The organism is Pseudomonas citronellolis (genome assembly GCF_900112375.1).
Classification (GTDB): domain Bacteria; phylum Pseudomonadota; class Gammaproteobacteria; order Pseudomonadales; family Pseudomonadaceae; genus Pseudomonas; species Pseudomonas citronellolis.
On the sequence record NZ_FOLS01000034.1, the window covers coordinates 1 to 56,320 of the forward strand.

The following is a 56,320-nucleotide window of genomic DNA, read 5'->3' on the forward strand; positions in this document are numbered from 1 at the left end:
GGATCAATCAGCCGCTTCGAGAGTGCCCGGGCGGTCGTGGCTTTTGCAGGACTCAATCCGAGGCTCAGGGAATCCGGCCAACACAAGGGCCAGGTGAGGATCTCAAAGATCGGCTCACGCCTCTTACGTGCAGGCCTGTTCATGCCAGCCATCTGTGCCATGAGCCATAACCAGGCGGTACGGGCATTGCGTTTACGGCTCGAAGAGAAAGGCAAAGCGGGTAAACAGATCATCTGTGCGGCCATGCGCAAACTGCTGCAGATTGCCTACGGCGTCCTCAAGTCGGGCCAGCCCTACAACGTGGAACTGGCCCTTGCTCGAGGCTAGGTGACACGGTATCTACAATTGGCGGATAACCGCGAGCGGTTATTCGCCCTACGCTCCCGGGAGGCTCTTCGTAGGAGCGAGCTTGCTCGCGAATGAGCCCCGCAGCGGAGTCTGTTCGCGAGCAAGCTCGCTCCTACGAGAAGCCATGCCCACCCGGTAACCGGACATACCGGCGCGATCCGGGGCCCCATGTAAAACCCTCATACCTCCACAGGAGTAGCCGTCAGCACGAATTGACGCAGGTCATGTCGCCGCGCCTGGCCGCCGCCGGACACTGCGCACTCACTGCGCGGAGGTCGCCATGCACCCGAAGTCCCAGTTGCCCCTCGTGTATTCCTGTTCCGGCTGTTCCAACCTGGCCCAGTTGGCCAACGACCTGGCCCTGCGCCTGGACCGCGACGGCCTGGCGGAGATGTCCTGCATCGCCGGCGTCGGCGGCGACGTGCCGCCGCTGGTGAAGAAGGCCTGCTCCGGACGGCCGATCCTCGCCCTGGACGGCTGCCACCTGCACTGCGTGCGCGGCTGCCTGGCGCGCCATGGGGTGATCCCGGCGCACGCGCTCACCCTCACCGAGTACGGGCTGCGCAAACGCTACGGCGAAAGCAGTTCGCTCGACGATTTCGAGATGCTCTACGAGGAACTGCAGTTCCTCCTGCTCAGCAGCGCCTGAGCGCCGCCTCAGGCCTGCTGCGCCTGCACGCCGCGGGCGGCGCGCTGCAAACCGTTCCACAGCCACGGCGGCAGGCTGTCGGGGTCGAGGCTGTCGATCAGGTTCTTCAGCGCCAGCCCCAGTTCGGTGTCGCCCTCGATCACCAGGCGGCGGCGGAAGAACAGGGTGTCGGGGTCCTCCTGGCGCCCGGCCAGCAGCAGGAAGTCGCGCCAGCCGCCGCGGATGGTCACGCTGGGCACCGGGCCCTCGGCCAGTTGCAGGCCGTTGCGGCCGCGGGTGAGGTTCCAGCCCAGGCCCAGGTCGCTCACCTCCAGGCGCAGCCAGTGGCCCTCCAGCAGGTCGAAGTCCCCAGCCGCCAGGGGCGCGGCGAACAGGCGGTTGGCGGCGCGTTGCAGCACCGCCCGCTGCAGCGGCGCGGGCACCCGCGCAGCCAGCGGCAGCAGGCGTTCGGCGGCGCGCAGGGCGCCGGTTTCGAGATTCAGCACAGGTTCACCTCATCGCTGCGCAGCATGCCGGGGCGGCCATGCCAGTAACCGTTGCAGCCTTCCACCGCCAGCGGCGGCGCGGCGCCGCGGCGCACCCGGTCGAAGGCCTGGACCACCTCCACCATGCCCTGCGCCCGCGGGCTCAGGCGCAGCAGGTCGGCGCCGCAGTCGCGCAACGAGGCGTAGTCGGCCAGCAGGTTGCCCGGCTCGCCGGACATCGTCTGGATGCCGTTGAGGGTGAACAGCGGCGCGCCTTCCTGGCTGAGCATCGACATCCCCTCCGGGTAGTTCTGGCAGCAGAACTGGCAGTCGTCCTTGGGCCGGTTCTCCGCGCGGGCGGTGAAGCAGCGCGCGGAGTACGCCAGGGGCAGGTGGCCGTAGGCGAACACCTCGGTTTCCAGGTCTTCCAGGCCCAGCTCCCGGGCCTGCTCCAGCACCGCCAGCACCTGCTCGCCGGAACATTCCACCGGCGGCACCCAGCGGCGCAGGCCGCAGCCGTGCAGCTCGGCCAGGGCGTGGCCGTTGTACAGGTTCAGCGCCGGGCCGCCGACGAATTCGACGCCCAGGCCGTGCAGTATCTGCACCGCGCCCATGTCGTTGGCCTCCACCCGCAGCTCGCCGTTGCCGCACAGCCGGCGCAGCGCCGACAGCTCGGAGGCCGCCTCGATCAGCGCCAGCCCCGAGAGGAGGATCTCCGCCCCGCTCTGCTGCGCCAGCTCGCGGCCCAGGCCCAGCCAGTCGTCCAGCGACAGGGCGCGGCGCTTGGAGCACACGGTCTCGCCGAGGTAGATGGCGTCCAGCGGCTGTTCGGCCATCTGCGCGTAGAAGTCCAGGAGTGTCCGGCGGTCCCAGTAGAACAGCACCGGCCCCAGGCTGAGTTTCATCAGGCTTTACCTCACTGCCAGGAACGATGGTAGGCGCCCAGGGTGGTCTGGTGGCCTTCGGAAAGTTTCTCCAGCGCGGCCTGCCACTGCGCCTGCGGCTGGTAGCGCTCCGGCGCGCGGCGCCAGCTGTCCAGCGCCTGGCGCCAGACGCGGGTGACCTGCTCGACGTAGGCCGGGCTGCGCTGGCGGCCCTCGATCTTCACCGCCGCCACGCCGATCTGCGCCAGCTGCGGGATGAGGTCGATGGTGTTGAGGCTGGTGGGTTCCTCCAGGGCGTGGAAGCGCTGGCCGTTGACCACGAAGCGGCCCTTGCAGAGGGTCGGGTAGCCGGCCGGCTCACCCGGCGCGTAGCGGTCGATCAGCACTTCGTTCAGGCGCGAGGTCAGCCCCTCGGGCTCCTCGCTCCAGCGCACCGCCTTGGCCGGCGAGCAGACGCCGCAAAGGTTCGGCGACTCGCCGGTGACGTAGGAGGACAGGTGGCAGCGCCCCTCGGCCATGATGCACAGGCTGCCGAAGGCGAAGACTTCCACCGGCACCGGGCTGTTCGCCGCCACCTGGCGCACCTGGGCCAGCGACAGCACCCGCGGCAGCACCGCGCGGCGGATGCCGTAGCGCTCGTGGTAGAAGGCCAGCGCCGCGACGTTGGTCGCCGAGCCCTGCACCGACAGATGCAACGCCAGCTTCGGATGGCGCCGCGCGGCATAGCCGAGCACCGCGCAGTCGGCGGCGATCAGCGCATCCACGCCCAGTTCGGCGGCGTGGTCCACCGCCCGTTGCCAACGCGGCCAGCCGGCGGCGCCGGGGTAGGTGTTGACCGCCAGGTAGAGCTGCCGGCCGGCCGCTCGGATCAGCCCCAGGCCCTCCTGTAGCTGGCGGTCGTCGAGGTTCAGCCCGGCGAAGTGACGAGCGTTGGTGTCGTCGCGGAATCCCACGTAGATGGCATCGGCGCCTTCGCGCAGCGCCGACTTGAGGGCGGGCAGGCTACCCGCCGGACATACCAGTTGCATGCTTCCCCCTTGCATGAAACGGCCGCCGCGCCTCGGCGAGGCCGGCGGCCAGGCTGACGTCAGCTGTACAGTTCGCTGAACGGCAGGTAGGTCACGGGCTCGCCGGCGACGAGGGTGCGCCCCGCCTCCACCACCGCCAGGCCGTCGGCCCAGCTGGCGGCCAGCAGCATCGCCGAGCCCTGCTGCGGGTGGATTTCCACCCGGCTGGCGCCGCCGGCGTCGGTCGCCAGGCGCGCCCGCAGGTACTGGCGGCGCTTGTTCGGCTGCGGCCAGGCGAAGGCCGCCGGCAGGTTCAGCGGCGCCACCGCGGTCTCCGCCAGCCCCTGGGCGCGGCGCAGGAAGGGCCGCGCCGCCACCAGGGCGGTGACCAGCGCCGCCGCCGGGTTGCCCGGCAGGCCCAGCCAGGGCTTGCCGGCCACGCTGCCGAAGGCCAGCGGCTTGCCCGGCTGCATCGCCAGGCGCCACAGGTGCAGTTCGCCGAGGGCGCCGACCGCCTGCTTGAGGTGGTCGCGCTCGCCCACCGAGACGCCGCCGCTGCTGATCAGCAGGTCGCATTCGGCGGCGGCCAGCTCCAGGGCGTCGCGGCTGGCCGCCAGGGTGTCGACCAGCACTTCGTATTCCTGTACGTCCAGGCCCCATTGGCGCAGCAGGGCGCCGAGGCTGAAGCGGTTGGCGTTGTAGATCTGCCCCGGCGCCAGCGCCTGGCCGGGCTCGCGCAACTCGTCGCCGCTGCTCAGCAGGCACACGCGCAGGCGCCGGTACACCGGCACCCGGGCCTGGCCCACAGCGGCCAGCAGGCCCAGTTCCTGGGGCCGCAAACGGTACCCGGCGCGCAACAGCGGCGCGCCCTGGCGCAATTCCTCGCCGCGGCGGCGCACATGGCTACCCGCCGTTACCGGCGGCAGCCACACGCGGTCGCCCTCGGCCCGGCAATCTTCCTGGGCCACTACGCTGTCGGCCCCCGGCGGCAAGGGCGCGCCGGTGAAAATGCGCACGGCGCAGCCCGCCGGCAACGCCTGGTCGCCCGCCTCGCCGGCAGCGATGCAGCCGGCCAGCGCCAGGCTGCCGCCGGCCGCCGGCACGTCGGCCGCGCGCAGGGCATAGCCGTCCATCGCGCTGTTGTCCCAGTGCGGCAGGTCACAGGGGGCTTCCAGGTCGCTGGCCAGCACCCGGCCGAGGGCATCGGCCAGGGCCACGGACTCCACCGCCGGCGGCGCCGGGGCGCGCGCCAGCAGCTCGGCCAGGGCCTCGTCCACCGGCTTCAGGCCGTGGCCGTCACAGCCGCAGCCGCTCATGACCGGCTGCCGCAGGCACAGGCGCCGCCACCGCAGCCACCCTCGGGCTTGGGCGGGGTCTTCAGGTGCGGCACGAAGCTGCATGGCCGGGTGCGGCTGTCCAGCTGCGCGGCGAGGATTTCCCGCCAGGCGGTGCGGCAGGCGCCGGGCGAGCCGGGCAGGCAGCAGACCAAGGTGCCGTTGGTGACGCCGGCCAGGGCCCGCGACTGGATGCTGGAGGTGCCGATCTCGGCCAGGGAGACCTGGCGGAAGAGTTCGCCGAAGCCCTCGACGCGCCGCTCCAGCAGCGGCTCGACGGCCTGCGGGGTGTTGTCGCGGGCGGTGAAGCCGGTGCCGCCGGTGATCAGCCCGACCTGGATGCGCGGGTCGGCGATCCAGGCGCAGACCACCGCGCGGATCTGGTGGATGTCGTCCACCACCAGGCGCCGCTCGGCCAGCACGTGGCCGGCCTCGTGCAGGGCGTCGGCCAGGCTCTGGCCGGAGTCGTCGGTTTGCAGGGTGCGGGTGTCGCTGACGGTCAGCACGGCGATCTGCAGGCTCTGGAAGTCCTGCGTGGCCAGGTGGCTCATGGCTGCCTCCGGGGAAGGATGAGACTGCGGCCAGCCTGCGCCTCGGCGGCTGGCCTGCCCATTCCTCGGAAGAGGTAGCGCGACTATTTGTCCCAGCGTTGCGCCGCGGCCTGGTCGCTGCAGCGGCCTTCCACCCAGCGCGGGCCTTCGGCGGTGTCTTCCTTCTTCCAGAAGGGCGCGCGGGTCTTGAGGTAGTCCATGACGAAGTTGCAGGCGTCGAACGCCGCCTGGCGGTGGGCGCTGGCGGTGCCGACGAAGACGATGGGCTCGCCCGGCTCCAGGCGGCCGATGCGGTGGAGGATCTCCAGGCGCAGCAGCGGCCAGCGCTCCCGGGCTTCGTCGGCGATCTTCTCCAGGGCCCTCTCGGTCATGCCCGGGTAGTGTTCGAGGAACATGCCGCCGACCTCGCGGCCGTCGTTGAAGTCACGCACGTAGCCGACGAAGCCGACCACCGCGCCGATGCCGACGTTGGCGGCATGCAGCGCGTTGACCTCGGCGCCGGGGTCGAAGGGGTTTTCCTGGACGCGCACGGCCATGGCCTCAGCCTCCGGTGACGGTGGGGAAGAAGGCCACCTCGTCGCCATCGGCGAGGGGCTCGTCGAGGGCGCACAACTCCTGGTTGCGCGCGCACATCAGGTTCTGCTCGGCCAGCACCTGCCAGGCGCCGCCGCGTTGCAGCAGGTGTTCGCGCAGGCCGTCGACGCTGGCGAAGGCCTCGCTCCAGCCCAGCTGCTCGCCGTCCAGGCCGAGGGCCTCGCGGTAACGGGCGAAGTATTGCACGCGGATCATCGGCCCTCCTCCGCACGGTAGTGGCCGCTCTTGCCGCCGAGCTTCTCCAGCAGGCGCACGCCCTCGATGGTCATGCCCTTGTCCACGGCCTTGCACATGTCATAGATGGTCAGCGCGGCGACGCTGGCGGCGGTCAGCGCTTCCATCTCCACGCCGGTCTGCCCGGCCAGCTTGCAGCGCGCCTCGATGCGCACGGCGTCCTCACCATCGGCCTGCAGCTCGACCTTGACGCTGGTGAGCAGCAGCGGGTGGCACAGCGGGATGAGTTCATGGGTGCGCTTGGCCGCCTGGATGCCGGCGATGCGCGCCACGGCGAAGACGTCGCCCTTGGGGTGGCCGCCGTCCTGGATCAGGCGCAGGGTCTCCGGGCGCATGCGCACCCGCGCTTCGGCCACGGCTTCACGGGAAGTCACCGCCTTGTCGGTGACGTCGACCATGTTGGCGCGGCCCTGGGAATCGAGATGGGTGAGCAAGGAAGGTCTCCGGGTAGAACGAGCGATGGCAACCAGTGTACGCCCTGGACGGGCCGTGGGGGGCCTGGCGGGCGGTGAAAAAGGAGGGAGGATTGTATACAAGAAGAGGTAGGGTGGGTTCGCGAGCAAGCTCGCTCCTACGAAGAGCGGGGGGATGGTGCTTTTTTGCTTGCGAATGGGAGTTGCCAGCTGTCCGTTACCCTCACCCCAGCCCTCTCCCAGAGGGAGAGGGGGCCGTTCGGCGTGGACGGAAAGTTCGGCCTCAACCTGTAGGAGCGAGCTTGCTCGCGAACAGGACCCGCCGGCTGACCGCATGGCCCCCCGTTCTGCCCAACGGTCCCCTCTCCCGCTTGCGGGGGAGGGTTAGGGTGGGGGTGCGGAGTTCAGGCTGGGCGCTGGAGTGGCAGCGGAGTCCGTAACCCTCACCCCAGCCCTCTCCCAGAGGGAGAGGGGGCCGTTCGGCGTGGACGGAAAGTTCGGCCTCGACCTGTAGGAGCGAGCTTGCTCGCGAACAGGACCCGCCGGCTGACCGCATGGCTCCTCGTTCTGCCCAACGGTCCCCTCTCCCGCTTGCGGGGGAGGGTTAGGGTGGGGGTGCGGAGTCCAGGCCAAACGCTGGAGTATCGGCGAGGTCCGTAACCCTCTCCCCAACCCTCTCCCTGAAGGGAGAGGGGGCTTTCCGTGCAAGGGGGAAGGCATCGAGTACACCGGCCAGCCCAGCAGGAGCCCGGCCGGTTCCGCGTTTACAGATGCGCCTCGGCGAACTCCGCCAGCACCGAGCGCGGTACCCCTTGCAGGGTCACGTGCACGCCGTGGGGGAAGTCCTTGAAGCGTTCGGTCAGGTAGGTCAGGCCGGAGCTGGTGGCCGACAGGTAGGGGGTGTCGATCTGCGCCAGGTTGCCCAGGCAGATCACCTTCGAGCCATTGCCCGCGCGGGTGATGATGGTCTTCATCTGGTGCGGGGTGAGGTTCTGGCACTCGTCGATGAGGATCAGGCTCTGCTGGAAGCTGCGGCCGCGGATGTAGTTCAGCGATTTGAACTGCAGCGGCACCTTGCTGAGGATGTAGTCGACGCTGCCGTGGGTGCATTCGTCGTCCGAATGCAGGGCTTCCAGGTTGTCGGTGATGGCCCCCAGCCAGGGCTCCATCTTCTCGGCCTCGGTGCCGGGCAGGAAGCCGATGTCCTCGTCCAGGCCCTGCACGCTGCGGGTGGCGATGATGCGCCGGTAGCGCTTGGTGACCATGGTCTGCTCGATGGCCGCCGCCAGGGCCAGGATGGTCTTGCCCGAGCCGGCGGCGCCGGACAGGTTGACCAAGTGGATGTCCGGGTCGAGCAGCGCGTACAGCGCCAGCGACTGGTACAGGTCGCGCGGGCGCAGGCCCCAGGCTTCCTGGTGCAGCAGCGGCTCCTGGTGCAGGTCGAGGATCAGCAGTTCGTCCTGCTGGATGCCCTTGATCCAGCCGACGAAGCCCTGCTCGTCGACGATGAACTCGTTGATGTGCACCGCCGGCAGGTTGTCGGTGAGCTGCACGCGGTGCCAGGTGCGGCCGTGGTCCTGGCGCGTCTCCACCTTGCTGACGCGGTCCCAGAACGAGCCGTTCAGCGAGTGGTAGCCGCGCGGCAGCAGGGCCACGTCGTCGATCAGCTGGTCGGTGTGGTAGTCCTCCGCCGCCACCCCGCAGGCGCGCGCCTTCAGGCGCATGTTGATGTCCTTGGTGACCAGCACCACCCGGCGGCTGCTGTTGCGGCTCTGCAGCTCGACCAACTGGTTGATGATCTTGTTGTCGTTGAGGTGCTCCGGCAGCCAGGTGATCGGCTCGGCGCGCTTGCTCATGAGGATCGACAGGCTGCCGCAGGGGCCGCTCTTGCCACGCTGGATGGGAACGCCGTCCTCCACCTGCTCCGGGCTCGCCTCACCCAGCACCTGGTCGATCAGGCGGATGGCCTGGCGGCATTCGGCGGCGACGGAGTGTTTACCGGTCTTGAGCTTGTCGAGTTCCTCCAGCACCGTCATCGGGATGGCGACGTGGTGTTCCTGGAAGTTGAGCAGGGCGTTGGGATCGTGGATCAGAACGTTGGTGTCGAGGACGTAGAAGATCGGCTGGGTGGTGCTGGAACGTCCGTGGTCATCCATACGCGTGTCACCTCATTCTGGGGGCGTTACGACGGAATGCCGTGACAGCGCTCCGCCGTGCGGTGAGACGCCGGCTCTCGATGCCGGGGCTCGAGAGGGGTGCAAGCAAGGGACGGGCCGGGGCCGCCACCTGTCTGCAGGGTTCGGCGGTCTACGGCTCCAGAAATACAGGAAAAATTGTGACGGTAGAAAGTCTTTTTCCTTATCAGGCGAATTTTTTTCGCCGGCTGACGAAATACCTTGGCGCGGCTGCGTTACGGCGCTAATTTTATTAATCCGATCATCGGCTTATCCGCGCCCGACGGTCTCCCCACGTCTCGCCTCATTGGCCCCGCCTATCGTCCCCATGGGTGGAGCCGGCCTCGGCAACTCCCTACAATCGCCCGACGCTTCGAGGAGACCGCACGATGCTGATGGTGATTTCCCCCGCCAAGACCCTGGACTACGAAACCCCGCCGGTCACCGACCGCCACACCCTGCCGCTGCACCTGGACGATGCCCAGGAGCTGATCGGCGTGCTGCGCGAGATGACCCCGGCGCAGATCGGCAGCCTGATGAGCCTGTCGGACAAGCTCGCCGGCCTGAACGCCGCGCGCTACGCCAGCTGGCACCCCGACTTCAGCCCGGCCAACGCCAAGCAGGCGCTACTGGCCTTCAAGGGCGACGTCTACACCGGCCTGGCCGCCGAGGACTTCGACGCCGCCGACTTCGACTTCGCCCAGCGCCACCTGCGCATGCTCTCCGGCCTTTATGGCGTGCTGCGGCCGCTGGACCTGATGCAGCCCTACCGCCTGGAGATGGGCACCAGGCTGGCCAACGCCCGCGGCGCCAACCTCTATGAGTTCTGGGGCGAGCGCATCAGCGCCTGGCTGAATCAAGACCTCGCCGAGCAGGGCGACGCCGTGCTGCTCAACCTGGCCTCCAACGAATACTTCGGCGCGGTGAAGCGCAAGGCGCTGGACGCCCGCATCATCGACACCGAGTTCAAGGACCTGAAGAACGGCCAGTACAAGATCATCAGCTTCTACGCCAAGAAGGCCCGCGGCCTGATGGCGCGCTACGTGATCAAGGAGCGCCTGACCGACCCCGAGGGCCTGAAGGACTTCGACTACGCCGGCTACCGCTTCGCCGCCGAAGAGTCCTCCGCCGACCGCCTGGTGTTCCTGCGCGACCACCCCGACGCCTGACCTGCCCCGAAAAGCGGCGGCCGCCCGGCCGCCGCCCGCCCCGCTTCCCGCCTTCTTACCCACACGCCGAAAACGGGTACTGCTACCGTTCGTCGGCAACCGCGCTGGCTTTGCAAAAATTTTTCTCGCCCCCGCGCGCCATCACCACGGCAGAAAAGCGCCTTTTTTGCCATCGCGCATGTAATCCATTGGCCATTAAAAGCATCCCGCCATTACATGCAATTCACGATTGCAAGTTGCACGAAATACCTTGAAACACCCTTTCCGACATCCTGAACGGCAGCTGAACGAAGTGTAAAACAGCTGAATCAGCGCGGAACTTTTTCCAATCCTTGCATTTTGCAAGTCCGCCAAAAACGACAATCGTGTTTCAGCTTGATATCAAAAGCGCCTTATTTGATGGCGATTGGATATTTAATTCCGATTACCCCTCAGGATGGGTGGCAGGAACTATCGAGCGGCCTCGAACATCCTACTTCCGCAACGCCCATCATGGGTTTGTTGCCCATAACCAGGTTTTTCGAAAACGCATCGAGCGCTGCTCGAGTGACTCGTTCAACCTGAATAATTTCAATGAGTTATGAAATTAATGCAGAACTCCAAAGCAAACTTTAGCGCATCAGAAGAGTGCAATTAGTTCTAACTTTGCAATCACCCTGAAACATTAAAGTGCATGCCGCGGAATTCTGCCCGAATTGAGTGCAGAAAATTCGAGTCACTCACGGACTGCCTGAAGCGGCGCGCCTGACAGGGGCGCCGCAGCAAAAGGGAATTGGCCAGAAGGCCAACTTTTAACAGCTCGACAAAGCAGAGGTGAATACGATGCGTATCAGCATCTTTGGTCTTGGCTACGTCGGCGCAGTATGCGCCGGTTGCCTGTCCGCCCGTGGTCACGAAGTGATCGGCGTGGACGTTTCCACCACCAAGATCGACCTGATCAACCGCGGCAAGTCGCCCATCGTCGAACCGGGGCTGGAGCCCCTGCTGGAACAGGGCATCCGCACCTCGCGGCTGTCGGGCACCACCGACTTCAAGCAGGCGGTGCTGGACAGCGACGTCTCCTTCATCTGCGTCGGCACCCCGAGCAAGAAGAACGGCGACCTGGACCTGGGCTACATCGAGAGCGTCTGCCGCGAGATCGGCTACGCCATCCGCGAGAAGGCCGGCCGCCACACCGTGGTGGTGCGCAGCACCGTGCTGCCGGGCACCGTGAAGAACGTGGTGATCCCGATCATCGAGGACTGCTCGGGCAAGAAGGCCGGGGCCGACTTCGGCGTGGGCACCAACCCCGAGTTCCTGCGCGAGAGCACCGCGATCAAGGACTACGACTTCCCGCCGATGACCGTCATCGGCGAGCTGGACGCGCAGACCGGCGACCTGCTGGAGGAAATCTACCGCGAGCTGGACGCGCCGATCATCCGCAAGTCCATCGAAGTCGCGGAGATGATCAAGTACACCTGCAACGTCTGGCACGCCGCCAAGGTCACCTTCGCCAACGAGATCGGCAACATCGCCAAGGCTGTCGGCGTCGATGGCCGCGAGGTGATGGACGTGGTCTGCCAGGACCGCAAGCTGAACCTGTCGCGCTACTACATGAAGCCCGGCTTCGCCTTCGGCGGCTCCTGCCTGCCCAAGGACGTGCGCGCCCTCACCTACCGCGCCGGCCAGCTGGACGTCGAGCACCCGATGATCGGCTCGATCATGCGCAGCAACGCCTACCAGGTGCAGAAGGCCTTCGAGATCATCACCGCCCACGGCAGCCGCAAGGTCGGCCTGCTCGGCCTGTCGTTCAAGTCCGGCACCGACGACCTGCGCGAGAGCCCGCTGGTGGAGCTGGCCGAGATGCTCATCGGCAAGGGCTACGAGCTGCAGATCTTCGACCGCAACGTCGAGTACGCCCGCGTCCACGGCGCGAACAAGGAGTACATCGAGTCGAAGATCCCCCACGTCTCCTCGCTGCTGGTCTCCGACCTCGACCAGGTGGTGAAGACCTCCGACGTGCTGGTGCTGGGCAACGGCGACGAGCTGTTCGTCGACGTGGTGAACCAGGCGCCGCAGGGCAAGAAGGTGGTCGACCTGATCGGCTTCATGTCCCACGGCTCCGACGAGCGCGCCGAAGGCATCTGCTGGTAAGCGCCGCCGGCTCTTCGTAGGAGCGAGCTTGCTCGCGAACGCTCTTCCCGGCGGTACCGGTGCCGGGGCGGTTCGCGAGCAAGCTCGCTCCTACGGGAGCCCACCTGTTCCCACGAAGCCAAGACGCGACTGACGGACCTGACCATGGACGCATACAAACGAGCCCTCGGCGAAGCCACCGGCTGGCTGGCCTTCCTCTGCCTGCTGATGGGCCTGGCGCTGATCGTGCCTCCCACGGTGTTCGACCCCAATGCCCGCGACTTCCTGCTGATCATCGGCGCGGTGGGCATCTGGCGCTATTCCATGGGCGGTCTGCACTTCCTGCGCGGCATGCTCTTCCTGCACGTCGTCTACCCGCACTACAAGCGGCGCCTGCGCAAGCTCGGCAAGGCGGCGGACCCGTCCCACGTCTACCTGATGGTCACCAGCTTCCGCATCGACGCCATGACCACCTCCATGGTCTACCGCTCGGTGATCCAGGAGGCCATCGCCTGCGGCTACCCGACCACCGTGGTCTGCTCCATCGTCGAGATGTCCGACCAGGTGCTGATCAAGCAGCAGTGGCAGAAGCTCAACCCGCCCACCCACGTGAAGCTGGACTTCGTGCGCATCCCCGGCACCGGCAAGCGCGACGGCCTGGCCCACGGCTTCCGCGCCATCTCCCGGCACATGCCCGACGAAGGCTCGGTGGTGGCGGTGATCGACGGCGACACCGTGCTCGAACCCGGCGTGGTCCAGGCCACGGTGCGCTGGTTCAAGCTGTTCCCCCAGGTCGGCGGCCTGACCACCAACGAATTCTGCGAGGTGCAGGGCGGCTACGTGATGAGCCAGTGGCACAAGCTGCGCTTCGCCCAGCGCCACATCAACATGTGCTCCATGGCCCTGTCCAAGCGCGTGCTGACCATGACCGGGCGCATGTCGGTGTTCCGCGCCGCCGTGGTCACCGACCCCGACTTCATCGCCGACGTCGAGGCCGACCACCTGGACCACTGGCGCCTGGGGCGCTTCCAGTTCCTCACCGGCGACGACAAGTCCAGCTGGTACAGCCTGATGCGCCTGGGCTACGACACCTTCTACGTGCCGGATGCGGCCATCAACACCGTCGAGCACCCGCCGGAGAAGAGCTTCATCAAGGCCAGCCGCAAGCTGATGTTCCGCTGGTACGGCAACAACCTGCGGCAGAACTCCCGCGCCCTGGGCCTGGGCCCGCGGCGCCTGGGCTGGTTCACCACGGTGGTGCTGTTCGACCAGCGCCTGTCCATGTGGACCTGCCTGCTGGGCCTGGTGGCGGCGATCATCGCCAGCATCAAGTACAGCATCACCTTCCTGCTGGTGTACCTGCTGTGGATCGGCATCACCCGCCTGATCCTCACCCTGCTGCTGTCGCTGTCCGGCCACCCGATCGGCCCGGCCTACCCGCTGATCCTCTATTACAACCAGATCGTCGGCGCCCTGGTGAAGATCTACGTGTTCTTCCGCCTCGACCAGCAGTCCTGGACGCGCCAGAGCACCAAGCTCGACCGGGGCCTGAACAGCTACCAGCGCTGGTTCAACACCTGGTCCTCGCGCGCCATGACCTTCTCTGCCGCCAGTGTGTTCGTCGCCGTACTCCTGACGATCGTATGACCCCTTGAGCAACCGGCCCGCGGCCAATCCGATCCGTTTCGAACATAGGACCGACTTCATGAATACCGCCGTCAACGTCAACGTCGTGCACGAATCCGAAGCCCAGCGCCAGCACGCGCGGGTCAAGCTGCCCGCGCGCATCCGCTACATCGGCGCCCACCGCGAGGGCGTCGACGCAAGGCTCTTGGACCTTTCCGCCGGCGGCTTCGCCTTCACCGCCAGCGGCGCGCCTATCCAGGTCGGCGACCTGCACAAGGGCAAGCTGCTGTTCCAGATCGACAGCATCAGCTTCGCCCTGGAAGTAGAGTTCCAGGTGCGCTCCTTCGACCCGGACAGCCGCCGCACCGGCTGCGAGTTCCAGCACCTGAAGCCGCGCGAGGTCGCCGCCCTGCGCTACCTGATCACCGCGTACCTGGCCGGCGAGGTGGTCAGCGTCGGCGACATGCTCAACACCCTACAGCGCGAGAACTTCACCAAGGCCCGCAAGCACGGCGGCGCCGGCGGCGGCATGGGCTTCTTCGGGCGCATCCGCGCGGTGACCCTGAGCACCGCCATCTTCGTGGTCGGCGTCGGCGCCTTCGCCTTCATCCTCAACCAGCTGTACAACCTGTACTTCGTCACCCATGCCGACTCCGGCGTGGTCAACATCCCCGCCCAGCAGATCACCATGCCCCGCGAGGGCACCGTCGACAGCCTGGTGCAGATGGACGCCGAAGTGGCCAAGGGCGCGCCCATCGCCACCTTCTCCACCAGCCTGCTGGACCTGCTCAAGGGCAACCTGTCCGACGAGCAGCTCAACCCCGGCAACATCGAGAAGCTCTTCGGCCACCAGCTCAAGGGCACCCTCACCAGCCCCTGCGACTGCCGGGTGATCGAGCAGCGCGTCGCCAACGGCCAGTACGCCAACAAGGGCGACGTGATCTTCACCCTGGCCCCGCGCGAGGCCAGCGCCACCGTCGAGGCGCGCTTCGCCTACCGCAACGCCACCGAACTCTCGCCGGGCACCCTGGTGCACTTCCAGGTCGCCGGCGACAGCGAAGTGCGCAGCGGCCGCATCCTGCGCACCGCGCCGGTGGACGGCGACCTGTCGTCGGAGATCCGCGCGCAGATCCAGCCCGAGCAGCCGCTGGACAGCCAGCTCGCCGGGCGCCCGGCGGAAGTCAGCATCGGCGGCCTGCCCGGCCGCACCCTGCTGAACAAGGCCATGGCCATGGCCACCGCGCGCTGAGGACCCAAGCATGAACGCCATCGCCCACCATCCGCTGCGCGGCGCCGCCCTGGCCCTGGCCATCGGCCTGGCCGCCGGCTGCGCCGGCCTGCCGGACCAGCGCCTGGCCGACGAGGCCATGGCCCGCGGCGACATCGCCACCGCCCAGGCCAACTACCAGGCCCTGGCCACCCTCGGCTACACCGACGCGCAGATCGGCCTGGCCGACATGCAGGCCGCCAGCGGCGACAGCGCGGCCCAGGCCAAGGCAGAGAAGCTCTACCGCGACGCCGCCGAGACCTCGCCGCGGGCCCGCGCGCGCCTGGGCAAGTGGCTGGCAGCCAAGCCCGGCGCCACCGACGCCGAGCACCGCGAGGCCGAGCAACTGCTCAACCGCGCCTTCAACGAAGGCGAGGACAGCGCCCTGGTGCCGCTGATCGTGCTCTACCTGCAGTACCCGCAGGCCTGGCCGGGGGTCAACCCGCAGCAGCGCATCGACCAGTGGCGCGCCCAGGGCCTGCCCCAGGCGGACCTGGCGCAGATCATCCTGTACCGCACCCAGGGCACCTACAACCAGCACCTGGGCGAGATCGAGCAGGTCTGCCAGCGCTGGCTGACGCGCATGGACGTGTGCTGGATGGAGCTGGCCACCGTGTACCAGGTGCAGGGCGACGCGGACAAGCAGAAGGCCCACCTCGACCGCCTGCGCGCCGCGTACAAGGCCGGCCGGGTGCCGCCGGAGCGGGTGGAATCGGTGGCCCAGGTGCTGGCCGACGCCGACCTCGGCAAGCCCGACCCGCAGACCGCCCAGGCCCTGCTCGGCGAACTGGCGCCGACCTACCCCGCGGCCTGGGTCGACCTGGCCAAGCTGCAGTACGACTACCCCGAGCTGGGCGACGTCGAGCAGATGCTCGACTACCTGAAGAAAGCCCAGGACGCCGCCCAGCCGCGCGCCGAGCTGCTGCTCGGGCGCCTGTACTACGACGGCAAGTGGATGCCCCAGGACCCGCAGAAGGCCGAGCAGCACCTGCTCAAGGCCGCCGCCAGCGAACCCCAGGCGCACTACTACCTGGGGCAGATCTACCGCCGCGGCTTCCTCGGCAAGGTCTACCCGCAGAAGGCCGCCGACCACCTGCTGATCGCCGCCCGCGCGGGCCAGGCCAGCGCCGACATGGCCCTGGCCCAGCTCTGGTCGCAAGGCCGCGGCGTACAGCCCAACCGCGTCAACGCCTACGTCTTCGGCACCCTGGCGCAGCGCCAGCAGATACCCCAGGCCGGCGACCTGATGAGCGAACTGCAACCGCAGCTGCAGCCGGCCGAACTGAGCCAGGCGCAGCAGCTGCTCAAGCGCGAGGAACAGGCCCGCGGCGCCAACTGGCAGGCCACCGTCAGCCTCATGCAGAACGAACAGGAACAAGAAAGCCTATGAAGCGCCCCGACCCGACCTCCGCCCCGCTGTTCCAACCGATCCGCCTGGCCCGCGCCATCCGCCGCGCCCGGCTGTTCCCGGCGATGCTCGGCGCCGGCATGAGCCTGGCCGGCACCCTGTTCGCCGCCGGCGCCTGGGCCGACGACACGCCGCCCAAGAACTACGGCATCGACATCAAGATCACCGCCGAGTCCGAGGACGATCGCGACCTGGGCACCGCCCACGGCGGCGACCTCAACGGCATCGGCATCGACCTGCGGCCCTGGGCCTTCGGCCAGTGGGGCCAGTGGAGCGCCTACGTGATGGGCCAGGCGGTGGCCGCCACCGACACCATCCAGACCGACACCCTGCAGTCCGACGAAGTCGACGCCAGCGGCCGCGACAGCAGCGACCACAAGCGCGAGCCCGACGACGCCTACCTCGCCCTGCGCGAGTTCTGGGTGGACTACGCCGGCCTCACCCAGTACCCCGGCGAGCACCTGCGCTTCGGCCGCCAGCGCCTGCGCGACGACAGCGGCATGTGGCAGGACACCAATATCGAGGCGCTGAACTGGACCTTCGACACCACCCTGCTGCGCGCCCACCTGGGCGCCGCCCAGCGCTTCTCCGAGTACCGCACCGACATCACCGACCTGGCGCCGGAAGACGAGGACCGCACCCACGTCTTCGGCGACATCTCCACGCAATGGGCGCCACACCACTGGGTGGGCCTGCGCCTGCACCACAGCGATGACAGCGGCAACCTGCCGGATGCGGGCGAGACCATCGACTCGCTGGACAAGCGCTCCACCGGCGACCTCACCTGGGTCGGCATCGAGGCCAACGGCGACGGCTACAACTACCGCTCGCAGATGCCGCTGAACTACTGGGCCAGCGCCACCTGGCTGAGCGGCAACCGCGACCGCCTGACCAGCGCCGCGGTGGACGGCGAGCGCGTGGCCACCGGCAAGCAGAGCGGCGACGTCAACGCCTATGGCATCGACCTGGGCCTGCGCTGGAACATCGACGAGCAGTGGCGCGCCGGCGTCGGCTACGCCCGCGGCAGCGGCGGCGGCCACGACGGCGAGGACCAGTACGAACAGACCGGCCTGCAGAGCAACCGCTCCAACTTCACCGGCACCCGCGCCCGCGTGCACCGCTTCGGCGAGGCCTTCCGCGGCGAACTCTCCAACCTGCAGGACGCCACCGTGTTCGGCGCCTGGCAACTGCGCGACGACTACGACGCGAGCCTCGTGTACCACAAGTTCTGGCGCGTGGACGGCGACTCGGACATCGGCAACAGCGGCATCACCGCGCCCCTGGAGAACAACTCCAAGGACATCGGCCAGGAAGTCGACCTGGTGGTCACCAAGTACTTCAAGCAGGGCCTGCTGCCCGCCTCGATGAGCCAGTACATCGACGAGCCCTCGGCCCTGGTGCGCTTCCGCGGCGGCGTCTTCAAGCCCGGCGACGCCTACGGCAGCCACGTCGACTCGACGATGCACCACGCCTTCGTCGATTTCATCTGGCGCTTCTGAGGATCAGGGCGATGCGAGCTGGCAGTCACTGGTTCCCCGCGTTCGCGGGGATGACGGAAAAACCCTCCCGCGTGCGAACGGGCACGGGGAGCGCGGGGGCTCGAATCCCCCGTCCGGCAACCGTCACTCCCGCGCACGCGGGGGCCCAGCGGCTCGCGGCTCCACGCCCACAGGGAGAACCCACCATGAACCGCCATCCGCTACCCCTGGCCGCCCTGCTGCTCGGCGGCCTGCTGGTCGCCACGGGCCCCGCCTGGGCCTCGACCCCGGCGGCCAACGCCAAGGACGCCGAGGCCAGCGAGCAACCCTCGCCGGCCAACCAGCCCGGCCACGTCCAGGGCCTCAAGGAAACCGGCAACTACACGGTCACCGCGCTGCCCGAGGGCCCGCTGCACCTGGACCCGCCGAAGCTGCCCGACCTCTCCGGCTACACCGCCGAGGCGGTGGCGAAGAAGATCGTGCGCAAGCCCGGCGGCAAGGCCGTGGTGCAGCGCATGGTGCAACAGCAGCCGCTGAAGGAGTTCACCGGCGGGCAGAACCGCCTGGCCGAGTGGGTCAAGCGCCAGCGGCAGATGCCCCAGGCGATCTTCATCGAGGGCGGCTACGTCAACCTCGCGCAGCTGGCCGGCAAGCTCGGCAAGGCGCTGGAGCAGGTCGAGCCCGGCGTGTACGTCGCCCGCCTGCCCATCGTGGTCAGCCAGGGCGCGACCCTGGAGGTCGACGGCAAGGTCAAGGAACTGCGCCTGTCCCAGGACCGCGGCGCCTTCCTGGTCAACGACGGCAAGCTGTTCATCCGCGACACCAAGGTCACCGCCTGGAACGAGGCGAAAGGCGAGCCGGCCTGGTTCAAGAGCCCCAACGAGTTCCGCCCCTTCCTGATCTCCTGGGGCGGCGCCGAGGCCTACCTGGTCGACAGCACCTTCCAAAGCTTCGGCTACAACGCCTCCAAGGCCTACGGCATCTCCATCTCGCAGTACAGCCCGGGCATGGACAAGACCATGAAGCGCCCGCGGCCCAAGGGCTGGGTGATCGGCTCGACCTTCGTCGACAACTGGTACGGCTTCTACTGCTACGAGGCCGACGACCTGGTGGTGCGCGGCAACACCTACCGCGACAACGTCATCTACGGCATCGACCCGCACGACCGCTCGCACCGCCTGATCATCGCCGAGAACACCGTGCACGGGACGAAGAAGAAGCACGGCATCATCGTCTCGCGCGAGGTCAACGACAGCTGGATCTTCCACAACAAGACCTACGACAACCACCTCTCCGGGATCGTCCTGGACCGTAATTCCGAGCGCAACCTGGTGGCCTACAACGAGGTGTACCGCAACCACTCCGACGGCATCACGCTGTACGAGAGCGGCGACAACCTGATCTACGGCAACCAGGTGCTGGGCAACCGGCGCCACGGCATCCGCATCCGCAACAGCGTGAACATCCGCCTGTACGAGAACCTCGCCGCCGGCAACAAGCTGATCGGCGTGTACGGGCACATCAAGGACCTGTCCAACACCGACCGCAACATCGACCTCGACCCCTTCGACACCAAGGTGTCGCTCATCGTGGTCGGCGGCAAGCTGGTGGGCAACGGTTCCGGGCCGCTGTCGGTGGACTCGCCGCTGTCGCTGGAACTCTACAAGGTGGCCATGCTCGGCCCGACCAAATCCTCGGGCATCAGCTTCAACGGCGTGCTCGGCGAGAAGCAGGACCAGATCCTCGACCTGCTCGTACGCCAGCAGCGCGCCGTGCTGATCGACCCCGTGGAAAGCCAGGCCGAACTGCAGAATTGAGGACCCGTACCATGACCATCCGCCCCCATCGTCTGCTGCGCCTGTCGACTCTGGCCGCCGGCCTGCTGCTGGCCCACGGTATTCTTGCTGCGGGCGCCGCCGACGCCGCCGGCGCGCCGACCTACAGCGCCCTGCCCGCCGCCGGCCTGTGCCCGGCCGCGGCCGACGACAAGGCCTACAACACCAAGTACCTGGGCTTCTTCACCCACCTGGTGCCGGCCCAGGAAGACTGGCTGTTCCGCACCACCTACGACCTGCGCACCGACTTCGGCACCACGCCCGAGGGCTGGCGCGAACTCAAGGCGCTGAACGAGGCGTTGCAGCGCCGCGGCGTCGAGCTGATGGTGGTCTACCAACCCACCCGCGGCCTCATCAACCGCGAGAAGCTCACCCCCGAGGAGAAGGCCGCGTTCAACTACGAACTGGCGAAGAAGAACTACCTGGCGACCATCGCCAAGTTCCGCGAGGCCGGCATCCACACCCCGGACTTCTCGCCGCTGTTCGACGAGAAGGAAGCCCACCCCTACTACTTCAAGGGCGACCACCACTGGACGCCCTACGGCGCCATGCGCAGCGCGAAGATCGCCGCCGAAACCCTGAAAGAGATGCCCGCCTACGCGGACATCCCGAAGAAGGAATTCGAAAGCAAGCGCGTGGGCCTGCTGTCCAAGCTCGGCACCTTCCACAAGGCCGCCGCACAACTGTGCGGCAGCAGCTACGCGCCGCAGTACGTCGACCGCTTCGAGACCGAGCCGGTGGGCGACAGCGGCGGCGGCGACCTGTTCGGCGACGGCGGCGACCCGCAGGTGGCGGTGGTCGGCACCTCCAACAGCGGCCCGGCGTACAACTTCGTCGGCTTCCTGGAGCAGTACGGCAAGGTCGACATCCTCAACAACGCCGTCTCCGGCGGCGGCTTCGACAGCTCGCTGCTGGCCTATCTGACCAGCAAGGAATTCCACGACAAGCCGCCGAAGATCCTGGTCTGGGAATTCGCCACCCACTACGACATGGCGCAGAAGAGCTTCTACCGCCAGGCCATGCCCCTGGTGGCCAACGGCTGCGCGGACCAGAAGGCCGTGCTCAGCCGCAAGGTCAAGCTGCACGCCGGGCGCAACGAGGTGCTGCTCAACAGCGGCGCGCTGCCGATCCGCAGCGGCAGCTACACCGCCGACGTCACCTACAGCGACCCGGGCATCCACGAGCTGAAGAACACCGTCTGGTACATGAACGGCCGCCGCGAGCAGCTGAAGATCGAGCAGTCCAAGGCCGTCGACACCGGCGGGCGCTACGTCTTCGAACTGCGCAACGACGAGGACTGGCCGGACCAGCAGTTCCTCTCCCTGGAGATCGAGGCGCCGGACGACATGCCGGCCGGCCTCGAGGTCGAGGCGAAGCTGTGCCAGACCCCGCAGATCAAGGCCACCGCCAGTACCGTGGCCGGGAGGTAACCCCATGTCCATCCAGCGACTTTCCCGCAACAAGGGCCTGCGCCTGCTGTGGCCGGCCATGGCCCTGAGCAGCCTCGGCGCCCTCTACGGGCAGAGCAGCCAGGCCGCCGACCTGGTGCCGCCGCCGGGCTACTTCGCCGCGGTCGGCGAGCGCAAGGGCGACGCCGACAGCTGCCCGGCGGTGCCCGCGCCCTACACCGGCTCGCTGCAGTTCACCAGCAAGTACGAGGGTTCGGACTCGGCGCGCGCCACCCTCAACGTCGCCGCCGAGGGCAAGTTCCGCGAGCAGATCAAGGACATCACCGAGATGGAGCGCGGCACCACCAAGCTGATCACCCAGTACATGCGCAGCGGCCACAAGGGCGACCTGGACTGCGCGCTGAACTGGCTGACCACCTGGGCCCGGGCCGACGCCCTGGAAAGCGCCGACTTCAACCACACCGGCAAGTCCATGCGCAAATGGGCCCTGGGCAGCCTGTCCTCGTCCTACCTGCGCCTGAAGTTCTCCAGCAGCCGTCCGCTGGCGGCCTACCCGCAGCAGGCGGCGCAGATCGAACAGTGGTTCGGCAAGCTCGGCACCCAGGTGGTCAGCGACTGGAGCAACCTGCCGCTGAAGAAGATCAACAACCACAGCTACTGGGCGGCCTGGTCGGTGATGTCCACCGCCGTGGTGACCAACCGCCGCGACCTGTTCGACTGGTCGGTGCGCGAATTCAAGGTGGCGGCCAGCCAGGTCGACGCCCAGGGCTACCTGCCCAACGAACTCAAGCGCCGCCAGCGCGCCCTGTCCTACCACAACTACAGCCTGCCGCCGCTGGCGATGATCGCCGCCTTCGCCCAGGTCAACGGCGTGGACCTGCGCCAGGAAAACAACGGCGCCCTGCAGCGCCTGGCCGAAAGGGTGATGCAGGGGGTGGACGACCAGCAGGACTTCGACCGCCGGACCGGCAACGACCAGGACATGACCGACCTGAAGGAAAACAGCAAGTTCGCCTGGCTGGAGCCCTACTGCGCGCTCTACAGCTGCGCGCCGAAGACCCAGGACTGGCGCAGGAAGATGGAGCCGTTCAACAGCTTCCGCCTCGGCGGGGATGTGACGAAGGTGTTCAACCGGGGGAATGGCGGGAGCTGATGCGCTCAATGGGAGTGGGGTGCAGACCGGCAAGCCCGCCCCCTCTCCCCAGCCCTCTCCCTGAAGGGAGAGGGAGCAGTACGTGCCGGCTGACACAACGGTTTCCACCTGCACCGAACAGTCCCCTCTCCCTTCAGGGAGAGGGTTAGGGAGAGGGAAAGAACCTCCCCGCAACACCGAAACACCCGGCTGAACCCCGCAACGAATACGGACCCAGCCACCCCCGACCCAAGCGCAAAAGACGCCGGGCGGGCGCACCACCTTAGCGACACAACGGGGAGGAACTGGCGGGTGACACCGGCCTTTTCCTTGCGCGCCACGCGGCGCCGGAAGGGCTGGAGCCACCCAGGGTACGAAGCTCCAGAGCGAGACGGGCAATGGTCTTTTCTTCCAACGTGTTCCTGTTCCTGTTCCTGCCGATCTTCCTCGGCCTGTACTACCTGAGCGGGAACCGCTACCGCAACCTGCTGTTGCTGGTGGCCAGCTACGTCTTCTACGCCTGGTGGCGGGTGGACTTCCTCGCCCTGTTCGCCGGCGTGACCCTGTTCAACTACTGGATCGGCCTGCGCATCGGCGCCGCCGGCGTGCGCACCCTGGCGGCCAGGCGCTGGCTGATCCTCGGCGTGGTGGTCGACCTGGCCGTGCTGGGCTACTTCAAGTACGCCAACTTCGGCGTCGACAGCCTCAACCAGATCATCACCTCGTTCGGCATGCAGCCCTTCGTGCTGACGCACATCCTGCTGCCCATCGGCATCAGCTTCTACACCTTCGAGTCGATCAGCTACATCATCGACGTCTACCGCGGCGACACCCCGGCCACGCGCAACCTCATCGACTTCGCGGCCTTCGTGGCGATCTTCCCGCACCTGATCGCCGGCCCCGTGCTGCGCTTCCGCGACCTGGTGGACCAGTTCAACCACCGCACCCACACCCTGGACAAGTTCGCCGAAGGCTGCACCCGCTTCATGCAGGGCTTCGTCAAGAAGGTGTTCATCGCCGACACCCTGGCGGCCCTGGCCGACCACTGCTTCGCCCTGCAGGACCCGACCACCGGCGACGCCTGGCTCGGCGCCCTGGCCTACACCGCGCAGCTGTACTTCGACTTCTCCGGCTACAGCGACATGGCCATCGGCCTGGGCCTGATGATGGGCTTCCGCTTCATGGAGAACTTCAACCAGCCCTACATCAGCCAGTCCATCACCGAGTTCTGGCGACGCTGGCACATCAGCCTGTCCACCTGGCTGCGCGACTACCTGTACATCAGCCTGGGCGGCAACCGCGGCAGCACCTTCCAGACCTACCGCAACCTGATCCTGACCATGTTGCTGGGCGGCCTGTGGCACGGCGCCAACGTCACCTACATCATCTGGGGCGCCTGGCACGGCGTGTGGCTTGCCATCGAGCGCGCCCTGGGCGTGAACGCCGCGCCGCGGGTGCTCAACCCGCTGAAGTGGGCCTTCACCTTCCTGCTGGTGATCGTCGGCTGGGTGATCTTCCGCGCCGAGAACCTGCACGTGGCCTGGCGCATGTACGCAGCCATGTTCAGCTTCGGCGACTGGAGCCTGTCCGAGCAGAGCCGCGCCAGCCTCACCGGCCTGCAGGTGGGCACCCTGGTGGTGGCCTACGTGGTGCTGGCCGTCTTCGGCCTGCGCCAGTTCTACAACCAGCCGCTGCAGAGCAAGGCGCCCAAGGCCGCGGCCAGGACCGACGACGTCGCCGCCGACGGCCCGGCCAGCGCCCAGCCGCGCAGCCCACAGGATGCCGAGAGCGACCCGGCGGCCATCGCCTACTCGCGCAGCGGCGCGGCGGTGTACCGCCCGCACTGGCTCACCCAACTGCCCGTGCTGGCCACCCGCGTGGCCCTGCTGGCGCTGTTCGCCGCCTCGGTGCTGAAGCTCTCGGCGCAGAGCTACTCGCCCTTCCTCTACTTCCAGTTCTGAGCGAGGCCGGACCATGCAACCGACTCCTTACGTTTCCAAAATCAGCAAACCCCTGCAATACGCCTACGTCGCCGCCTTCGGCGGGATACTGCTGGGCCTGGCCGGCTGGTCGCTGAAGGCCTTCCCCAGCTTCGCCGCCGCCGAGGGCACCACGGTGCTCAACGGCAAGCTGGCCCACGCCTTCGAAGGCCACTACGACGACCAGTTCCCCATCAAGCGCCTGGGCACCAACCTCTGGGCCGCGCTGGACTACGCCCTGTTCGACGAAGGCCGCCCGGGCGTGGTGATCGGCAAGGACGGCTGGCTGTACACCGACGAGGAATTCAAGCCGGCGCCCAGCCAGACCCAGCTGGACGACAACTGGGCCCTGGTGCGCGGCGTGCAGCAGGAGCTGGAACGCCGCGGCGTGAAGCTGGTGCTGGCGATCATCCCGGCCAAGGCGCGCATCTACCCCGAGTACATCGGCAAGGAACAGCCGGCCCAGCTGCACGTCGGCCTGTACGACGAATTCCTGCAGCGCGCGCGCCAGGCCGGCATGGCCGCGCCCAAGCTGCTGGACACCCTGGAGCAGGCCAAGGACAACGGCCAGGTGTTCCTGCGCACCGACACCCACTGGACGCCGCTGGGCGCCGAGGCCGTGGCCCAGCGCCTGGCCCAGAGCATCCGCGAGGGGCAGAACCTCGACCTGCCGCAGCAGACCTTCATCACCGACGCCAGCAAGGCCACGCCGCACAAGGGCGACCTGCTGACCTTCCTGCCCCTGGACCCGCTGTTCAGCGAACTGCTGCCGGCGCCGGACCAGCTGCAGGCGCGCCAGACCCACCCGGCCGAAGACAACGCGGCGGCCGGCGGCGACCTGTTCGGCGACAACGCCGAGCCGCAGGTGGCCCTGGTGGGCACCAGCTACAGCGCCAACCCGCACTGGAACTTCGCCGGCGCGCTCAAGCAGGCGCTGTCCACCGACCTGATCAACTACGCCAAGGAAGGCAAGGGCCCCCTCGAACCCATGCTCGAACTGCTCAAGGACCCGGGCTTCCAGCAGAAGCCGCCGCGCCTGCTGGTGTGGGAATTCCCCGAACGCTACCTGCCGATGCACAGCGACCTCAGCCAGTTCGATGCGAACTGGCTGGCCCAGCTGCGCGCGGCCGGCAACCGTGACGAACGCCTGGCGGCCAACCCGCCGGGCCTGACCGCGGCGCACTGAGCGCCACGCCAAGGGCGCCAGCGCGCCCCATGAAAAAGTGAAGACGGAGGTACACCCCATGACTCGTTCCAAGACCCTCGGCTGGAAATCCCCCGCCCTGGCACTGGCCCTGGGCCTGGCCGCCTTCGGCGCCCACGCCGGCGAAGCCGCGCTCTACGGCCCGCAGGCGCCCAAGGGTTCGGCCTTCGTGCGGGCCTACAACGCCGGCAACAGCGAGCTCTCGGTGAGCGTCGGCAACGCCCAGCTCAACGACGTGTCACCCCTGGGCTCCAGCGACTTCAAGTTCCTCCCGCCGGGCAACTACACCGCCAAGGTCGGCAGCCAGAGCCTGCCGGTGAAACTCGACCCGGACGCCTACTACACCCTGGTCAGCCAGCCCGGCGGCCAGCCCAGGCTGGTGCCCGAGCCGCCCTTCAAGAACAAGCAGAAGGCCCTGGTGCGGGTGCAGAACCTCAGCGGCCAGGCGCTGACCCTGAAGACCGCCGACGGCAAGACCGAAGTGGTCGGCAACGTCGCCCCGCAAAGCCACGGCGACCGCGAGATCAACCCGGTGAAGGTGAACCTGGCGCTGTTCGAGGGCGGCAAGAAGGTCAGCGACCTGAAGCCCGTCACCCTGGAACGCGGCGAGGTGGTGTGCCTGTACGTCACCGGCGAGGGCGGCAAGCTGTCGCCGGTGTGGGTCAAGCGGCCGGTGAAGGCGGATTGAGGCTCACTCCATGACACCCCGGCGCGAAGCCCTAGCCCTCTCCCCCCGCCCTCTCCCTGAAGGGAGAGGGAGCTATCCGTGCAAGCGGAAAGCTCCGCGCAAGCCGGCGAGCGAGGTGGCGCCCCTTCACGCCGAACAACCCCCTCTCCCTTCAGGGAGAGGGCTGGGGAGAGGGGCTCTTAACGCCCCCCACACCAAATCACCCAAAAGAACACCACAAAAAGACCGGCCACACCGGCAGAAAAAACCAGCGAGCTGCCAAGACGGCCCGCACGGAGAGGTCACCCGAAACGGTAACGGCGCCCGGCGCCCCACAGAACGCATGAACGCTTTAAGGAGAAACCCCACATGATTCCCGTCATTCTTTCCGGTGGTAGCGGCTCGCGACTCTGGCCCCTTTCCCGCAAGCTGTATCCCAAGCAGTTCCTGGCCCTGGCCGGCGAGCACACGCTGTTCCAGCAGACCCTCGAGCGCCTGGCCTTCGAAGGCATGGAGCCGCCGCTGGTGGTGAGCAACAAGGAACACCGCTTCATCCTCCAGGAACAGCTCGAACAACTGAAGCTCAAGACCCAGGGCATCCTGCTCGAACCCTTCGGCCGCAACACCGCCCCGGCCGTGGCCATCGCCGCCATGAAGCTGGTCGCCGAAGGCCGTGACGAACTGCTGCTGGTGCTGCCGGCCGACCACGTGCTGGAAGACCCGCGCGCCTTCCAGCGCGCCCTGGCCCTGGCCACCGTGGCCGCCGAGAAGGGTGAGATGGTGCTCTTCGGCGTACCCGCCAGCCGCCCGGAAACCGGCTACGGCTACATCCGCGCCAACGCCGACGACAAGCTGCCCGGTGGCGTCGCGCGGGTCGAGCGCTTCATCGAGAAACCCGACGAGGTCCGCGCCCGCCAGTTCGTCGAGGAAGGCGGGCACTACTGGAACAGCGGCATGTTCCTGTTCCGCGCCAGCCGCTTCCTGGAAGAACTCAAGCGCCACGACGCCGACATCTACGACACCTGCCTGCTGGCCCTGGAGCGCAGCCAGCACGAGGGCGAGGTGGTCAACATCGACCCGGCCACCTTCGAATGCTGCCCGGACAACTCCATCGACTACGCGGTGATGGAAAAGACCCAGCGCGCCTGCGTGGTGCCCCTGGCCGCCGGCTGGAACGACGTCGGCAGCTGGTCGTCGATCTGGGAAGTGCACGACAAGGACGCCAACGGCAACGTCACCAAGGGCGACGTGCTGGTGCACGACAGCCGCAACTGCCTGGTGCACGGCAACGGCAAGCTGGTCTCGGTGGTCGGCCTGGACGACATCGTCGTGGTGGAAACCAAGGACGCCATGATGATCGCCCACCGCGACCACGTGCAGGACGTGAAGAAAGTGGTCAACGAACTGGACGCCGCCGGCCGCAGCGAAACCCAGAACCACTGCGCCGTGTACCGCCCCTGGGGCAGCTACGACTCGGTGGACATGGGCGGCCGCTTCCAGGTCAAGCACATCACCGTCAAGCCCGGCGCGCAGCTCTCGCTGCAGATGCACCACCACCGCGCCGAGCACTGGATCGTGGTCTCCGGCACCGCCCAGGTGACCTGCGACGAAAAGGTGTTCCTGCTCACCGAGAACCAGTCCACCTACATCCCCATCGCCTCGGTGCACCGCCTGGCCAACCCCGGCAAGATCCCGCTGGAGATCATCGAAGTGCAGTCCGGCAGCTACCTGGGCGAAGACGACATCGAACGTCTGGAAGACGTCTACGGTCGAACCGAAGAGAGCGGCATCCGCGCGCAGGTAGCCGCTCGCTAGTTGAAGGACGGCGTCTCCCCATCGATGCCAATCGCCCCCAGGCCATGTGCCTGGGGGTTTTTCTTTGTGCGCAGATCCCATTGCGCCGAAATGCTTTTCGTAGGATGGGTTGAGCTTGCGAAACCCATGCTGCCATGGCGATGGGTATCGCTTCGCTCAACCCATCCTACGGGGCTGCCTTGCCGGCCACCCCGGGAGGCTCTTCGTAGGAGCGAGCTTGCTCGCGAACCAGCCCCGCAGCGAAGCCGTTCGCGAGCAAGCTCGCTCCTACAAGAAGCCGTGCTCGCCCGAACCTTGTCCGCGATAGCCGGGCGTACCGGCTCGGATCGCGGATAAGATCCGCTCCTACGCCGCCCCACCCACGCCACTCCCCTGTAGGAGCGCGCCCTGCGCGCGAATCGCGGGCAGGGCCCGCTCCTACAGCAGAGAACATAACGCCAACGGTTCCCGGGAAGCACAGGCGTAGGAGCGGACTCCGTCCGCGATAGCCGGGCGTATAGGCGCGATTCGCGGATGAGATCCGCTCCTACGCCGCCCCACCCACGCCATTCCCCTGTAGGAGCGCGCCCTGCGCGCGAAATCGCGGGCAGGGCCCGCTCCTACAGGTATCCCGGTATCAGCCTTCCAGCAACTCCACACTTTCCGGCGCGCGGCGCATCAGCACGCGGCCGTGGCGGATCGAGTACAGCGCCTTGGTCTGCTGGCGCACTGCCTCGTAGTCGCTGTCCACGCCCAGCACCAGCAGGTTGGCCGGGCGGCCGGCGGCGATGCCGTAGCGCTCGCCCAGGTTCAGCGCGCGGGCGCTGTTGTCGGTGACCAGGTCGAGGCTGCGCTGCAGGTCCTCGAAACCCATCATGTGGCAGATGTGCAGGCCGGCATCGAGCACGCGCAGGATGTTGCCGTTGCCCAGCGGGTACCACGGGTCCTTGATCGAATCCTGGCCGAAGCACACGTTCATCCCGGCGCGGTCGATCTCCGCCACGCGGGTCACACCGCGGCGTTTCGGGAAGCTGTCGAAGCGCCCCTGCAGGTGAATGCTCTCGGTCGGGCAGGAAACGAAGCTGATGCCCGAACGCTTGAGCAGGCGGAACAGCTTCGAGCAATAGGCGTTGTCGTAGGAACCCATCGCCGTGGTATGGCTGGCGGTGACCCGCGCCCCCATGCCACGCACCCGCGCCTCTTCAGCCAGCACTTCGAGGAAGCGCGAATTGGGATCGTCGGTCTCGTCGCAGTGCACGTCCACCAGGCAGCCGCTGCGCTCGGCCAGGTCCATGAGGAACTTGATCGAACTGACGCCCTGCTCGCGGGTGTTCTCGAAATGCGGGATGCCACCGACCACGTCCGCGCCCAGGCGGATCGCCTCTTCCATCAGCCCGCGGCCGCCCTCGTAGGACTCGATGCCCTCCTGCGGGAAGGCGACGATCTGCAGGTCCACCAGGTGCTTCGCCTCCTCCTTCACTTCCAACATCGCCTTGAGCGCGGCCAGCGTGGGATCGGTGACGTCCACGTGGGTGCGCACGTGCTGGATGCCGTGGGCGGCCAGCATGCGGATGGTGGTGTGGGCGCGGGCCTTGGTGTCTTCGTGCGTGATGGTTTCCTTGCGCTGCGCCCAGCGCTCGATGCCCTCGAACAGGGTGCCGCTCATGTTCCATTCCGGCTCGCCGGCGGTGAGGGTGGCGTCGAGGTGGATGTGCGGCTCCACCAGTGGCGCGATCACCAGTTGCCCGGCGGCGTCGAGGTCCTCGGCCGCGGCGACGACGCTTGCCGCCTGGGGCAGCACCTCGGCGATGGTCTCGCCCGCGCAGCGGATGGTGAACAGGCCGGTTTGCTTGCGCAGCTTGGCGTTGACGATCTTCATTAGCGTGGCTCCTCAGGCTGGGCGCTGGACATGCGGCGGATGAGCAGCGCCATGGATGCGTTCAGGCGGAACTGCGGGTCGTCGAGGGACTGGCCGCTCAACGACTCGATGCGCGCGATCCGCTGGTTCAGGGTGTTGCGGTGGATGCCCAGGCGCTGGGCGGCGCGCAAGGCGTTGCCGCCCTCCTGGAGCAGGGCGTCGAGGGTGTCGACCAGCAGCTGCGGCTGCTTGCGCCCGGGCACCAGCAGGGCGCCGAGGGTGTCGTGGAGGAACTGCTCGATCACCGTGCGATCGGGAATGGCCCGCAGCAGGCGCAGCACGCCCAGCTCGCGGTAGTCGCAGAGGCCGCCCGGCGGGCGCAGGCCCTCGGCCACCTCCAGCGCCTGGCGCGCCTGCAGCAGCGCGCGGGGGAAATCGGCGCAATCCGCGGCGGGCGCCGACAGGCCGAGGTAGGCGCGCAACGGCAGCTCCCGCGCCAGGGTCGCCGCCAGCCCTTGCAGGGCGTCGCGCCCGCAGGCCTGCTCGCAGTCGGCCAGCAGCAGCACGAACAGGTCGCCCTGGACGATGGTCGGCAGAACGTCCGGCAGGTTGCGCTGCCAGTCCTCCAGGCGGTCGAGCAACTGCTGGCGGTACAGGTGCAGGCGGCGCTCGGCCTCCTCCGGGACGTGCTCGCGGAACAGCCCGTCGATGCCGGCCAGGCGCAGCGCCACCAGACGCCGTGGCGCGTCCAGCGGCAGTTGCAGGTGCTCGGCGCGGCGGCGGACGATGGCCAGGCTCGGGCAGTCGCCGCTGAGCAACTGGCCGAGGATGTCGCGCCGCGAGTGCTTCACCTGGGTCATCTGCACCAGGGCCGTGCCGATCAGGTGGGTGACGATCACCATCTTCAGCGCGTAGGGCTGCTCGATCAGCGGCAGGCCCTCGGCCTCGGCCAGCGCCACCAGCGCATCGGGGATGCGCTGGATGAACTCGTCGCCGGTGAGGATCACCAGCCCGGCGATGCCGCTGGCGATGCCCTCGCGGGCCAGGCGCAGCAGGTTGGCCTCGTCGCGCGGGTGGTTGATACCGGTGACGAATACCAGCTCACCCCCCATCACCCACTCGGCGATGCCTTCGTTCTCCGCCACGTAGGACCAGCGCACGCTGCGCTGCAGGTTGCGTGCGCCGGCCCGCAGGGTCAGTGTCTCCAGGCCCGGCAGGCGAAGGATTTCCTCGACGCTCAGGCTCAAGCGCGCGGCTCCGCCACGCCGGCGCGGGCGCGGGCGATTTCGCCGAGCACGATGTAGCAGGCCGCCGATGCGCCGATGCCCACCAGCGGGGCTATCCACGGCGAGGCATAGGCCAGCGCCGCGCCCACGGCGTAGGACACCAGGCCGGCGACGTTGAACGCCGGGATGTGCGGGCCGACCAGCGCCGGGTAGTTGCCGCGGTGACGGTGCCAGAAGTCGGCCATGATCACCCCGCCCAGCGGCGGGATGATCGAGCCCAGCAGCACCAGGAAGGGAATCAGCCACTCGTACATGCCGCCGATGGCCAGGATGATGCCCACGCCCGCGGCGAGCAGCGTCATGCTGCGCCGGCGCTCGCTGCGCACCAGGTGGCAGGCCGCGGCGGAGACGTTGTAGATGGTCGGGCCCTGGATGGTCCACAGGTTCAGGCAGAGCATGATCACCGCGGCGAACGACAGGCCCTGCAGGACCATGACTTCGACGATGTCGGCGTTCTGGTAGACGATGGCGCACCAGGCGCCGGCGACGATCATCAGGCCGTTGCCGACGAGGAAGCTGATGACGCTGGCGGCCACGGCGATGCGCCCGCTGCGGGCCATGCGCGTCCAGTTGGTGGCCTGGGTGGCGCCGCTGGCGAAGGTGCCGAAGACCATGGTCACGGCGGCCGAGAAGGTCATGCCGGTGCTCGGCTGCACCGCCAGCAGCCCGGCCCAGCCGCCGGCCTTGTGGGTGGCGATGACCATCGAGGCCACCAGCAGCACGAACATCAACGGCACCGACACCCGCGACAGCAGGTCCAGGCCCTTGAAGCCGATGATCGCGGTGATGCTGAAGCCCAGGCCGAACAGCACCATCAGCGGGATGGTCAGCCAGCCCGGCAGGGCCAGCATCTTCACCAGCACGATGGCCACGGTGGCGGTGCCCCAGGCGTACCAGCCCAGCTCGGCGAAACCGAGCAGGAAGTCGGAGAGTTTGCTGCCGCGCTCGCCGAAGCAGAAGCGCCCCATGAGCACGGTGTTCAGCCCGCTGCGCGAGGCGATCAGGCCCAGGGCGGCGGCGTAGACGGCCAGCAGCGTGTTGCCGACGACGGCGACCCAGAGCATGTCGACGAAGTCGAAGGCCATGCCGATCTTGCCGCCGGCGAACATGGTGCCGGTGAAGAAGGTGAAGCTGAACAGGACCATGGCGATGGGCAGCAGCCCTTTGCGCCCTTCCCTGGGCGTGGCGCTCAGGGGGAATTCACTGGGGGAACTCATGGATGTCTCCGCGAGGTGGATGGGGTGTCTGTCGGCCTGGAGCAAGGAGCGGGCCGGAAAAGCCGACGGGGAACGACGCGGAAACTTTTGAGCATGACGAACATCGATAAATGTTCAGAATGCACACTTCCTATGGGAAATATGCCGCCGCGTGCCTGCTCAAATGTGCATTATGCGGCTTTTCGAGGCAGAAGGCAGCGCCCGGCGCACCAAATCCGCGCAACCTTGACCCAGGTCGCCAGCGCGTATCGGAATCGTTCGAGAAGCGGCGGATTTGCTAGGCTGCTGCCCAGGCCCACCCCGGACGCATCCATGTTCTTCGGCATCCTCCTCATCGTCACCTGGATCATCCTCCTGCTGCGCTACCCCGCTCGCGCCCTGCCGATCTCGGCCGCGGCCCTGGTCGGCCTGGGCCTGGTGGTGGCCCTGGCGATCTGGCAGGACAGCCTCGACCAGCGCCGCCTGGAACGCCTGGAACTGCGCATCCGCTACGCGCCGACGCTGTGCCCGGCCGACCGCCCGCTGCGCGTCGACCTGAAGAACGGCAGCGACGCACCGCTGCTGGAACTGCGCTGGAAGGTCGCCGCCTACCGCCCCGGCGACACCACGGACCTGGCCGAGAACCTCTACGAGGCGCCGCGCTACCGCGGCCCCGGCGCGCTGCTCGGCGGCGATGCCTGGAGCGACTGCCTGCCGCTGCCGGCGCTGCGCCCGGGCTACCGCGCCAGCACCCTGGAGTTCCGCGCCGAGCGCATCGAAGGGCGCTTCGGCGACTGAGTTCACCCACGCGGCGCAATCGGCTAGGGTAGGCGCCGAACACCCACGCGCCCCACGCCAAGGAAAGCCGCCATGCCCCAACCCGTCGCCCTCATCACCGGCTGCTCCAGCGGCATCGGCCGCGCCCTGGCCGAGGCCTTCCAGGGCGCCGGCTACAGCGTCTGGGCCACGGCCCGGCGCGACGAAGACGTGGCCGCCCTGGGCCAGGCCGGTTTCCGCGGCGTGCGACTGGACGTCGACGACGGCGCCGCCATCGCCCGCCTGGCCGGGCAGTTGCAGCGCGAGGCCGGCGGCCTGGACGTGCTGGTTAACAACGCCGGCTACGGCGCCATGGGCCCGCTGCTGGACGGCGGCGCCGAAGCCCTGCGCCGGCAGTTCGAGACCAACGTCTTCGCCGTGGTCGAGCTGACCCGCGCCTGCTTCGGGCTGCTGCGCGAACGCCGTGGGCTGGTGGTGAACATCGGCAGCGTCTCCGGCGTGCTGGTCACCCCCTTCGCCGGCGCCTACTGCGCCTCCAAGGCCGCGCTGCACGCGCTCAACGAGGCGCTGCGCCTGGAACTGGCGCCCTTCGGCATCGAGGTGCTGGAAGTGCAGCCCGGCGCCATCGCCTCCAGCTTCGGCGCCAACGCCGGGCGCACCTGGCAGGAACTGGTGGACGACCGCTCGCCCTGGTGGCCGCTGCGCAACTTCATCCGCGCCCGCGCCGGCGCCTCCCAGGACAAACCCACCCCGGCCGCCGAACTGGCCCGCCAACTGCTCGCCGCCGTGCAGCGCCGCCCACGCCCGCGCCTGCTGCGCGTCGGCCATGGCAGCCGCGCCTTGCCGCTGCTGGCACGCTGGCTGCCCACCGGCCTGCTGGACAAGGCCCTGAAGAAACGCTTCGGCCTGGACGGGAGCCTCTAGCCATGCCCATCCGCACCCGCTACTACGCCCTCACCGGCATCCTCATCGCCATGCTCCTCAACGTGCTGCTGCGCACCCTGCTGCGCTACGGCCTGGTGCCGGTGAACCTGCTGGTGGCGCTGGCCATCGGCGCCGGCATGGCGTTCTTCTTCGCCCGCCGCGTGGGGCGCCTGCCCAGCGTCGCCGAGCGCTGGCGCCTGCTCGGCTTCTACGCCGCCGGCCTGGCCCTGCTGTACCTGGCGCTGGTGGCCCTGGCCGCCTGGCGCAACCCGCCGAGCCACGCCGCGCTGCTGCTGTACCTGGTGAATTACCTGGTCTACCCGCTGGCCGCCTGGTGGTTCTTCCGCCCGCCGGTGCAGGCGCGCTTCCTGCCCCGCTGATCGCCGCGGGGCGTCTTCACGCTTTTTTCACAATCTTTTCATCCGGGCTTTATCGCCCGCCGCCTACTGTCTGCGCTCCGCCAGCCAGGAGGCCTCCATGCGCCCCGCCCTGCCCTTCGCGGCCCTGCGCCGCTGCCTGCTCGCCCTTGCTGCCCTCGTTCTGGTCGCCGGGGCGGCCCACGCCGACGAGCGCCCCGCCGACTGGGCGCAGCCGGTGGACAAGTCGTTCAACCTCTACCGCATGTCGCCCACCCTCTACCGCAGCGCCCTGCCCGACGGCCAGGACCTGCCGCTGCTACAGCGGCTCGGCGTGCACACGGTGCTGAGCTTCATCAAGGACGACGACAAGGCCTGGAGCAGCGCCGCGCCGCTGCAGATCCTCAGTTTTCCGACCCATGCCGACCGCGTCGACGACGCCGACGTCATCCGCGTGCTCAACCTGCTGCAGGCCGCCCAGCAGCAGGGCCCGGTGCTGATGCACTGCAAGCACGGCAGCGACCGCACCGGGCTGTTCTCCGCCATGTACCGCACGGTGGTCCAGGGCTGGAGCAAGGAAGACGCGCTCGAGGAAATGCGCGAGGGCGGCTTCGGCAGCGCCGACGACATGGCCGACGCCATCCACTACGTGCAGAACGCCGACGTCGACGCCATCCGCCAGGCCATGGCCGAGGGCCGCTGCAGCCCCAGCCCGTTCAGCCTGTGCCACCTGCGCGGGCTGGTGGAAGTGCCGGTGGCCCCGGCGCCGGAGAGCGTCGCCCAGGCCCACCCGGCCAGCTGAAAGCATTCACCTGCCTGCCCGCGGTGCGTTAGGCTGGGGCTTTTCCCCGCGACAGGCTTGCCATGACCTCCCCACGCTTCAGCGCCGTCACCCACACCCGCCTCATCGACCACGCCGGCCTGGATGCCTTCTGCGCCAGCTACGACGGCTTCATCCTCGACCTCTGGGGCGTGCTGATGGACGGCGCCGAGGTGTTCCCCGGCGCCCTCGCCTGGCTGCGCCGCCGCGCCGCCGAGGGGCGCCCGGTGTGGTTCCTCAGCAACGCCTCGCGCAGCGTCGCGGAAATGGCCGACACCCTCGCCCGCCTGGGCGTGCCGCGTGAGCTGTACGCGGGCATCACCACCTCCGGGCAACTGGCCATCGACGCCATCGAGCACGATGCGCAGCTGCAGCGCGGCGGCATCTGCATCGCCGGCGTGGCCGACGCCCTGGGCACTTGGCCTGCGCACATCCGCGAGCGTTTCGGCACGGATATCCACAAGGCCACGCTGATCCTCGGCGTCGGCAGCTTCCCCCAGGACGAGCTGGAGGCGCGCTTCGAACCGCTGCGCCAGGGCCTGGACCTGCCCTTCCTCTGCGCCAACCCGGACCGCGTGGTGGTCTCCGCCGGGCGCACGGTATTCGGCGCCGGCCGCCTGGCCGAAGCCTTCGCCGAGGAAGGCGGCGAGGTGCGCTGGTTCGGCAAGCCGGACCCGGCGGCCTTCCGCATAGCCGAGCGACAGCTGCAGGCGCGCGGGGCGCAGAACATCCTGTTCGTCGGCGACTCCCTGGTGACCGACGTGCCCGGCGCCCTGGCCGCGCGCATCGACACCCTGTGGCTGGCCGCCACCGGCATCCACCGCCAGGCCCTGGGCGTGCCCTTCAACGGCGAGCTGGACGCCGACAAGGTGCAGGCGCTGCTCGACGGCTACGCGGTCCGACCGCACTTCGCGGCGCCCGGGTTGGTCTGAAGCAAGGACGACAGCCGCGGGAAACCGCCCCATGCACGAACTCCTCGACCTGCTGCAATGGCCGGCGATGCTGGTCACGGTACTGGCCGCCTGGCTGGTCGGCTCCCGCGAGCGCCGGCGGCGCAAGCTCGGCTTCTGGACCTTCCTGGCCAGCAACGCCCTGTGGATAGCCTGGGGCCTGCCGGCCAAGGCCTACGCCCTGGTGCTGCTGCAACTGTGCCTGGCGGCGATGAACATCCGCGGCAGCTACAAGAACCGGCGCAAGACGGGCGATGCCTGAGCTCCGGGTTCGAATCCGCAGCGGCCGGGGGCCAAGGTGAAACGGCGGATAACGCCGAACGTTATCCGCCCTACGCCAAGCCCACCCGTAACGTAGGGCGTATAACCGTTCGCGGTTATACGCCGCTTGACCGTGGCTCCAAGCGCGTTCCGGATTCGGCTACGGAGCCCCCCCTGCAGCGCTAGGCCGGCACCAGCGTCACCCAGTAGCGGGTGCGGTACTGCGCGCGGACCGGCAGGCTGCGCTGCAGGGCGGCGATGGCCTGTTCCGGCTGGTCCAGCGGGAACACCCCGGAGATCGCCAGGCCGGCCACCGCCGGGTCGCAGCGCAGCACGCCCGGGCGGTAGCGCGACAGTTCCGTGCACAGGCGGCCGAGGGTCCATTGCCGGGCCACCAGGTAGCCGTCGCTCCAGGCCAGGGCGTCGGCGTCCAGGTCGGCGACGCCGTACAGCCCCTGGCGGTCGAAGCGGACCTGCTGGCCGGCCTGGATAACGCCGGCGACGTGCTCGCCATCGCCCGGCGATACCGCCACCGCGCCCTGCTGCACCGCCAGCAGCGCATCGTGGCTTTCCAGGCGCACGGCGAAGCGCGTGCCCAGGGCCTGCAGGCGGCCCTGGGCGGTGTCCACCCAGAAGCCGCGACCGGCGGCGTCGTGGCCGGTCTGCACGAGAATTTCCCCGGCCAGCAGGCGGATGCGCCGGCTGTGGGCGTCGAAGGCCAGGTCGATGGCGCTGTCGGTGTTCAGTTGCAGCCAGCCGCCGTCGGGCAGCGCGATGCGCCGGCGCTCGCCGACGCCGGTGCGTTCCTGGGCCAGCCAGCGCGAATCGCGCAGGCCGTAGGCGCCGCTGCCGAGCACCGCGGCGCAGCCGGCCAGCAGCATCAGGTTCTTCAGCGCGCGGCGCCGCGTGGGGTCGAAGGCGGCCTGGCGCAGGGCGCTGCTGGCGGTTTCCGGCGCCACGCCGGCCAGGCGCCCGTCGAAGAAGTCCAGGCGCTGCCAGGCCTGCTCGTGGCTCGGATCGGCGGCGCGCCAGCGCTGGCAGGCGGCCTGTTCGTCGGCGCCGGCCAGGCCCGAGGCCAGGCGCACGCGCCAGCCGATGGCCTGCTCGACCACGCCGTGTTCCAGCGGCTGCGCCCGGCTCATGAATACAGCGCCTGGTAGCAGTGGGCGAAGGCCTGGGTCATGTACTGCTGCACCGAGCTGAGCGAAACGCCCAGCTGCTCGGCGATCTGCGGGTAGGTCAGGCCGTCCAGCTGCGACAGCAGGAAGGCGCTGCGCACCTTGGGCTTGAGGCCGTCGAGCAGGCGGTCGATCTCCATCAGCGTCTCCAGCACCAGGGCGCGCGCCTCGGCCGAGGGCGCCTCGGCCTCCGGCTGCTGCGCCAGGCTGTCGAGCCAGGCGCGCTCCAGGCTCTGCCGGCGGAAGTGGTCCACCACCAGCCCGCGGGCCACGGTGGCGAGAAACGCGCGGGGTTCGCGCAGGCCCTTCAGTTCGCGGCGGCCGAGCAGGCGGACGAAGGTGTCCTGGGCCAGGTCGGCGGCCTGCTGGTGGCATTCCAGGCGGCGGTAGAGCCAGCCCAGCAGCCAGTGGTGGTGGCCGGCGTAGAGTTCGCCGACCTGGGAATGGGTGGAAGCGGACGGGGACGACACGGGAGCCCTCTGCGCCAGGGGCGCGTTGCACCGGGGGGGGCGCCTGTGAACACCCCTCAAATGCGAAGTCTTATCATTTGCGCAAAGATGCCACGGGCGCGCCATCCCGGCAAGGGGCGGCGACGGGTGGGAAGGCGATTTCCGAGCCGCGCCAGCCCCGTAGGATGGGTTGAGCGAAGCGATACCCATCGCCATGGCCACAGCGAGATCCGCTCCCGCAGGCGGGCACGGCTTCTCGTAGGAGCGAGCTTGCTCGCGAACGGGCCCCCGCAGCGGAATCTGTTCGCGAGCAAGCTCGCTCCTACGAAGAGCAAGAGCGCATCGGGGCTCACCAGCCCTTGAGCTGGTCCCAGCGCCAGTTGCGGAACTGGTAGATCAGCGTGCCCAGCAGGCCGTAGGCGGCGGCCATGCCCAGCAGCACCAGGATGCGGTCGGAAACCGCCGAGAGCGGCAGGTTCATCTGGTTCATCTCCACCACCGCGCGGATCGCCCAGGTGGAGGGGATGCCGTTGGCCAGCCACTGCACCCACTGCGGCATGGCCTGGGGCGGCCAGGTGAAGCCGGCCATGTAGAACAGCGGCAGGGTGATGAAGGTCATGGTCAGGTACACCGCCTCTTCCGAGGGCAGCAGCTCGGCGAGGAATTCGCTCAGGGCGATCACCGCCAGCAGGAAGGGCAGCACCAGGCCCATGAGCATGAAGAACGAGGCGGTCTGCCGGTAGCCCATGATCCACGGCCAGATCACGTAGAAGAGCATGGCCAGCACCGTCCAGATCAGCAGCTGCGCAGCGTAGCGGCCGAAGCGCGTGGACGGCGGCTGGCGCAGCGAGCGCGGGGTGCCGCCGCGCAGGTTGAGGTTCACCCGCGTGCAGGACAGCAGCAGGCTGTGCTGCAGGATCAGCGTCACCAGCCCCGGCAGGACGATGGCGGCGAAGCTGGTGCCGGGGTTGAACAGGTCGGTCAGCTGGCCCACCACCGGGCTCAGCAGCACCTCGGCCTGGCTCGCGCTGAAGCCGTTGTGCAGCAGCAGGTGGGCGTTGTAGCGCAGCGTCAGCTCGTTGTAGGTGGCGCTGATGTCCTGCTGGATCTGTCCGTTGGCCATGCGGTTGGTGGCGTCGCCGAAGATCGGCACGCTCACCGCCTCGCCGCGCAGCACGCGCTTTTCGAAGTCCACCGGGAGGATGACGATGCCGAACAGCCGGCGCCAGGCCAGGTCGTGCTGCGCCGTGGGCAGCTCGCTGTAGCTGCGCACGGCGATCTTGGGCGCGGCGTCGAGCAGGCGGATCAGCTCGCGGGAGGCGGCGCTGTGGTCCATGTCGACCACCGCCACCGGCAGGTCGTCCATGGTGCGGTGGGCGTAGGGCAAGGTGGTCAGCGCCACCGACAGCACGGTCAGCAGCCACAGCGGCTTGCCCAGCATGTTCTTCAGGGTCTGCCTGAGGACGCTCCAGAAGTTCTCCATGGCGCCTCCTCAGGCCGGGCTCAGGTCGAGGCGCCGGCGCAGGCGCAGCTTGGCGATCATGTAGGCCAGCAGCGGGTAGACCAGCAGCCGGCAGCAGGCGTACAGCCCGGATTCCGGCGGGGCCTGGCGCAGGAACTGGTCGAACAGGCCGTGCAGGGTGTGCGTCAGCGGCTCGGCCAGGCTGATGAAGCGGGCGATCTCGGGCATCGCCAGGTCCGGCAGCAGCACCCCGGAATAGGTCTGCGCCACGCCGATCAGCAGGCCGATCAGCGAGTAGGCGCTGAAGCGGTTGGCGGTGAAGATGAACAGCACCAGGCCGACGCTCTGCGCCGCCATCACGTAGCACACGGTGATCGCCAGCATCCACAGCGGGCTGCCGTTGATCTTCGCGCCGTTGAGCGTCACCAGCAGGAACAGCTCCAGCATCAGCAGCGCGCTGAACAGCAGGGTGTAGGGCGCCAGCTTGCCCAGCAGGCGCACGCCCAGCGCCCGGGCGCGCAGGATGTGCGGCGAGGAGGCGCGCAGCTCCGGGGCCTCGCGGGCCAGCACGTGGACGGTGGCGACGATCACGAACAGCTGCAGCAGGTGCACGATGGCGGCGAACTGCTGGTAGTAGATGTAGTTGCCGCTGGCGTTGAACAGGCTCTCGTAGGCCACGCTGATGCTCGCCAGCTTCGGCAGCGGAGCGCCCGCGCCGGCGGCCAGGTAGGGGCGCAGGTCCTGGTTGACGCCAGCGACCAGGCCGCTGAAGTCCTGGGTGGAATAGAAGCCGGCGGAATAGAACAGCGAGTTGTAGTAGAGCACCGCGCGCGGCTGGCGTCCGGCCAGGGCGTCGGCCTCGAAGTCGCGGGGGATGTACAGCAGCGCGTAGTCGTCGGCCGCGCGCAGGCGCCGCAAGCCTTCCTGCAGGCCGCCGCCGAGCACCTCGACCTGGGCGTGGGAACCGGCGTCCAGCTCGCGCACCACGCGCCGCGACAGGTGGCTGTGGTCGGCGTCGACCACGGCCACCGGCATGTCCAGCAGGGTGCCGGCCTGGTAGATGCCGCTGATCAGGGTGAACAGCAGCAGCGGCCACAGCCAGCCGAGCCAGTGGATGGTCCAGCTGCGCACGGCGATGCGCGTCTCGGTGTTGAACGCCTGGGCGAAGCGCAGCAGGTTGCGCCTTATTGCTGCCATTGCCACAGCGCGCTCATCCCCGGACGCAGGCCCTGCACCGCTTGCAGCGGGTACAGGCGGACCTCGAAGGTCTTCAGGTCGAAGTCGCCGGTGGCGCGGGTCGCGCGCTTGGTGGCGAAATCGCCCAGCGGGGCGATGTAGCGCACCTCGGTGTCCACCTCGGCATTCTCCAGCGCCGGGATGCGCAGCTTCACCTTGTCGCCCTTGCGCACCTTGGCGAGGATGTCCTCGCGCAGGTTGAACACCAGGTAGCTGTCGGACAGCCGCACCAGGGTCAGCAGCGGGCTGTAGGCGTTGATCAGCTCGCCCTCCTCCGCCGGGATCGGCCCGACCTCGCCGTCCACCGGGGCGAGCACCGCCAGGTCGTCTGTCTGCGCCTGCAGTTCGACGATCTGCGCATCGGCGCGGCGCACCGCGGCCTGCAGCGCCTGGCGCACTTCCTCGCGGTCGCCGCGCTGGCCCTGGTCGAGGTTGGCCTGGGCCTCGGCCACCTGGTTGCGCGCCACGTCGCGGGCGCGGCGGGTGGTGTCGAGCTGGGCCTGGGAGACGAAGCCGCGGCCGGCCAGTTCCTCGTTGCGCTGGAAGTCCAGCTCGGCGTTGCGCAGCTCGGCCTGGGCCTGCTGCAGGCTGGCCTGGAGGGCGCGCAGGGTTTCCTCGCGGGTGCCGTGCAGGGATTCGTCGAGCTGCGCCTGCACCTGGCTGCGCGCGGCGCGCAGCGAGTCCAGCTGGGCCTGCAGCTCCGGGCTGCTGAGGCTTATCAACAGCTGGCCCTTCTGCACGTCGTCGCCACGCCGCACGTGCAGCGTCTCGACGCGGCCCTTGGCCTTGGAGGCGACTATGACTTCGGTGGCGTCCGCCTCGCCTTGCAACAGCAAGGGTTGGGTGTGCAGACGCAGGTACAGGGTGATGGAGATGATTACCAGGAGCAGCAGGGGTGCGAACAGCTTCCAGCCCTTCATCGTGCGGGTCTTCCCTCGGCGGCGCGAATTATTCCGATGTTAGTGCATCGCGGCCGCCAAGGGGGCCATTGCGGCTCGAACCGCCGTCAGCGCTCGTCGTCCTGCAGCAGCGCCTGCTCGCCCTTGCCCGACGGCGCCGAGGGGAAGCGCGAGGAAGCGTAGCGCACCACCAGGATGGCCAGGGCCAGCAGCAACAGGGCCACCGAGACCAGGATGATGCCGTCGTCGGGCACGTGGTTGTGCTGGATGTCGGCGATCATCAGGCGCGTCAGCGCGGTCATCGCCACGTAGATCAGGAAGCGCACCGGCATGTGGTTGGTCTTGAAGTAGATGCCGACCATGGCGCCCAGTTCGAGGTAGATGAACAGCAGCAGGATGTCGTCGATGCTCGCGTGGCCCTTCTCGAACATCTCGACGAAGGCCACCGCCGCCGACCAGAACACGGTGCCGCCGATGGCGAACAGCGCCAGGTAGTGGAAGCCCTCCACCAGCAGGTTGCCCAGCGACTCGGCCATTCCGTGCATCTGTTGGCGCATGCGTTCGGCCCATTGCAGTTTCATCCGTCGACTCCCGGTTCGATAAAGCGATTGTTGGCTTGGTACGTGCAAGACACACGCCATTGACCCTGGGCAGCAATAGCCTGCCGAGGCTGCGGCAATATGAATGCGAACTTTGCTGACGCCTTCCAGTCCATGAAGGGTCACGCCACCACGCAGGCAGGATCGAAGATGGAAAGCCCCTTCCAGGTACTCACCGATGCATTCCAGGCCCAGTTCCGGGTCAATTTCAGCCTCGAACGGCCGGACGGCAGCATCGTGCTGACGCTTTCCACCGAAGCCGGCGTGGCGGCCAAGCGGCTCATCCGCAACGCCCAGCTGCAGGACGCCGAACAGCTGCAACGCCTGATCCAGAGCATCCGCTTCGGCATCGCCATCGAGCAGGGCGACAGCGCCCCGCGCCTGCTGGCGGACATGACCGCCGGCCGCGCCTTGCGCATCGCCTCCTGAACCTTCCTCCCGCGTGCCCGGCCAGTCTGCCGGGCGCCGCCGCCGCGCGCCATCCACCAGCCCCGCGCCAACTTGTCGCATGCCCTGCCATGGCCCCGCGTGCCCCGAAGCGGTTCGCCGGCCATACTGGCCTTCTGCAATTTCCCTCTTCCCAGGGGCCGGGCGATTGCCTTATGCTTCACTGTATAAATAAACAGTGCTTGTTCCCCCCAGACAGCAAGAAGGCATACGAGGTGATGAATGGCCGTCGAAGTGGTGTACCGCAGCAGCCGCGATCCGGAGCGCCTGTTCATGGATAAGGCAGAAGCCGACCGGCACGACAAGATGCTCGAACTGGCGGAGAACCTCGCCGCCGTCCTGCACAAGGCGGTGCCCTCGCTGAACGAGGAGCAGGTGGAGGAAGTGGGCATCTTCATGGCCCGCCACCGCGACACCTTCGCCCGCGCCTTCAAGAACCAGCCCGACGCCCTCGGCGAGTTGTTTGCCGAAGGGGAATGAGCAGCGCCCGAACCGCCATGCCAGGGTGCTCTACGTAGGATGGGTTGAGCTTGCGAAACCCATGCGGTGGTGGTGATGGGTATCGCTTCGCTCAACCCATCCTACGATGGTGCTTCCTTGGAACTGTAGGAGCGGACTCCGTCCGCGATCACCGGCGCACACCGGCCTGCCGGCCGGATCGCGGATGAATCCGCTCCTACGATCTGGCCCCGCCGTGCCCCTGTAGGAGCGGGCCCTGCCCGCGAAATCGCGCGCAGAGCGCGCTCCTACAGGGCGTCTATCCCAATGCCCCTACTGCAGCCTGTCATCCCCCATGCCCGTAGAGAATCCGCTCGGCAAGCATGTCGGCCACCCGCGCCGGCGAGCGGTGGTCGGCCTGGGCGTGGGCGAACACCTCGGTGAGGCGGTTGCCGATCTGCGCCAGGTGCGCGGTGATCGCCGGCAGCTCCTGGCCCTGGTGCTGCAGGGCGACGTAGATCAGCCCGCCGGAATTGATCACGTAGTCCGGCGCATAGAGGATGCCGCGGGCTTCCAGCTCGTCGGCCACGTCCGGGTGCGCCAACTGGTTGTTCGCCGCGCCGGCCACCACCGCGCAACGCAGCTGCGCCACCACCGGCGAGCTGAGCACCCCGCCCAGGCCACAGGGCGCGAGGATGTCGCAGGGCGTGGTCAGCAGCGCCTCGTTGGCGATGGGCTGGGCGCCGAACTGGTCGACCGCCAGTTGCACCTTGCCCGGGTCCAGGTCGCTGACCAGCAGTTCGGCGCCGGCGGCGTGCAGGTGTTCGCACAGGGCGTAGCCCACGTGGCCCAGCCCCTGCACGGCGATGCGCAGGTCCTCCAGGTCGTCGCTGCCCAGGCGCGCCTGGGCGCTGGCGCGGATGCCGGCGAATACGCCCAATGCCGTGTGCGGCGAGGGATCGCCGCCGCGGGTGGTGCTGGTGACGTGGTCGGTGTGCTGGGCGATGCAGTCCATGTCGGCGCTGGAGGTGCCGCTGTCCACCGCGGTGACGTAGGCCCCGCCAAGGCTTTCGATGAAGCGGCCGAAGGCCTCGAACAGCGCGCCGCGGTTGTCCACATGGGGTGCGCGCAGGATCACCGCCTTGCCGCCGCCCTGGCGCAGGCCGGCCAGGGCGGCCTTGTAGCTCATGCCCTGGGCCAGGCGCGCGGCGTCGCGCAGGGCCGCCTCGTCGTTGGGATAAGGCAGGTAGCGGCAGCCGCCCAGGGCCGGGCCCAGGCGGGTGCTGTGGATGGCGATGACGGCCCGCAGCCCGGTGGCCGGGTCGTAGGCGAGGTGCAGTTTCTCTAGCCGGGTGGCTTCCATCATGTCGAACATGGCGGCGCTCCCTTGCTGGCGCGTGAGGGTCGGCCGGCGGCGCCTGCCGCGGCCGGCCCCTTCAGTATAGGCAGAGGCGCCGCGGGCCAGCGGCGGCGCCGACGACCAGCCACGGCGGCTCTGGACGGCGCCCCGGCGCTGCGGGTAAAACGCAGTATCAGCCGGAGAACGCCATGGACCCGCGCCAAGCCTGCCTCGCCTGCCTAGCCCAGGAGCCACCAGCGCTGTTCGAGGCGGCCCTGTGGATAGCCGCCGAGCACGAGCCGCACCTGCCGCCCGAGCAGGCCCTGCGCGTGCTCGACGAACTGCAGCGGCAACTGCAGGCGACGCTGCCCGTGGCCGCCGGCGACATCGAACGGGCCCAGTTGCTGCTGCGCCGGCTGAACGAGATGGGCTTCGCCGAGGACGACGACGTGCCCCTGCTGGCCCGCGCCGCCCTGCTGCCCCAGGTGCTGCAGCGCCGCCGCGGGCAACCGTTGTCGCTGGCGCTGATCGCCCTGGAGCTGGCGCGCCGCCAGGGTATCGCCCTCCAAGGGGTGAACTTCCCCGCGCGCTTCCTGCTGCGCGTGCCCGGCGCCGACCACCTGCTCGACCCCGCCACCGGCCGCCGTCTCTACCCCCGCGACTGCCGCGACCTGCTGGCCCGTCACCTGGGCCCGAACGTGGAGCTGAGCGCCGCCTTCCTGCGCAACGCCGAGCCGCGCGAGATGCTCCAGCGCCTGTCGCGCAACCTGCGCCAGTTGCACCAGACCGCCGGCGACCACCTGGCGGCCCTGAAGGATGCCCAGCGCGTACTGGAGCTGGGCGCCGCCAGCGCCGCCGACCACCTGGCCCGCGCCGACCTCTACCACCACCTGGAATGCCCCCAGGCCGAACGCTACGACCTGGAGCGCGCCCTGCTGCTCAGCGACGACCCGGCCGAGCAACTGCGCCTGGGCCAGCGCATCGAGGCGATCGCGGTGCAGAAGAAGGCGTTGCACTGAACAGGAGTTCAGGCGTGTAAGCGCGATGGGTATCGCTTCGCTCAACGCCATCCTACGAAAAGCGCTTCGGCACCCACCTGTAGGAGCGCGCCCTGCGCGCGAATCGCGGGCAGGGCCCGCTCCTACAATTTGCTGTGAGGTATGGAGTTTCCTCGTAGGAGCGAGCTTGCTCGCGAACGAACCCCGCTGCGGAGTCTGTTCGCGAGCAAGCTCGCTCCTACGAAGAGCATCGTGGGGCGTCAGGCTTTGAGCAGCCCCAGCTCCTTGGCCCGGGCCACGGCCTGGGTGCGGCGTTCGACGCCGAGCTTGCCGTTGATGCGCCGGGCGTGGGTTTTCACGGTGTGCAGGGAGATGAACAGGCGCTCGCCGATCTCCAGGTTGGAGCAGCCGCGGGCGATCAGTTCCAGCACCGACAGCTCGCGCAGGCTGAGCAGCGGCGCCGGGCGTTCGCCGGCCTGTTCGGCCAAGCGTTCCGGCAGGCGCTGGCGGGCGTCTTCCAGTATCGCTTCCAGGCCGTGGCGGCGGGCCAGTTCCAGGCCTTCCTGCCAGCAGTCGCGGGCCTGTTCGTCGGCGCCGGCGGCGGCATGGGCCAGCGCCAGCCCCAGCCGGACCTCGCAGACCAGGGCCATGCGCCCCTGCCGCTGCATTTCCGCCAGCAGGATCGACAAGCGCTCCAGCGCCCGTTGCGCCTGGCCGTCCTGGATGTCGGCCATGGCCAGTTGGCATTCCACCCGCAGCAGCAGGTCGACCGCCGAGGCCGGCGCGCTGCGGCCTTCCTCGCGGTAGCGGCTCAGCACCCGGGTGAAGATTTCCCGAGCCTGGGCGGTCCGCCCCTGGCGCAGGCCGAGGGTGCCGCCGGCCAGCAGCAGCGGGCCGCGGTAGACCGCTTCGGGAATGTGCTGCAGCTGCATCTGCCGCTCGGCTTCGAGCAGGCGGTTGAAGGCCACGTCGAACTGGCCCTGGCGCGCATCCAGCATCGCCAGGCCGATGTAGCCGTACAGGGCGCAGGGGTCGAGGCTGCGCTGCGCGCCGCGCAGGCCGTCCTGCAGCAGTTGGCGCGCCTCGGCCGGGCGGCCCTGGTGGTAGCACAGCCAGCCCAGGCGCAACTGCGCGCGGCAGGCCACCGGGCAGCCGCTCTGGTGCCGTTCGGCCAGGGTGTCGAGCATGCGCCGCAGCAGGGCTTCGGCGCGCGGCAGCTCGCCGCGCTGGGCCAGCAGGTAGGCGTGGTCGATCTCCAGGTAGACCTCGAAGATGGCGCTGCCGCGGGCGCGGGCCAGCTTCAGGGCGTCACGGTTGAGCAGCCGGGCCTCGTCCAGGCGGCCGTCGATCAGCGCCAGTTGGCTGAGCGCGGACAGGCTGATCAGGCGCTGCGCCCAGGCTTCGTCCGGCAGGTCGTCCAGGGCGGCCTGCAGCAGCGGCGCGGCCTCGCGGCGGCCACGGGCGTGGGCGAGCATGCCGGCCAGGCCCAGCCACTGCGCCACCAGCGCCCGCTGACGCGCTTCGCCGGGCAGCGGCAGGAAGCGCGAGAAGTCCTGCAGCTGCGTCTCGACCTCGTCCAGGCGCCCGCCGAAGAGCAGCGCCCAGGCGTTGAGGATCAGCAGGCGCGGCGTGCTCGCCAGCAGTTCCTGCGGCAGCGCCTCGCGCAGGCGCAGCACCCGCGCCACGTTGTGCCCCTGCAGCAACTGCTCTTCGGTCAGGCGCTGCAACAGGCTGGCGGCGACGTCGGGTTGCTCGGCGCGCAATGAGTGTTCGAAGGCGGCGTGGATGTCGCCCTGCTGGCTGTACCACTGGCAGGCCCGGCGGTGCAGGCTGCTGGGCGAGCCGTGGCCCATGTCGGCGAGTTCGTCGGCCAGCAGCGGCGGCAGGCGGTACCAGGCGCCGGCGCCCTCCTCGCGCTGCAGGCCGACGCCGCGTTCGAGCAGGGCTTCGAGAACGCCGGGCTGTTCCTCGAAGAGGTATTCGGCCAGGGAGGTGCAGCAGCGGGTGAGCCGCGCCAGGTCGCAGAGCACCTCCGCCAGCGGCGCCGGCAGGGCATCGAGGATTTCCCGCTGCAGGTATTCGCGCAGCAGCGGCCGGCCGGCCTCGGCCAGTTGCCCGGGCGAGGGCGTGCCCGCCTCGGCCGGCCAGCCGAGCAGGCGCAGGCGGATGCCGGCGCACCAGCCGTCGGTCTGCTCCAGCAGCGCCAGGCGCAGTTCCTCCGGCCAGTCGCGGCCGTTGCGCAGCAGGAAGGCTTCCAGCTCGGCGGCGTCGAAGCCCAGTTCCGCCGCGCCCAGTTCCAGCAGTTCGCCCTCCAGCAGCAGGCGCGCCAGGTTGCACGCCGGGCGCCGCCGGCTGGCCAGCCACCAGGACACCCAGGGCGAAGCCTGGGCCAGCAGGCGGTCGAGGCAGGCGTCCAGCGCGGCATCGGGTTCGCGGGAGTAGTCGTCGAGCATGATCCACAGCGGTTCGCGGCAGTCGCGCAGGCGGCCGAGCACTTCGACCTCGCCGACCGGCCCCAGGCCCAGGGCCTCGCCCAGGCGCCGGCACAGGGCCGCGGCGTCCAGGGCCTCGCCGCCCAGCGCCAGCCAGGCGACGCGGGTGCCCGCCGGGGCGGCGCGCGCGCATTCGCCCAGCAGCACGGTCTTGCCGTGCCCCAGGGGCGCGAGCAGCAGGCGCAGGCGGTGTTCCTCGTGCAGCAGGGCCTGGCGCAGGCGCGCGCGCGGCAGGTGCTGCGGTGGCAGGCGGGGCAGCGAAGACTGGGGGGTGGCAGCGTCGATCATGGGCAGGGGTCCGACCGATCCTGACGTTCGAGACTAGTCAGGAGGCGGCCCCCGGGGAAGGGCTATCAGCCGGATGTATGTAGAGACATATCACTCTTTGGCATTACAGGAAGGTACATGACCGGCGACAGCCCTCGCCGCCGCCGGCCATGCCCGGTTCAGCGCACGCCTTCGTTGCGCAGCGCCGCCGGGGTGTAGTCGGCCATGCTGGCCTTGATGCCGAAGCGGTAGCCGCTCTTCTCTTCGTTGAACAGGCCCAGGGCCAGGTAGCGGCCGGCGATCACGTCGTAGATCACCTCCGGCACGTAGCCGCCGGCCTGGTGCGCGTAGTTGAACATCTGGTGGCCTTCGGAAACGCGCCACAGCTGGCCGCGGCCGTCGTAGTGGTCGACTTCGGCGATCTGCCAGCTGTCCTCGTCGATGTACATGTGGCGCTTGGCGTAGATGTGCCGCTCGCCCGGCTTCACGGTGCCCACCACTTCCCACACGCGGTGCAGCTCGTAGCGCGTCAGGTCCTGGTTGAGGTGGCCGGCCTTGACGATGTCGTCGTACTTGTAGGTCGGCAGGCCCAGCTTGTAGCTGTTGTAGGGGATGTACAGCTCCTTCTTGCCCACCAGTTTCCAGTCGTAACGGTCCGGGGCGCCGGAGAACATGTCGAAGTTGTCGGAGGTACGCAGGCCGTCGGCGGCGGTGCCGGGGCCGTCGTAGGCCACCTGCGGGGCGCGCCGCACGCGGCGTTGGCCGGCGTTGTAGATCCACGCCAGGCGCGGTTCCTTGACCTGGTCGAGGGTCTCGTGCACCAGCAGCACGTTACCGGCCAGGCGCGCCGGCGCCGTTACCGACTGCTTGAAGTACAGCAGGATGTTACTGACCTTGGCGAGGTCCACGTCGCCCATGTTCTGCGGGAAGGCCACGGTCTCCTCGAAGCGGATCGGCGTGTAGCTGCCGTTGGTCTGCGGGGTGACCTGGACCACGGTGCGCGCCAGGTTGCCGCCGCGGTAGCGGGTGATGTGGTTCCACAGCACCTCGACGCCGTTCTTCGGCAGCGGGAAGGCGTAGTAGCGGCTCTTGTCGAAGTTGGCCAGGCCGTTGCCGTCGTTGATCGGCTGCACGTTCACCGCGCTGGTCTTGACCGCCTGGTAGATCTCCGCCGGCTGCGAGAAGGTGCGGTGGGTCTTGTACACCGGGATGCGGTAGGTGTCCGGGTAGCGCTTGAACAGCGCCACCTGGCCGTCGGTGAGCTTGTCCCTGTACTGGTCGACGTTCTGCGCGGTGATGGTGAACAGCGGCTTCTCGCCGGCGAAGGGGTCGCTGAGGAAGCCGCGGGCGTCCTCGCTGCCGGCGCTCTTGTCGATGCCGCCGGTCCAGGCCGGGATGCTGCCGTCGGCGTTGCCTTCCTTCTGCGCGCCCATGGGCGTGAGGCTGGTGCCGAGCTTGGCCGCCTCGTCCGCGGACACCGCCGCCATCACGGCGCCGGAAAGCAGGCTCAGGGCCAGGGCGCCGCATTGCAGGATTCGTATCTTGTTCATCTTTCCTGTCCTTGACTGACCGATCAGAAGTTCACACCGAAGCTGACGGCGATGAAGTCGCGATCGTTGATCGGGTTGTAATCGCCACCGAAGAAATCGGTATAGCTGATGCTGGCGGTATAGGTGTTCTGGTAGTCCGCATCCAGGCCGACGCTGACCGCCTTGGCGCCTTCGCTGAAGTTCGGGCCGTAGCCGTGCACGTCGTGGGACCAGGCCAGGTTCGGCTTGAAGTTGATGCCGGCGATGACGTTGGGATAGTCGAGGATGCCGCGCACGCGGTAGCCCCAGCTGCTGCTGGTGTAGAAGCCCTTGTTGTTGCACTCGCCGGGATTGGCGGTGTTCAGCAGGCCCTGGCACAGGGAGTTGTTGGGCAGCTCGCCGATGCCCCAGATGGAGTCGCGGCCGAAGCGCAGCTCGCTGTCGTCGATGCCGCTGATGTGGTTGTAGCCCACCTCGCCGACCACTGTCAGGCGTTCGGCGGCCAGCACCTGGTCGAAGAACTGCGTCACCGTCACCTGGGCCTGGGTCACCGGCTTGCGTACGTAGCCGTGGATCACCTCACCGGCGCTGGGCGTGGCGAAGCCGCTGGAGTAGATGGGGTTGCCGAACAGGGTGGTCGGGTAGAGCGCGGCCACGGTCAGGTCGGTGCTGTTGAGCTGCAGCGGCATGTTCGGCCGGTAGCTGACCTCGCCGGCCACCGAGGTGCCGCCGATGTTGGTCTGGAAGCTCAGGCCGTAGAGGCGGATGTCCTCCGGGTACTCGATCAGGTACTGCGCGCTGGCCTCGCCGGTGGCGGCGTTGGCGGTGGCCAGGCCTTGTCCGGCGATGGTGCTGAAGACCGGGTTGCGGCTGTGGTAGTTCATCACGTAGGCGCCGAACTCGGTGTCGTTCAGCTCCGCCGCGTACCAGCGCAGGGCCAGGCCCCACTGGCCGCCGTCGCGGGCGGTGTTGTCGCCGGAGCGCGCCAGGTAGCGGTAGCCGCTGGCCGGGTCGGTGTCGAAGTCGCTGCCGGCGTAGACCAGGCGGTTGCAGCCGTTGGCCGCCACGTCGGTGGTGGAGAAGAAGGTGCCGCAGTTGTCGACCACGGTCTTCTCCCACTTCAGCTGGTAGAAGCCCTCGGCGGTGAGGCTGTCGGTCAGGCCCTGGGACATGTAGAACATGCTCACCGGGATCAGGCCTTCCTTGATCTCCGCGCCGGGGCGGCGGAAGGCGGCGACGTCGACCGGGTTGATGCTGTTGATGGAGTTCTGGATGAAGGTGCTCTCGCCCCAGCTCACCACCTGCTTGCCCAGGCGCACGGTGCCGGGCAGGTCGCCGATGCTGTACTTGTGGTAGATGAAGGCGTCCAGCAGTTCGGCGCCGGAGGAGCGCGCGCCCATGCTGCGGCCCTGGTCGCTGATGTCGTACAGCTCGCGGTGCTCGTCCTTCAGCTCGAAGTCGTACCAGTACTTGCCGCGGACGAAGACGCCGGTGTCGCCGTACTTCAGCTCCAGGTCGTGGATGCCCTTGAAGATCTTCGAGAAGGTCTCGCCCTTCTTGAAGTTCAGGCGGCCGTCGTCGGAGGTCTGCGACGAGGCGCGGCCGCCGTTGCGGGCGCCGACGTATTCCGAGTCGGCGTCGCGCAGCCCCCAGCTGGCCCCCACGGACAGCGTCGAATCCAGCTGCCCCTCGATTTCCCCGATGTTGAACGAGACGGCCCCGGCCTGGGTGGCGCAACCCAGGGCTACAGCAGCGGCCAGCAGTTTCGGTTGGAACGATACGCGCCTTGTTTTTGTTGTCATTCGGCACTCCTGACGGTGTCTAGGCGGCTACACGCTACTCAGCCGGCCCGGTCGCGACCAAGCGCACCAAGGAGGTATTTGCACTGTCAGCCGAAAGAGTGAATCCCCCCTCTGCGACGGCCCCGGGCGGCCACCATTGACGCCGGGCATGGCCCATCATGCAGTGCCTGGATGATAGCGGGGCCTCCCCCCCTACCCGAGCGCGCCGCTCTGCGGCATCCTGTGCGCCATGCGAGCGACCCACCCGACCCCGGCCGACAGCCACCTCACCCCGAGCACCCGCGACGTGGTGCAGCGCTACCATGACAGCTGGAAGCGCCGCGACCTGGACGCGGCGCTGGCGCTCTACCATCCCGAGGTGGAATACAACGACTACTTCCAGAACCGCCGTATGGGCCTGGCGGACCTGCGCGAGTACGTCACCCAGACCATGCCCAGCCGCCCGGACGAATTCCTCGACCACATCGACCGCATCCGCGTCGACGGCGACACGGCCTTCATCCAGTACCGCACCGCCATCACCCTCAGCGGGCGCCTGGCGGTGTTCCACTCCAGCGAAGCCATCAGCGTGCGCGACGGGCTGATCTGGCGCATCAACGAATACGCCACCCTGGTCCGCGAGGACGCCCCGGGCGCCGCACGCGCCTCCGGCGACAGCCGCCCGCCGGCCAGCCGCCTGGGCCTGTCGCCGCGCCAGCTCAGCCAGTTGGCCGCGGACCTGGAGGAATACTTCCACAAGGCCCAGCCGTACCTGGCGCCGGACCTGGACCTGTCGCAGGTGGCCGGCGCCACCGGCTACACGCGCAACCAGATTTCCTACCTGCTCAACCAGGTGATGGGCCTGAGCTTCTACCAGTACGTCAACCAGAAGCGCCTGCAGCACCTGCTGGAACAGTTGCGCCCGGCCACCTCGGCGCGCATCGACGAGCTGGCCTTCTCCGCCGGCTTCAATTCGCTGTCAGCCTTCTACCGCTGCTTCCGCCAGCAGACCGGTCTGTCGCCGCGGGAATACCTCAAGCGGATGGAAAACCCGTAACGCCGAGGCGCTCCTGCGCACCGCTTTTCGTAGGAGCGAGCTTGCTCGCGAATGGGCCCCGCAGCGGAGTTTGTTCGCGAGCAAGCTCGCTCCTACGAAGAGCACCCTGGCGCAGTTGGCAAGACATCGCCCATTTCCCCGCGTACCCGCGCGCACGACAGGAAGCCCCGGCGCTTCTAGGCTTGCGCACATTCCCGATCACCCTTCTGCCCGGAGTCGCCCCTATGTCGGCATGGCGCCATATCAGCCTGTGGATGAACCAACTGGACGACGACTTCATCGCCCGCCCGGCCCTGGAAGGCGCCCTGGAGGTCGACGTGGCCATCGTCGGCGCCGGCTACACCGGGCTGTGGACGGCCTATTACCTGAAGACCCGCGCGCCGCAATTGAAGGTCGCCATCCTCGAGGCCGAGACCGCCGGCTTCGGCGCCTCCGGGCGCAACGGCGGCTGGCTGATGGGCGCGCTGCTGGGCGAGGACCGCCTGGTGGGCCGCATGCCCGAGCCGCGCCGCCGCGAGACCTGGGACCTGCTGCACGGCATCCCCGACGAGGTGGCCAGGGTGCTGGAACACGAAGGCATCGACTGCGACTACCGCAAGGGCGGCGTGCTCTATTGCGCGGCGCGCTACCCGGAGCAGGAACGCCGCCTGCGCCAGTACCTGGCCGACCTGCGCCACGAGGGCCTGGGCGAGGACGACTACCGCTGGCTGTCGAAGGCCGAACTGGACGGCCAGCTGCGCATCCCCAGCGCCCTGGGCGCGCTCTACACCCCGCACTGCGCCACCATCGACCCGGCCAAGCTGGCCCGCGGCCTGGCCCGCGCGGTGGAACGCCTGGGCGTGCAACTGTTCGAGAAGAGCCGCGTCAGCCACTGGCAGCCCGGCCTGCTGCGCACCGACAAGGGAAGCGTGAAGGCCCACTGGATAGTGCCGGCGGTGGAAGGCTACGCCGCCGCCCTGCCGCCCCTGGGCAACTACCAGTTGCCGGTGCAGAGCCTGCTGGTGGCCACCGAGCCACTGCCCGAGTCGGTCTGGGCGGAGATCGGCCTGGAGCACGGCCAGGCCTTCAGCGAGTTCAGCCGCCAGGTCACCTACGGCCAGCGCACCCGGGACAACCGCCTGGCCTTCGGCGCCCGCGGCGGCTACCGCTTCGGCGGCAAGCTGCGCAGCGACTTCAGCCTAAACGACGACGAGGTCGGCCTGCGCCGCTACCTGTTCGGCGAACTCTTCCCGCAGCTCAAGGACGTGAAGATCACCCACACCTGGGGCGGCAACCTGGGCATGTCGCGGCGCTTCCACCCGCACATGCTGATCGACCGCCGCAACGGCATCGCCCTGTCCGGCGGCTACGGCGGCGAAGGCGTGGGCGCCACCAACCTGGGCGGGCGCACCCTGGCCGACCTGATCCTCGGCAACGACAGCCTGGAAACCCGGCAGAACTGGGTGATCCACGACCGCGCCATGACCGACGCCCTGCGCGCCTGGGAGCCCGAGCCGTGCCGCTGGCTGGGCTACAACGCGATCATCCGCAGCTTCGTCCACGAGGACGAGGTGCTGGCCAACCCCAACACCCCGGCCTGGCGCCGGCAACTGGCGGAAAGACTCGCCGCCGGCATGGAAGGCCTGATGACCTGGAAGGTCGGCTGAAGCCGCCTCCCCCTTTGCACCGACAACCCACTGGAGCCCCGATGAAGATCACCCACCTCAAGGACACCCCCAACGCGCCCCTGGGCGAAGCCAGCCCGGTCGGCGTGCCGCTGGGCGAGCCGGTCTCGCACACCCGCGTGGCCGAAGTGGAACGCCCCGACCAGGTCGACACCGGCATCTGGGAATGCACCCCGGGCCGCTGGCGCCGGCAGATCGTCGAGCAGGAGTTCTGCCACTTCATCAGCGGCCGCGGCACCTTCACCCCGGACGACGGCGAGCCCATCGCCTTCCAGGCCGGCGACGCCTTCCTGCTGCCGCAGAACAGCCTGGGGGTGTGGGATATCCAGGAGACGGTGCGCAAGACGTATGTGATCATCAAGCGCTGAGGCCGAGGCCCTTCGTAGGAGCGAGCTTGCTCGCGAATGGAGTTTCCCTGAGGCGCCGCTGCATGAGGGAAGCGCCTTTCCCTCTCCCTAACCCTCTCCCTTCAGGGAGAGGGCTGGGGAGAGGGTGCGGAGTCAACCCGAAACACCGTAGTCACCGGAAGGCGCCATTCGCGAGCAAGCTCGCTCCTACGAAAAGCAGGCCCTGCGCCGCCTCTCAAAACTTCCCATGCCGCCCCTCCCCCCGCGCGAAGCGCTGCGCCCCGGCCTGGGTCTCGCCACTGAGAATCACCATCAGCCCACCCTGGAATTCATTCGCCATGGCCACGTCGAACGACTGGTTCCACTGCGCGTAGACGCTGCCGCGGTCGGCCAGCATGCAGGCCTGGGGGAAGTCGGCGATCTGCCGGGCCAGGTCCTCGGCGGCGGCGCGGGCCTCGCCCTTGGCCACCACGCGGTTGGCCAGGCCCATGCCCAGGGCTTCCTGGGCGGCGACCGGGCGGCCAGTGAGGATCAGGTCCAGCGCCCGGCCCTGGCCGATGATGCGCGGCAGGCGCACGGTGCCGCCGTCGATCAGCGGCACGCCGAAGCGCCGGCAGAACACCCCGCACACCGCGTCCTCGGCCATCACCCGCAGGTCGGCCAGCAGCGCCAGCTCCAGGCCGCCGGCCACGGCGTAGCCCTCGATGGCGGCGATCAATGGCTTGTTCAGGTGCATGCGGCTGGGGCCCATGGGGGCGTCGCCTTCCATTTCCAGGCGGTTGCGCCGCTCGCTGTCCTCGGCCACCGCGGCGAGGTCCGCGCCGGCGCAGAAGGTGCCGCCGGCGCCGGTGAGCACCGCCACCTTCGCCTGCTCGTCGGCCTCGAAGGCGCGCAGGGCCTCGGCCAGGGCGTCGGCGGTGGGCCGGTCGACGGCGTTGCGCGCCGCGGGGCGATCGATGATCAGGGTGGTTACCGGGCCGTTGTGCTCGACGATCACGCTCATGCTGGACTCCAGGCTGACGGAAAAGACGAAGGCCGGCTTGCGCCGGCCTTCCACCTTACTGCGTCACGGAGCGCGGAGCAGCACCCTGGCCGTTCCGCCCGTCAGGCTGGCCGCTTCAGCCGACGTATTTCTGCAGGTTGGCCATCATCTCGCGCAGGGCCTCGACGTTGTCCGCCGGGTGCACGGCGTTCTCGAAGCTGCTGATCTGCTGCCAGTGCGCCGCCACGTCCTCGGCATCGAAGCCCTCGCGCGGGTCGAAGCCGAAGCCCAGGCTGCGCTCCCAGCGCACCTTGCCCATCCAGCCGCCGCCCACTTCATACAGGCCGGAGGTGTCCTGGCAGGCCTCGCTGCCCAGGTAGACCACCAGCGGGCTGACCAGCTCGGGCTTGAGCTGCTCGAACACCTGCGGCGGGATCAGCCCCTCGGTCATGCGGGTGCCGCCGGTGGGGGCGATGGCGTTGACCAGGATGTTGCTCTTGCGCCCTTCCAGGGCCAGGGTGCGGGTCAGGCCGTAGAGGCCGAGCTTGGCCATCCCGTAGTTGCTCTGCCCGAAGTTGCCGTAGATGCCCGAGGTGGAAGCGGTGAAGATCACCCGCCCGTAGCCCTGCTCGCGCATCAGCGGCCAGGCGGCGCGGGTCACCTTGTAGGCGCCCTCGACGTGGACCTTGTAGACCAGGTCCCAGTCGGCGTCTTCCATCTTGTGGAAGGTCTTGTCGCGCAGGATGCCGGCGTTGTTCACCACCACGTCGACGCGGCCGAAGGCTTCCACGGCCTCGCGCACGATGTTCTCGCCGTCGGTCACCGAATCATGGTTGGCGATGGCGGTGCCGCCGGCGGCGCGGATCTCCGCCACCACGCGGTCGGCGGCCGAGGCGTTGGCGCCCTCGCCATGGGTGCTGCCGCCCAGGTCGTTGACCACCACCTTGGCGCCATGCTTGGCGAACAGCAGGGCGTGGGCACGGCCCAGACCGCCGC

The 56,320-nt window shown here is 68.7% G+C and carries 51 protein-coding genes (1 of these 51 cut by a window edge); 27 read left to right on the forward strand and 24 right to left on the reverse strand.

What is annotated here, in order from left to right:
* Together BM060_RS26155 and BM060_RS26160 are read left to right on the forward strand one after the other, a co-directional pair.
* A partial coding sequence (locus BM060_RS26155; protein WP_143096605.1) for a transposase occupies positions 1 to 327 on the forward strand: 327 nt, incomplete at its 5' end.
* Between the two features lie 301 nt (positions 328 to 628).
* Positions 629 to 997, forward strand: a complete 369-nt coding sequence (locus BM060_RS26160) for a putative zinc-binding protein (protein WP_074984560.1) — start codon at positions 629 to 631, stop codon at positions 995 to 997.
* An 8-nt stretch (positions 998 to 1,005) separates the two neighbouring features.
* Here BM060_RS26160 and ubiT read toward each other — a convergent pair whose 3' ends face one another.
* The 9 genes from ubiT to BM060_RS26205 all read right to left on the reverse strand — a co-directional run bounded on the left by ubiT (position 1,006) and on the right by BM060_RS26205 (position 8,634).
* Positions 1,006 to 1,482 (reverse strand): ubiquinone anaerobic biosynthesis accessory factor UbiT, encoded by a 477-nt coding sequence (gene ubiT / locus BM060_RS26165; protein WP_009616099.1) that lies wholly within the window; start codon positions 1,480 to 1,482, stop codon positions 1,006 to 1,008.
* Positions 1,476 to 2,366 (reverse strand): U32 family peptidase, encoded by an 891-nt coding sequence (locus BM060_RS26170; protein ID WP_043273099.1) that lies wholly within the window; start codon positions 2,364 to 2,366, stop codon positions 1,476 to 1,478. The genes ubiT and BM060_RS26170 overlap by 7 nt, the downstream gene beginning before the upstream one ends.
* A gap of 11 nt (positions 2,367 to 2,377) precedes the next feature.
* Positions 2,378 to 3,373 (reverse strand): ubiquinone anaerobic biosynthesis protein UbiU, encoded by a 996-nt coding sequence (gene ubiU, locus BM060_RS26175; RefSeq protein ID WP_074984563.1) that lies wholly within the window; start codon positions 3,371 to 3,373, stop codon positions 2,378 to 2,380.
* A gap of 59 nt (positions 3,374 to 3,432) precedes the next feature.
* A complete protein-coding gene (locus BM060_RS26180) occupies positions 3,433 to 4,668 on the reverse strand; it encodes a molybdopterin molybdotransferase MoeA (RefSeq protein ID WP_074984565.1) in 1,236 nt (411 codons plus the stop codon).
* Complete coding sequence (gene moaB / locus BM060_RS26185) at positions 4,665 to 5,237, reverse strand: molybdenum cofactor biosynthesis protein B (protein WP_074984567.1); 573 nt, start codon at positions 5,235 to 5,237, stop codon at positions 4,665 to 4,667. The genes BM060_RS26180 and moaB overlap by 4 nt, the downstream gene beginning before the upstream one ends.
* Before the next feature lie 83 nt (positions 5,238 to 5,320).
* Positions 5,321 to 5,773, reverse strand: a complete 453-nt coding sequence (gene moaE, locus BM060_RS26190) for a molybdopterin synthase catalytic subunit MoaE (RefSeq protein ID WP_074984569.1) — start codon at positions 5,771 to 5,773, stop codon at positions 5,321 to 5,323.
* A 4-nt stretch (positions 5,774 to 5,777) separates the two neighbouring features.
* Positions 5,778 to 6,026 (reverse strand): MoaD/ThiS family protein, encoded by a 249-nt coding sequence (locus tag BM060_RS26195; protein WP_009616093.1) that lies wholly within the window; start codon positions 6,024 to 6,026, stop codon positions 5,778 to 5,780.
* On the reverse strand, positions 6,023 to 6,499 hold the full coding sequence (gene moaC, locus BM060_RS26200; protein WP_009616092.1) for a cyclic pyranopterin monophosphate synthase MoaC: 477 nt from the start codon (positions 6,497 to 6,499) through the stop codon (positions 6,023 to 6,025). The genes BM060_RS26195 and moaC overlap by 4 nt, the downstream gene beginning before the upstream one ends.
* 743 nt (positions 6,500 to 7,242) lie before the next feature.
* The gene (locus BM060_RS26205) at positions 7,243 to 8,634 is read right to left on the reverse strand and encodes a PhoH family protein (RefSeq protein ID WP_009616091.1); all 1,392 of its coding nucleotides are present in this window, start codon (positions 8,632 to 8,634) and stop codon (positions 7,243 to 7,245) included.
* Between the two features lie 407 nt (positions 8,635 to 9,041).
* On the opposite strand from BM060_RS26205, the gene yaaA reads away from it, so the two are divergent.
* The 13 genes from yaaA to BM060_RS26270 all read left to right on the forward strand — a co-directional run bounded on the left by yaaA (position 9,042) and on the right by BM060_RS26270 (position 27,753).
* Complete coding sequence (gene yaaA / locus BM060_RS26210) at positions 9,042 to 9,821, forward strand: peroxide stress protein YaaA (RefSeq protein WP_043312659.1); 780 nt, start codon at positions 9,042 to 9,044, stop codon at positions 9,819 to 9,821.
* Between the two features lie 822 nt (positions 9,822 to 10,643).
* Entirely contained in the window at positions 10,644 to 11,954 is a 1,311-nt protein-coding gene (gene algD, locus BM060_RS26215; RefSeq protein ID WP_074984571.1) for a GDP-mannose 6-dehydrogenase, read from the forward strand.
* Between the two features lie 144 nt (positions 11,955 to 12,098).
* The gene (alg8, locus tag BM060_RS26220; protein WP_074984575.1) at positions 12,099 to 13,580 is read left to right on the forward strand and encodes a mannuronan synthase; all 1,482 of its coding nucleotides are present in this window, start codon (positions 12,099 to 12,101) and stop codon (positions 13,578 to 13,580) included.
* A gap of 58 nt (positions 13,581 to 13,638) precedes the next feature.
* Positions 13,639 to 14,808 carry an alginate biosynthesis protein Alg44 gene (locus tag BM060_RS26225; RefSeq protein ID WP_074984577.1) on the forward strand — a complete coding sequence of 390 codons (1,170 nt, stop codon included), beginning with the start codon at positions 13,639 to 13,641 and terminating at the stop codon, positions 14,806 to 14,808.
* 10 nt (positions 14,809 to 14,818) lie between these two features.
* A complete protein-coding gene (gene algK / locus BM060_RS26230) occupies positions 14,819 to 16,216 on the forward strand; it encodes an alginate biosynthesis TPR repeat lipoprotein AlgK (RefSeq protein ID WP_074984579.1) in 1,398 nt (465 codons plus the stop codon).
* A gap of 83 nt (positions 16,217 to 16,299) precedes the next feature.
* Positions 16,300 to 17,733 carry an alginate export family protein gene (locus BM060_RS26235; RefSeq protein WP_074984677.1) on the forward strand — a complete coding sequence of 478 codons (1,434 nt, stop codon included), beginning with the start codon at positions 16,300 to 16,302 and terminating at the stop codon, positions 17,731 to 17,733.
* Positions 17,734 to 17,918: 185 nt separating this feature from the next.
* The gene (algG, locus tag BM060_RS26240) at positions 17,919 to 19,529 is read left to right on the forward strand and encodes a mannuronan 5-epimerase AlgG (RefSeq protein WP_074984581.1); all 1,611 of its coding nucleotides are present in this window, start codon (positions 17,919 to 17,921) and stop codon (positions 19,527 to 19,529) included.
* Between the two features lie 11 nt (positions 19,530 to 19,540).
* Complete coding sequence (locus BM060_RS26245) at positions 19,541 to 20,977, forward strand: alginate O-acetyltransferase (RefSeq protein WP_074984583.1); 1,437 nt, start codon at positions 19,541 to 19,543, stop codon at positions 20,975 to 20,977.
* A 58-nt stretch (positions 20,978 to 21,035) separates the two neighbouring features.
* Positions 21,036 to 22,109: a mannuronate-specific alginate lyase gene (locus tag BM060_RS26250; protein ID WP_135500005.1), complete on the forward strand. Its 1,074-nt coding sequence runs from the start codon at positions 21,036 to 21,038 to the stop codon at positions 22,107 to 22,109.
* A gap of 377 nt (positions 22,110 to 22,486) precedes the next feature.
* Entirely contained in the window at positions 22,487 to 24,049 is a 1,563-nt protein-coding gene (locus BM060_RS26255; RefSeq protein ID WP_074984588.1) for an MBOAT family O-acyltransferase, read from the forward strand.
* Positions 24,050 to 24,062: 13 nt separating this feature from the next.
* Positions 24,063 to 25,253 (forward strand): alginate O-acetyltransferase, encoded by a 1,191-nt coding sequence (locus tag BM060_RS26260; protein WP_083426847.1) that lies wholly within the window; start codon positions 24,063 to 24,065, stop codon positions 25,251 to 25,253.
* 58 nt (positions 25,254 to 25,311) lie between these two features.
* Complete coding sequence (gene algF / locus BM060_RS26265; protein WP_009616079.1) at positions 25,312 to 25,959, forward strand: alginate O-acetyltransferase AlgF; 648 nt, start codon at positions 25,312 to 25,314, stop codon at positions 25,957 to 25,959.
* Between the two features lie 348 nt (positions 25,960 to 26,307).
* A complete protein-coding gene (locus tag BM060_RS26270) occupies positions 26,308 to 27,753 on the forward strand; it encodes a mannose-1-phosphate guanylyltransferase/mannose-6-phosphate isomerase (protein ID WP_074984591.1) in 1,446 nt (481 codons plus the stop codon).
* A gap of 616 nt (positions 27,754 to 28,369) precedes the next feature.
* On the opposite strand, the gene codA is transcribed toward BM060_RS26270, so the two are convergent.
* From codA to codB, 3 genes are read right to left on the reverse strand one after another with little or no spacing between them, the layout of a single operon-like run.
* Positions 28,370 to 29,611: a cytosine deaminase gene (gene codA / locus BM060_RS26275; protein WP_074984593.1), complete on the reverse strand. Its 1,242-nt coding sequence runs from the start codon at positions 29,609 to 29,611 to the stop codon at positions 28,370 to 28,372.
* Positions 29,611 to 30,837 (reverse strand): PucR family transcriptional regulator, encoded by a 1,227-nt coding sequence (locus BM060_RS26280; RefSeq protein WP_074984595.1) that lies wholly within the window; start codon positions 30,835 to 30,837, stop codon positions 29,611 to 29,613. Before BM060_RS26280 ends, codA begins: the two co-directional genes overlap by 1 nt.
* Positions 30,834 to 32,093 carry a cytosine permease gene (gene codB, locus BM060_RS26285; protein WP_074984597.1) on the reverse strand — a complete coding sequence of 420 codons (1,260 nt, stop codon included), beginning with the start codon at positions 32,091 to 32,093 and terminating at the stop codon, positions 30,834 to 30,836. The genes BM060_RS26280 and codB overlap by 4 nt, the downstream gene beginning before the upstream one ends.
* 312 nt (positions 32,094 to 32,405) lie before the next feature.
* Between codB and BM060_RS26290 the strand changes: the two genes are divergently transcribed.
* The 6 genes from BM060_RS26290 (at position 32,406) to BM060_RS26315 (ending at position 36,161) form a co-directional block, all read left to right on the forward strand.
* Positions 32,406 to 32,870 (forward strand): hypothetical protein, encoded by a 465-nt coding sequence (locus BM060_RS26290; RefSeq protein WP_009616075.1) that lies wholly within the window; start codon positions 32,406 to 32,408, stop codon positions 32,868 to 32,870.
* A gap of 72 nt (positions 32,871 to 32,942) precedes the next feature.
* Positions 32,943 to 33,773, forward strand: a complete 831-nt coding sequence (locus BM060_RS26295; protein ID WP_074984599.1) for an SDR family oxidoreductase — start codon at positions 32,943 to 32,945, stop codon at positions 33,771 to 33,773.
* 2 nt (positions 33,774 to 33,775) lie between these two features.
* Positions 33,776 to 34,153 carry a hypothetical protein gene (locus BM060_RS26300; RefSeq protein ID WP_074984601.1) on the forward strand — a complete coding sequence of 126 codons (378 nt, stop codon included), beginning with the start codon at positions 33,776 to 33,778 and terminating at the stop codon, positions 34,151 to 34,153.
* Between the two features lie 97 nt (positions 34,154 to 34,250).
* Positions 34,251 to 34,931, forward strand: a complete 681-nt coding sequence (locus tag BM060_RS26305) for a dual specificity protein phosphatase family protein (RefSeq protein WP_074984603.1) — start codon at positions 34,251 to 34,253, stop codon at positions 34,929 to 34,931.
* A gap of 62 nt (positions 34,932 to 34,993) precedes the next feature.
* Complete coding sequence (locus BM060_RS26310; RefSeq protein WP_074984605.1) at positions 34,994 to 35,881, forward strand: TIGR01459 family HAD-type hydrolase; 888 nt, start codon at positions 34,994 to 34,996, stop codon at positions 35,879 to 35,881.
* Between the two features lie 31 nt (positions 35,882 to 35,912).
* Complete coding sequence (locus BM060_RS26315) at positions 35,913 to 36,161, forward strand: hypothetical protein (protein WP_074984607.1); 249 nt, start codon at positions 35,913 to 35,915, stop codon at positions 36,159 to 36,161.
* Between the two features lie 181 nt (positions 36,162 to 36,342).
* Here BM060_RS26315 and BM060_RS26320 read toward each other — a convergent pair whose 3' ends face one another.
* The 6 genes from BM060_RS26320 to BM060_RS26345 all read right to left on the reverse strand — a co-directional run bounded on the left by BM060_RS26320 (position 36,343) and on the right by BM060_RS26345 (position 41,965).
* A complete protein-coding gene (locus BM060_RS26320) occupies positions 36,343 to 37,302 on the reverse strand; it encodes a FecR domain-containing protein (RefSeq protein WP_074984609.1) in 960 nt (319 codons plus the stop codon).
* Complete coding sequence (locus BM060_RS26325; protein WP_074984611.1) at positions 37,299 to 37,808, reverse strand: sigma-70 family RNA polymerase sigma factor; 510 nt, start codon at positions 37,806 to 37,808, stop codon at positions 37,299 to 37,301. Before BM060_RS26325 ends, BM060_RS26320 begins: the two co-directional genes overlap by 4 nt.
* Before the next feature lie 328 nt (positions 37,809 to 38,136).
* Positions 38,137 to 39,270 (reverse strand): ABC transporter permease, encoded by a 1,134-nt coding sequence (locus BM060_RS26330; protein WP_074984614.1) that lies wholly within the window; start codon positions 39,268 to 39,270, stop codon positions 38,137 to 38,139.
* Positions 39,271 to 39,279: 9 nt separating this feature from the next.
* Complete coding sequence (locus BM060_RS26335) at positions 39,280 to 40,452, reverse strand: ABC transporter permease (protein WP_024128467.1); 1,173 nt, start codon at positions 40,450 to 40,452, stop codon at positions 39,280 to 39,282.
* Entirely contained in the window at positions 40,434 to 41,405 is a 972-nt protein-coding gene (locus BM060_RS26340; protein WP_074984617.1) for an HlyD family secretion protein, read from the reverse strand. The genes BM060_RS26335 and BM060_RS26340 overlap by 19 nt, the downstream gene beginning before the upstream one ends.
* 86 nt (positions 41,406 to 41,491) lie before the next feature.
* Positions 41,492 to 41,965: a phosphate-starvation-inducible protein PsiE gene (locus BM060_RS26345; protein WP_009616066.1), complete on the reverse strand. Its 474-nt coding sequence runs from the start codon at positions 41,963 to 41,965 to the stop codon at positions 41,492 to 41,494.
* Between the two features lie 168 nt (positions 41,966 to 42,133).
* Between BM060_RS26345 and BM060_RS26350 the strand changes: the two genes are divergently transcribed.
* Both BM060_RS26350 and BM060_RS26355 read left to right on the forward strand, forming a co-directional pair.
* On the forward strand, positions 42,134 to 42,412 hold the full coding sequence (locus tag BM060_RS26350) for a DUF3509 domain-containing protein (protein ID WP_024128466.1): 279 nt from the start codon (positions 42,134 to 42,136) through the stop codon (positions 42,410 to 42,412).
* Positions 42,413 to 42,652: 240 nt separating this feature from the next.
* Positions 42,653 to 42,910 carry a YebG family protein gene (locus tag BM060_RS26355; RefSeq protein ID WP_009616064.1) on the forward strand — a complete coding sequence of 86 codons (258 nt, stop codon included), beginning with the start codon at positions 42,653 to 42,655 and terminating at the stop codon, positions 42,908 to 42,910.
* 304 nt (positions 42,911 to 43,214) lie between these two features.
* Here the strand turns inward: BM060_RS26355 and BM060_RS26360 are convergent, their stop codons facing one another.
* Positions 43,215 to 44,243: a Glu/Leu/Phe/Val dehydrogenase family protein gene (locus BM060_RS26360; protein ID WP_043273133.1), complete on the reverse strand. Its 1,029-nt coding sequence runs from the start codon at positions 44,241 to 44,243 to the stop codon at positions 43,215 to 43,217.
* Positions 44,244 to 44,416: 173 nt separating this feature from the next.
* On the opposite strand from BM060_RS26360, the gene BM060_RS26365 reads away from it, so the two are divergent.
* Positions 44,417 to 45,226, forward strand: coding sequence for a SirB1 family protein (locus BM060_RS26365; protein ID WP_074984625.1), 810 nt, complete (start codon positions 44,417 to 44,419; stop codon positions 45,224 to 45,226).
* A gap of 239 nt (positions 45,227 to 45,465) precedes the next feature.
* On the opposite strand, the gene BM060_RS26370 is transcribed toward BM060_RS26365, so the two are convergent.
* The 3 genes from BM060_RS26370 to BM060_RS26380 form a co-directional block, all read right to left on the reverse strand.
* Positions 45,466 to 47,985 carry a LuxR C-terminal-related transcriptional regulator gene (locus tag BM060_RS26370; RefSeq protein ID WP_074984628.1) on the reverse strand — a complete coding sequence of 840 codons (2,520 nt, stop codon included), beginning with the start codon at positions 47,983 to 47,985 and terminating at the stop codon, positions 45,466 to 45,468.
* A 158-nt stretch (positions 47,986 to 48,143) separates the two neighbouring features.
* On the reverse strand, positions 48,144 to 49,514 hold the full coding sequence (locus BM060_RS26375; protein ID WP_074984631.1) for a DUF1329 domain-containing protein: 1,371 nt from the start codon (positions 49,512 to 49,514) through the stop codon (positions 48,144 to 48,146).
* Positions 49,515 to 49,537: 23 nt separating this feature from the next.
* Positions 49,538 to 51,295, reverse strand: coding sequence for a DUF1302 domain-containing protein (locus BM060_RS26380; RefSeq protein WP_074984634.1), 1,758 nt, complete (start codon positions 51,293 to 51,295; stop codon positions 49,538 to 49,540).
* A gap of 229 nt (positions 51,296 to 51,524) precedes the next feature.
* Between BM060_RS26380 and BM060_RS26385 the strand changes: the two genes are divergently transcribed.
* From BM060_RS26385 to BM060_RS26395, 3 genes are all read left to right on the forward strand, one after another.
* The gene (locus BM060_RS26385; RefSeq protein WP_043300115.1) at positions 51,525 to 52,331 is read left to right on the forward strand and encodes an AraC family transcriptional regulator; all 807 of its coding nucleotides are present in this window, start codon (positions 51,525 to 51,527) and stop codon (positions 52,329 to 52,331) included.
* Between the two features lie 224 nt (positions 52,332 to 52,555).
* Positions 52,556 to 53,977 carry an NAD(P)/FAD-dependent oxidoreductase gene (locus BM060_RS26390; RefSeq protein WP_074984637.1) on the forward strand — a complete coding sequence of 474 codons (1,422 nt, stop codon included), beginning with the start codon at positions 52,556 to 52,558 and terminating at the stop codon, positions 53,975 to 53,977.
* Between the two features lie 41 nt (positions 53,978 to 54,018).
* Positions 54,019 to 54,363, forward strand: coding sequence for a cupin domain-containing protein (locus BM060_RS26395; protein WP_009616056.1), 345 nt, complete (start codon positions 54,019 to 54,021; stop codon positions 54,361 to 54,363).
* A gap of 214 nt (positions 54,364 to 54,577) precedes the next feature.
* On the opposite strand, the gene BM060_RS26400 is transcribed toward BM060_RS26395, so the two are convergent.
* Positions 54,578 to 55,345: a crotonase/enoyl-CoA hydratase family protein gene (locus BM060_RS26400; protein WP_074984639.1), complete on the reverse strand. Its 768-nt coding sequence runs from the start codon at positions 55,343 to 55,345 to the stop codon at positions 54,578 to 54,580.
* A 115-nt stretch (positions 55,346 to 55,460) separates the two neighbouring features.
* On the reverse strand, positions 55,461 to 56,320 hold the 3' portion of the coding sequence (locus tag BM060_RS26405) for an SDR family oxidoreductase (RefSeq protein WP_009616054.1). 52 nt of this gene lie beyond the right edge of the window; the window shows 860 of its 912 coding nt (coding positions 53-912); the start codon falls outside the window, past its right edge; its stop codon occupies positions 55,461 to 55,463.

Bases quoted from the DNA above. Each gene is read 5' to 3' on its own strand.
- BM060_RS26330 (WP_074984614.1), bottom strand. From the start codon at position 39,270: ATGGAGAACTTCTGGAGCGTCCTCAGGCAGACCCTGAAGAACATGCTG.
- BM060_RS26255 (WP_074984588.1), top strand. From the start codon at position 22,487: ATGGTCTTTTCTTCCAACGTGTTCCTGTTCCTGTTCCTGCCGATCTTC.
- algK (WP_074984579.1), top strand. From the start codon at position 14,819: ATGAACGCCATCGCCCACCATCCGCTGCGCGGCGCCGCCCTGGCCCTG.
- BM060_RS26370 (WP_074984628.1), bottom strand. From the start codon at position 47,985: ATGATCGACGCTGCCACCCCCCAGTCTTCGCTGCCCCGCCTGCCACCG.
- BM060_RS26310 (WP_074984605.1), top strand. From the start codon at position 34,994: ATGACCTCCCCACGCTTCAGCGCCGTCACCCACACCCGCCTCATCGAC.
- codA (WP_074984593.1), bottom strand. From the start codon at position 29,611: ATGAAGATCGTCAACGCCAAGCTGCGCAAGCAAACCGGCCTGTTCACC.
- BM060_RS26260 (WP_083426847.1), top strand. From the start codon at position 24,063: ATGCAACCGACTCCTTACGTTTCCAAAATCAGCAAACCCCTGCAATAC.
- BM060_RS26225 (WP_074984577.1), top strand. From the start codon at position 13,639: ATGAATACCGCCGTCAACGTCAACGTCGTGCACGAATCCGAAGCCCAG.
- algD (WP_074984571.1), top strand. From the start codon at position 10,644: ATGCGTATCAGCATCTTTGGTCTTGGCTACGTCGGCGCAGTATGCGCC.
- ubiU (WP_074984563.1), bottom strand. From the start codon at position 3,373: ATGCAACTGGTATGTCCGGCGGGTAGCCTGCCCGCCCTCAAGTCGGCG.
- BM060_RS26205 (WP_009616091.1), bottom strand. From the start codon at position 8,634: ATGGATGACCACGGACGTTCCAGCACCACCCAGCCGATCTTCTACGTC.
- codB (WP_074984597.1), bottom strand. From the start codon at position 32,093: ATGAGTTCCCCCAGTGAATTCCCCCTGAGCGCCACGCCCAGGGAAGGG.
- BM060_RS26315 (WP_074984607.1), top strand. From the start codon at position 35,913: ATGCACGAACTCCTCGACCTGCTGCAATGGCCGGCGATGCTGGTCACG.
- BM060_RS26270 (WP_074984591.1), top strand. From the start codon at position 26,308: ATGATTCCCGTCATTCTTTCCGGTGGTAGCGGCTCGCGACTCTGGCCC.
- alg8 (WP_074984575.1), top strand. From the start codon at position 12,099: ATGGACGCATACAAACGAGCCCTCGGCGAAGCCACCGGCTGGCTGGCC.
- BM060_RS26320 (WP_074984609.1), bottom strand. From the start codon at position 37,302: ATGAGCCGGGCGCAGCCGCTGGAACACGGCGTGGTCGAGCAGGCCATC.
- BM060_RS26180 (WP_074984565.1), bottom strand. From the start codon at position 4,668: ATGAGCGGCTGCGGCTGTGACGGCCACGGCCTGAAGCCGGTGGACGAG.
- BM060_RS26245 (WP_074984583.1), top strand. From the start codon at position 19,541: ATGACCATCCGCCCCCATCGTCTGCTGCGCCTGTCGACTCTGGCCGCC.
- yaaA (WP_043312659.1), top strand. From the start codon at position 9,042: ATGCTGATGGTGATTTCCCCCGCCAAGACCCTGGACTACGAAACCCCG.
- BM060_RS26170 (WP_043273099.1), bottom strand. From the start codon at position 2,366: ATGAAACTCAGCCTGGGGCCGGTGCTGTTCTACTGGGACCGCCGGACA.
- BM060_RS26385 (WP_043300115.1), top strand. From the start codon at position 51,525: ATGCGAGCGACCCACCCGACCCCGGCCGACAGCCACCTCACCCCGAGC.
- BM060_RS26290 (WP_009616075.1), top strand. From the start codon at position 32,406: ATGTTCTTCGGCATCCTCCTCATCGTCACCTGGATCATCCTCCTGCTG.
- algG (WP_074984581.1), top strand. From the start codon at position 17,919: ATGAACCGCCATCCGCTACCCCTGGCCGCCCTGCTGCTCGGCGGCCTG.
- BM060_RS26355 (WP_009616064.1), top strand. From the start codon at position 42,653: ATGGCCGTCGAAGTGGTGTACCGCAGCAGCCGCGATCCGGAGCGCCTG.
- BM060_RS26380 (WP_074984634.1), bottom strand. From the start codon at position 51,295: ATGACAACAAAAACAAGGCGCGTATCGTTCCAACCGAAACTGCTGGCC.
- BM060_RS26350 (WP_024128466.1), top strand. From the start codon at position 42,134: ATGGAAAGCCCCTTCCAGGTACTCACCGATGCATTCCAGGCCCAGTTC.
- BM060_RS26395 (WP_009616056.1), top strand. From the start codon at position 54,019: ATGAAGATCACCCACCTCAAGGACACCCCCAACGCGCCCCTGGGCGAA.
- BM060_RS26365 (WP_074984625.1), top strand. From the start codon at position 44,417: ATGGACCCGCGCCAAGCCTGCCTCGCCTGCCTAGCCCAGGAGCCACCA.
- moaB (WP_074984567.1), bottom strand. From the start codon at position 5,237: ATGAGCCACCTGGCCACGCAGGACTTCCAGAGCCTGCAGATCGCCGTG.
- BM060_RS26360 (WP_043273133.1), bottom strand. From the start codon at position 44,243: ATGTTCGACATGATGGAAGCCACCCGGCTAGAGAAACTGCACCTCGCC.
- algF (WP_009616079.1), top strand. From the start codon at position 25,312: ATGACTCGTTCCAAGACCCTCGGCTGGAAATCCCCCGCCCTGGCACTG.
- BM060_RS26160 (WP_074984560.1), top strand. From the start codon at position 629: ATGCACCCGAAGTCCCAGTTGCCCCTCGTGTATTCCTGTTCCGGCTGT.
- BM060_RS26305 (WP_074984603.1), top strand. From the start codon at position 34,251: ATGCGCCCCGCCCTGCCCTTCGCGGCCCTGCGCCGCTGCCTGCTCGCC.
- BM060_RS26340 (WP_074984617.1), bottom strand. From the start codon at position 41,405: ATGAAGGGCTGGAAGCTGTTCGCACCCCTGCTGCTCCTGGTAATCATC.
- BM060_RS26345 (WP_009616066.1), bottom strand. From the start codon at position 41,965: ATGAAACTGCAATGGGCCGAACGCATGCGCCAACAGATGCACGGAATG.
- BM060_RS26295 (WP_074984599.1), top strand. From the start codon at position 32,943: ATGCCCCAACCCGTCGCCCTCATCACCGGCTGCTCCAGCGGCATCGGC.
- moaE (WP_074984569.1), bottom strand. From the start codon at position 5,773: ATGGCCGTGCGCGTCCAGGAAAACCCCTTCGACCCCGGCGCCGAGGTC.
- BM060_RS26400 (WP_074984639.1), bottom strand. From the start codon at position 55,345: ATGAGCGTGATCGTCGAGCACAACGGCCCGGTAACCACCCTGATCATC.
- BM060_RS26390 (WP_074984637.1), top strand. From the start codon at position 52,556: ATGTCGGCATGGCGCCATATCAGCCTGTGGATGAACCAACTGGACGAC.
- BM060_RS26300 (WP_074984601.1), top strand. From the start codon at position 33,776: ATGCCCATCCGCACCCGCTACTACGCCCTCACCGGCATCCTCATCGCC.
- BM060_RS26250 (WP_135500005.1), top strand. From the start codon at position 21,036: ATGGCCCTGAGCAGCCTCGGCGCCCTCTACGGGCAGAGCAGCCAGGCC.
- BM060_RS26195 (WP_009616093.1), bottom strand. From the start codon at position 6,026: ATGATCCGCGTGCAATACTTCGCCCGTTACCGCGAGGCCCTCGGCCTG.
- BM060_RS26375 (WP_074984631.1), bottom strand. From the start codon at position 49,514: ATGAACAAGATACGAATCCTGCAATGCGGCGCCCTGGCCCTGAGCCTG.
- BM060_RS26235 (WP_074984677.1), top strand. From the start codon at position 16,300: ATGCTCGGCGCCGGCATGAGCCTGGCCGGCACCCTGTTCGCCGCCGGC.